We start from the raw sequence: 55664 nt of genomic DNA on the forward strand, positions 1-55664 counted from the left end.
GTTGTCGTAACCAATTTCACGCAAAGTGTTGCGAGCCACTTGGATGTAATCCACATTGGCGTTCGTTGTGATCTCACCAGCCAAAACTACCAAGCCGGTATTACACAAAGTTTCCGCAGCAACGCGCGCAGTTGGGTCCTGAGCCAGGATTGAATCCAAAATGGCATCAGAGATTTGGTCTGCTACTTTATCGGGGTGACCTTCAGAAACCGATTCTGAGGTAAAGAAGTAATCATTTGCCATTGCATATTCCTTTAAAAACTAACACGATCTATGGGACAACTCGACGTGCCAGGAACTTCAACGGCGACGCTTTAGCAGAATTTATGAATCGCCCTGCAAGTTGCCTTAACTCAGCGATAGACGAATTCTATCCGAAAAACGCCTTATTCATCAAGCCGCTCAGTAAATTTGGCCCTAGCGCCAGCATTGAATATCATTAGAGGGTGCGTAAACTCCTTCTCAAGCTAACCCTCGCTGCAATAGCGGTATTGCCCTTATTCCCGGTTCAGGTGATTGGGGCTACTTTAGGGGTGCTGGCCTATGTCGGCTCCAAGCAATATCGATCACTTTTCCGCCCTCAATATGAGGCCGTTGTTAAGAGTCATCATTTACCTCTGCAAATCTGGCGTGCGGCGGCGGCCTCCGGCCAGCTCTTCTCAGACAGTTTGTGGATTTGGCGCAATCCAGCAAAGGCGCTCAAGCTAGTCGAGGTGCGGGACTGGGATTTGGTTGAGGAAGCTATTAACGAAGGCCATGGCTTAGTCATGCTCACTCCACACCTTGGTGGCTTTGAAATCATTCCTCGAGTCTTAGCCCAGCACTTCCCGGCCACCATCCTATATCGTCCATCACGCCAAGAATGGCTCAACGAAGTGGTGGAAGAGGGTCGCGCCTATCCCAATATGCATTTCGTGCCCACCAACCTGAACGGCGTTCGTCAAATGACACGGGCACTGACACGTGGAGAGGCCATTGGCATTCTTCCAGATCAAGTGCCTAGCGGCGGTGAAGGTGTTTGGGTACCCTTTTTTGGGCGCCCAGCCTATACGACCCCACTTCCCGCTCGCTTAGCCAATCGCAACAACACGCCGGTTGTGATGTTTACCGCTAAACGCAAAGGTCTTGGTAAAGGCTGGCTCATGCAAGCCAAGAGACTAGAACCACTTTCTGAAGACTCCATACTTGCTGCCGCTGAACTCAATGTCGCAATTGAAAATGCAATCCTAGTTGCACCTAATCAATTCATCTGGGCCTATAACCGCTACAAACATCCCAGCGGCGCAGAATTACCACCAAGCAATTAGTTAATAAATTTATAATTTATTCAACATGACTTGGTTACAAAACGTTTTTAATTTTCTAGCGCTGAACTTGCTGCGTCTTTTTGCATTTCTGCCCTATACCTTCACCATTTACATTGGCTATGGTCTCGGCTGGTTAGTAGCGCATATACCAAATGAGCGTGTAAAGGTTGTTAAAACCAACCTACGCCTTTGCTTTCCCAATCTGAGCGAAGATGAAATTGATGTACTTGCACTAGAGCATTGGAAATTATTTGGACGCAGCGTAATTGAGAGAAGTCGGATTTGGCTCGGCAGCGGAAAACAAATTACTGACATCGTCACGATTAGCTCCGCAATTACATTGGGCGATCGCAAGCCGCGACTCTTAATCAATCCTCACTTTGTAGGACTCGAGGGCGGCTTCATGGCGCTTTCTGTTTTGGCCAGTCAGCATGATTGGCCACGCGGTGCTGGTCTCTACCAAAACATGAAGAACCCATTCTTTAATCAAAAGATGATTGAATGGAGAAATCGTTTTGGGGGCAAATCGATTGAGAGACAAAGTCGCTTACGTGATTTGATTCGTGAAATTCAAACGGGTAACTTTATTTTTATTGCGCCTGATATTGATCTTGGTCCACGCGACTCTGTTTTTGTTCCCTTCTTTGGAATTCAAACCAATACGATCACTTCGGTCTCACGCTTGGCTAGACTCAGTGGCGCAGAAGTTTGTCTCATGACCACCACCTTGAATCCGGATCGCAAAGCTTATACCTGCAACATTAGCGCGCCACTTCCCAACTTTCCAACGGATGATGTGGAAGCCGATACTGCGCGCTTAAACAAATACATTGAAGACCTTGTTAGAGAAAGGCCGGCGGAGTACTATTGGGTACATAAACGCTTTAAACATCGGCCGCCTGGCGAGCCAAGTCTTTACAAATAATTGGAATTCTTTTGAGCACGAATTTAAACAAGCCTGCACGCACATTACACTTCACCAAAATGCATGGTGCCGGCAATGATTTCATTGTACTCAATGGAATTGATCAAGACCTCGGCGACATCACACGTGAGCAGTGGCAAAAACTAGCTCATCGCCAATTTGGCATTGGTGCCGATCAAATTCTGCTCGTTGAAAAAGCTACGCGTCCCGACGCCGATTTTCGTTATCGCATCTTTAATGCGGATGGCGGCGAAGTTGAGCAATGTGGCAACGGTTCACGTTGCTTTGTTCGCTTTGTGCTCGACCAAGGTCTGTCTACAAAGAATCCCTTGCGCGTAGAAGTGGCGCATACCGTACTCACCTTGAGATCTCATGATGATGGTCAGGTAGAAGTGGACATGGGCGCACCGATTTTTGAGCATAGCCAAATTCCTTTTAACGCAAGCGGCTTAGCAAGCAAGCAAGAGTTTCATGAAATGCTCTACGCGCTGCCGATTGCTACGCCCGCTACACACGATAGCTGGATAGGCGTCTTGTCGATGGGCAATCCCCACGCAGTACAAGTAGTAGGTGATGTTGATAGCGCACCCGTACTCGAAGAGGGTCCATCAATCGAAAAGGACGCAGCATTTCCGAAAAGAGTAAATGCTGGCTATATGCAAACCCTCAGTCGCAATGAAATCAAATTGCGCGTCTATGAGCGTGGTGCTGGTGAGACTCTCGCTTGCGGCACTGGTGCATGCGCTGCAGTAGTCTCGGGCATTCGTCGTGGTTTACTCGACTCCCCGGTCAAAGTACATACCCGTGGTGGCGATTTGCTAATTGCCTGGGGTGGCATGATCAATGAGCTTGCTCAGCCCGTCATCATGACAGGTCCAGCCATTACCGTGTTCGAAGGTGAAACAGTAATCTAAAGAGCGGGGCTGCTCTGTAGATTAAATCCCGTACTTCTCGCGATAGGCTTTTACTGCTGGTAAATAATTTGTTAGCTCGGCATTGCTGGAGGTAGTTAAGAAAGCCATTAAGTCTGCCAAGTTCGCAATTGCCACTACTGGCAATCCAAACTCTTGTTCGACAGCTTGTACTGCTGACTTATCACCAATCTCTGTAGCAGTTCCTGATTTTTCCATGCGATCTAAAGCGATTAATACCGCTGCTGGCTCAGCTCCTGCATCCCGAATGAGCTTTACAGACTCTCTCACCGAAGTCCCAGCAGAAATCACATCGTCAATGATCACTACTTTGCCTTTGACTGGGGCGCCAACCAATGAACCGCCTTCGCCATGATCTTTGGCTTCTTTACGGTTGTAGGCATAAGGCACATTACGGCCATCATCAGCTAAAGCGATCGCAGTAGCAGCAGCCAAAGTAATGCCTTTATAGGCTGGCCCATAAAGCATGTCGTACTGCAGGCCAGACTCTTGTAAAGCTTTGGCGTAATAGCGACCCAAGGCACTTAAGCGTGCACCATCATTAAATCCCCCCGCATTAAAGAAATAAGGAGAAAGGCGCCCTGCTTTAGTTTTAAACTCCCCAAACGACAAAACATTTGCCTCCAGGGCAAATTGAATAAAGTTATCTTGATTAGAATTTTTTGAGCTCATAGGCCTATATGTTACGCATCATTTCTGCCAACCTCAACGGTATCCGTTCTGCAGTCAAAAAAGGCTTCATGCCTTGGGTTGTAAAACAAAAGGCCGACTTTGTCTGCATGCAGGAACTCAAGGCTCAGCAAGATGACCTAGAGGATGCCATCCTCAATCCAGACGGGCTGTATGGCTTCTTTCATCACGCTGAGAAAAAGGGTTACAGCGGTTGTGGCATCTACACCCCTCACAAGCCTGATGAGGTGCTCTATGGCTATGGCAATGAAGAGTTTGATGCTGAGGGGCGCTATGTAGAGGCTCGATTCAAGAAGCTCTCAGTAATTTCGGTATATATGCCCTCAGGCTCAAGCTCACCAGAAAGACAGGAGGCTAAATATCGTTATCTAGACTCTTTCCTGCCACACCTAGTTGAACTCAAAAAGTCAGGGCGCGAGATTGTGCTGTGTGGGGATGTGAATATTGCCCACAATGAGATTGACCTCAAGAACTGGAAAGGTAATCTGAAGAACTCGGGCTTTTTACCGGAAGAGCGGGCTTGGCTGACAAACCTATTTGGCAAAGTCGGTTACGTAGATGTCTATAGAAAGCTAGAGCCCGAAGCAACTGAGTCCTGCTACACCTGGTGGAGTAATCGCGGTCAAGCTTATGCAAAGAACGTTGGCTGGCGCATCGACTACCACATCACCACCCCAGGAATTGCAGCAAGCGCCAAAAATACTGCTGTGTATAAAGATGAGCGCTTCTCAGATCACGCTCCACTCATGGTGGATTACGACTGGTCTATTTAGCAACCCGTGAATCGTGCTTTTTAAACTCAACTACTTTGAAGTGAATAGTGAGCCAAATCAGAATTAATACTGGCGCACCAATAATTGCGGTACTAATAAAAAAGTTTGAGTAGCCAAAGTTGTTTACAAAAACACCTGAAAATCCAGCTAGCCACTTTGGCAATAAGAGCATCATCGAACTGAATAATGCGTACTGAGTTGCAGAGTATTGAATATTCGTCAGCGCCGATAAGAACGCAATAAAGGCGGCTGAAGCAATTCCGGAACTCAGATTATCCGCAGAGATTACCCAGATCAAGCCATGCAAGTCATGACCCTGAGTAGCAAGCCAAGCAAATAACAAATTGCTGACGGCCGATAAAATCGCACCAAGAAATAAAATGCGCATCACTCCGAAGCGCAATGTGAGCACGCCGCCTACAAAGGCTCCGACCAATGTCATCACCACGCCAAAGACCTTACTAACTGCCGCCACCTCATCTTTGGTGTAACCCATATCCACATAAAACGGATTGGCCATGATGCCCATCACCACATCACTAATGCGATAGATGGCAATTAAGGACAAAATCAAAATTGCGTGCCAACCATAGCGTTTAATAAAGTCTGCAAATGGCTCAATCAAGGTTTGATGTAGCCATGCTTTTGCATTACGAGCTTTTGCAAGCTCAATACGAACAGGCTCTTTACTAAATAAGGTGGTGATCACGCCCACACCAATCGAGAGCGCCATACAAAGATAGGCAAATTGCCATGCAGCAGGATCATAGCTAGCAGAGCCTGACTCAGCGCGGGCAGCCAACCAAAGAACGCCAGCACCAGCCCAAATTAAAGCGAGTCGATAACCCGTTTGATATGTGGCGGCTAATGCCGCTTGATGATCGCTATCTGCAGACTCAATCCGAAAAGCATCCAAAGCAATGTCTTGCGTTGCAGAACCAAAGGCAACCAGGAGTGCGCACCACACAATCGGCGTAAGCTGAACCTTGGGGTCAATGCTGGCCATACCCACTAGACCTAGAACAATCAGCAACTGTGCAAAGAGAAGCCAGCTACGCCTTCTGCCAAATAAAGTAGACAACAAGGGAATGGATAGTCGATCAACCAAAGGAGCCCACATCCACTTAAATGCGTAGATCAAACCAACCCAAGTGAGATAACCGATGGTGCTGCGATCAATACCAGCCTCTCTTAGCCAAAAGCTTAGAGTTCCTAAAATCAGTAGTAGCGGTAGACCTGCAGAGAAGCCCAAGAAGAGCATTCGGAGACAAGGCCATTCGAGATAAACCCGAAAATCTTTCAGCCAGGACTCAACAGTACTAAGCACGTCGAACGCGGAACAGCGCTAGGCTTCCAAAAAGATTAGGCATCAAAGTAACCTGTCGACCCTCATGCAAGATGCATTGATCCAAAATTTGCAATCCTAAGCTCGAAGCCAGTTTTTCAAAATCAGCAACAGTGAGAACGCGTACGTTAGGCGTGTTGTACCACTGGTATGGCAAGCTCTTAGAGACAGGCATGCGCCCAAAGCCAACTGCTAGGCGATGAGACCAATGGCCAAAGTTTGGGAAAGAAACAATGGACTCCTTGCCAACTCGGACTACTTCACGCAAGATCTTTTCAGTTTCGTGAATCGTTTGCAGCGTTTGGGAGAGCACTACCGTATCAAAGCTATTGTTCTCAAAGAGCGCTAAGCCCCCTTCAAGATTTTGCTGAATGACGTTCAAACCCTTTTGAGCGCAAGAAAGTACGCGCGCATCATCAATCTCAACTCCATAAGCATGAACAGGCTTTTTCTTTTGCAAATACTCTAAGAAGCTGCCATCACCGCAACCGAGATCAAGCACTTCACTATTGGGCGCAATCCAGTTCGCTATTGCGGCAAAGTCTGCGCGCTTCATGATTTAGCCTCTAGCATTTGTTCAAAATAAGCACGAATCAGATTGTGATAACGAGGGTCATCTAACAAGAAAGCATCGTGCCCGTGCGGCGCATCAATCTCTGCATAACTCACTTCGCTCTTATTGCTGAGCAAGGATTCCACAATCTCGCGACTGCGATTAGGCGGGAAGCGCCAATCTGTAGAGAAGCTCACAACTAAAAACTTGGCTTGCACTTCGGCTAAGGCGCGATTCAAGCTGCCCTCGTAACGACGAGCAGGATCAAAATAATCTAATGCTCTGGTAATCAGCAAATAGGTGTTGGCATCAAAGTAAGTGGAAAACTTATCGCCCTGATGACGCAAATAACTTTCAACTTCAAATTCGACATCAAAGCTAAAACGATAGTCTTGAGATTCACCGTTAGGTCTTTGCAACTCGCGCCCAAACTTTTCTGCCATGTCATCGTCAGATAAATAGGTAATGTGCCCAACCATACGGGCCAGTTTTAAGCCACGCTTTGGCACCACGCCATGCTCGTAGTAATTGCCGCCATGAAAATCTGGATCAGACAAAATGGCATTACGCGCCACTTCATTAAAGGCAATGTTCTGCGCACTCAGCTTTGGCGTAGATGCAATTACCAAGCAATGCGCAAGGCGTTTGGGAAACTGAATTGACCAAGCCAATGCCTGCATACCGCCCAAGCTGCCACCCATTACTGCAGCAAAACGACGAATACCTAACTTATCAGCCAAGCGTGCCTGAGTGTTAACCCAATCTTCCACCGTAATCACTGGGAAGTCTGCGCCATAAGGCTTGCTGGTGGCTGGATTGATGCTCATTGGACCTGTAGATCCAAAACAAGAACCTAGGTTATTAACGCCAATAACAAAGAAGTGATCAGTATCAACAGGCTTACCCGGACCAATCATGTTGTCCCACCAGCCAATATCGCTTGCGTCATCTGGGTTGGGTCCAGCTACATGGTGTGATGCATTCAACGCATGGCAAACCAGTACAGCATTACTTTTATCGGCATTGAGTTTGCCGTAAGTTTCAATAACTAAATCGTAGCCCGATAAGATGGCGCCACTTTGCAAAGGCAAGGGCTCAGCAAAGTGGATAGTGTTTCTAGAGAGATGTAGCTCGCTCATTCGGATAGAAGAATGCGAAGGCTAATATCAGACGCTTCAGTAGGAAGCTTCTTGAAGCCGCTACGAGCAAAACGATGCCAGCGGCCCAAGACGTAACTCATTAACATCGCTGCGCGGATGCTCACTTCATCTTGAGACACGTTTGCCCATGTGCCACCCTGAGTTTGTGCAATACGCAATGCCTGCTTTAAAGAAGCTTCTACGCGATCAAGCACTTGGGTAATCCGCTCTTGCAAACGGTCATCCTCTTGCAGTAGAGCATCGCCCAAAAGGACACGAGTCATGCCAGGATTCTTTTCTGCAAAGAATAAAAGCATCTGCAAAATACCGCGCGCTTGAGCAAGTCCAGACTCTTCCTTCTGATTAATCTGATTAATCAGACCAAAAACTGTTTGCTCGATAAAAGAGATTAAGCCTTCAAACATCTGCGCCTTACTGGCGAAATGTCGATAGAGAGCCGCTTCTGATACTTGAATTTTTGCTGCCAATGCTGCAGTAGTTACACGCTCACCTTTAGGGTTTTGCAACATCTCAGCCAACACCTGCAAGATTTGGAGGCGGCGCTCGCCAGGGCGTGGACGCTTACGTGTCTTACCCTCTTCGGCAGCTGTCGCTTCGATCTCTGATGCAGTAGGGTCTAAAGAATCACGCATGTATATATCTCTTGTTCAACTCTTAGCGGGAGCGAATCATTGTTCCAAACGCTTGCTCTGTCAGAATCTCTAACAATAAAGAGTGCTCGATTCGTCCATCAATAATGTGAACTGAATTCACACCACTCTTTGCCGCATCCAATGCAGAGGAAATCTTTGGCAACATTCCGCCAGAAATCGTGCCATCAGCAAATAGGCCATCAATCTCACGTGCAGTTAAGTCTGTTAAGAGCGTACCGTTTTTATCCATCACGCCAGGAATATTCGTCATCATGACCAATTTCTCTGCATGCAAAATTTCGGCCATCTTGCCAGCCACTAAGTCAGCATTGATGTTGTAAGCCTGGCCTTCTTCGCTAAATCCAATTGGGGAGATCACCGGAATAAAAGCATCGTCTTGCAATGCTTTTACAACTGCTGGGTTAATTGCTTCGATCTCACCTACAAAACCTAAATCAATCGTTCCGCCAGCTTTCTTCTCATCAGCAACCAACATTTTCTTCGCACGAATCAAGCCACCATCTTTACCAGTCAAGCCAACAGCCTGACCGCCAAAGTGGTTGATCAACATCACGATATCTTGCTGCACTTCTCCGCCAAGAACCCACTCCACCACTTCCATGGTTTCTTCGTCGGTTACGCGCATACCTTGAATAAAGGTGCCGGTCTTGCCAATCTTTTTGAGTGCCTCATCAATTTGTGGTCCACCACCGTGAACAACTACGGGGTTCATGCCAACTAGCTTGAGCAAGATGACATCGCGCGCAAAACTTTCTTTGAGGCGCTCTTCAACCATAGCGTTTCCGCCGTACTTAATCACGATAGTCTTACCGTGATACGCACGAATGTAAGGCAAGGCCTCGGCCAAAATCTCCGCCTTCAGTAAAGGAGAGATTTCGCTAATAGATGGGGATTGCTTTGTCATTGCTACTTTTTTATTTGATCTGGTAATTAATCGCCAAACAACTTTTGACGAAGCTCACGACGCTCTTGTGCCTCGAGAGAAAGATTGGCTGTTGGGCGAGCAATTAAACGATTCAAGCCAATCGGCTCACCAGTTTCTTCACACCAACCGTAATCACCAGACTCAATGCGGGCCAAGGCCTGCTCTACTTTTTTCAATAACTTGCGCTCGCGATCGCGTGTGCGCAACTCAAGAGCGTGCTCTTCTTCAATCGTTGCACGATCCGCAGGATCAGGAACCAAAATGTTTTCACGCAAATGCTCTGTGGTCTCAGAAGCATTTTTCAAAATATCGTCTTTTAAGGTCAGAAGCTTTTGACGGAAAAAATCAAGCTGAGCCGCATTCATATAGTCCTTTTCGGACATCTTGAGCAATTCAACCTCTGTTAAAGGGGCACCCTTAGCAGCCTTTGCACTTGCAGCCTTAGTAGGTGCTTTTGCCGTAGCCGTAGATTTCGTTGGTGTTTTTACCGTCATTTCATTCTTTCCATGGTTCTAGACCATTATTACTTCATTCTGCCAAACTTTTATCGCCCTTTTGCCAATATTTACCAATATTGACCGTGGCGCCGGATTGTACTTTATATTTCCTAGGCCAAACAGCCCTCAAGCCCAGCCAGCAGGGTGTCTTTAGGCAAATCAATGCCAATAAAGACCATCCGAGTTTGCTTCGGTTCGGCACCCCAAATACCGGCTAAATCACTCCCCATCATCTGATGGACGCCCTGGAACACGACTTTTCGGTTACTGCCCTTCACATAGAGGACGCCCTTATAGCGCAACATCTTCTCTCCAAAGACCTCCAAAATGCCTCCCAGAAAGTCCTCTAATTTTTTATGATCAAAGGGTTTATCACTACGAAAAACGAAGGATTGGATGCGGTCTGTATGGCCTGCATGTCCATGATGATCGTGACTGTGGTCATGCCCACAAGTGCTGTGATCATGGTGGTCATGGCTGTGATCGTGGCCACAAGTAGCGTGGTCATGATCGTCTTGCTCCAAGAAGTGGGGGTCTATGTCGAGCTTAGCATTCAAGTTAAAGCCCTTGAGATCCAAAACAGCGTCCAAAGGAACTACTCCTTTAGAGATACCCTGAATTGGGGCGCGTGGATTCATATGCATTAAGCGATTACGTAAGGCATCCACTTCAGCAGGCGTCACCAAATCGGTCTTGGTAATGAAGATTTGATCAGCAAAGCCTACTTGGCGTTGTGCTTCCTCATGCTCAGTCAGTTGCTGTGGACCGTGCTTGGCATCCACAAGTGTCACTACCGCATCCAATACGTAATGATCCGCAACATCATCATCCATAAAGAATGTTTGCGCCACTGGCCCTGGATTAGCCACACCAGTAGTCTCGATAACTACGCGATCAAAGCTAATCTTTTTATCTTTACGCTGTTCCCACAATGAGTTGAGCGCCTCAACCAGATCGCCACGAATCGTGCAGCAAATACAGCCATTACTCATTTGGACAATGTTCTCTTGATTGTCTTGAACCAAGATGTCGTTATCGATATTCTCTTCGCCGAACTCGTTTTCAATCACGGCAATTTTTTTGCCATGCTCTTCAGTCAAGATGTGTTTGAGCAAAGTCGTTTTGCCGCTACCTAAAAAGCCTGTGAGAATTGTTACCGGAATTAACGCCATCATTGATCCATTCAAAATCTATAAATACATTCCCCAAATGGGAAACCTTCTATCTTACCGAGTTCCTCAGGCTTTGCCAGCCTTTGCACGAGGATGGGCTTTATCGTATGCCTGAGCCAGGTGCTGAAAATCTAAAGAGGTATAAATCTGCGTACTGGCAATGCTGGCATGACCCAGCATCTCCTGCACTGCCCGCAAATCTTGGGATGATTGCAAGACATGGCTAGCGAAGCTATGGCGCATCATGTGCGGATGCACATGGGTCGGCAGCCCAGCCCTCATTGCCAAAGTCCGTAGGCGCGCCTGGACCGTCCGAGGGGATAGGCGCGCACCTGTAGCGGAAATAAATAAAGCCATCGATATATTTGCCTGCTCCAGTTGGTCGCGGACCGTACGCCAGACTTTAAGGGATTGCATTGCAGGTCCACCAATCGGGACTGAGCGGCGCTTGCCACCTTTACCCAAAACCGTTACTTCTGCAGCATCCCAATCCAACCACCCAGCAGACTCCTGTTGGCGATCTTTGCTTTGCATTACATCAATGCCCAGCAGCTCTGATAAACGTAGGCCCGAGGAATACAGCAAATCGATGATTGCTGCATCACGTATCGACTCCAGATCTTTCTTTTCTTCAGCCTCTTTTACGGCTTGATTTACCAAAGAGAGTGCCTGCTCAACTGAAAGTGCTTTAGGCAAAGACTTCAAACGTTTAGGCGCCTTCACATCATCAACAGGATTAGCCACTAGGTTTGCAGTGACTCTTCCCGCCTGGGCATCACGACGTGCATCTTTCTCGGTCAACCAGTCATACCAACCTCGCCACGCAGACAGCGCTCTAGCTATCGTGCGAGATGATTTTCCTTTGGAGTGCAGGCGACCGGCCCAGCGACGTATGTGCGCATTGGTGACTTTTAATAACTCAATGGAATCATCGCTTGCCAATGCTTGCAACTCACCAAGATCCATGCGGTAAGCCTTAAGCGTGTGAGGCGATAGCTGCCTTAATACATGCAGCTCGTGCAAATACTCTTGCACCAAGGGATGAAGATCAGCTGGTGCTTGGCTCATAAGCCTGGATGCGATCCAAAGCTGCAGCAGTGAGTTCAGCAATCTGACGCAAATAGAATGCGCCCATATCCGCAGTAAAGCGAGACTCGTCTTTACTTGCTAGCAAAAGCACGGCTGGTGATTGCACTGTTCCAATACTTTTACCTAGCGGCAAGCCAATAGCCACCATGCTTTGCCACTCAGGATCAATACTCACCTGGGTTGCCAACAAATCTACACTGGCAGCAGCCAGCTCTTTAGCAGAACCACATAGAGGCGTATCAATCCAAGGACCAAACGCCGCATTAGGTGACAGTAGTTGTGCCGACTCCACTTCAAAAACTTCAGCCAATCCAGCAGTCACCGCAGACTCCACATCTGCCTTTGTGTTTGCACGCATCAGACGTAACAACCAAGCAACTAAGCTCTGTTGAGTTTTGTCATTGCGACTACCAAAGTGCAGCATCTCGCTGAGACGGCGATTGAGCTCTTGGTTCTGTGTGCGTAATAAAGTCATCTGACGCTCTTGCAAGGAGATCGCACGATCTTCATGAGGATGCTTCAAGCGAATTTCATTTAAGAGATTAGCGTAGCGCTCAAAAAAACCTGGGGTAGCGCGTAACCACTCCGCCACCAATTCTTCTTGTTCAGCTTGCTTAGGATCAATTGCGCTCATCTATGTCTTTCTTGCTTATTTTCTGATTTAACTTTTTTAGCTCAACTTTTTACGCAGCAGCTCATTCACCTGACCTGGATTAGCCTTGCCTTGTGAAGCTTTCATAATCTGGCCAACCAAAGCATTAAATGCTTTTTCCTTGCCAGAGCGGAACTCTTCAACAGACTTTTCGTTGGCCGCCAGCACCTTATCAATCATGGCTTCAAGCTCACCACTATCACTGATCTGCTTCAGGCCTTTGGCGTCAATTACTTGATCTACAGTGCTAATGACTTTGCCAGCGATAGCCTCTTCCCACAGAATTGCAAAGATATCTTTTGCGATCTTGTTAGAAATAGTCCCATCTGCTACGCGAGTTAATAGTGGCGCCAAATGTTCTGCTTTCAAAGGCGCATCTGCAGTGGCAATACCAGCACGATTCAGTGATGAAGCAAACTCACCCGCAATAAGATTGGCCGCAGCTTTTGCCAAAGACTTGCCAACAATAGCCAACAGCTCTTCAAATACCTTGGCAGTGTCACGATCCTGTGTGAGCAATTGCGTATCGTAAGCGCTCAAACCGAATTCGCTTTGCCATTGCTCGCGAAGCTGTGCTGGTAAAGCTGGCATCTTGCTGCGCACATCGGCAATCCATGCGTCATCAATCACTACTGGCAATAAATCTGGATCTGGGAAATAGCGATAGTCGTTAGCGTCCTCTTTACTACGCATGCTGCGAGTCTCTTGACGATCAGGATCGTATAAGCGGGTTTCTTGAACAACTGTGCCGCCATCTTCAATTAATTCAATTTGACGACGCACCTCATATTGAATAGCCTCTTCCAAAAAGCGGAAGGAGTTTAAGTTCTTAATTTCGCAACGGGTGCCAAACTCTTTTTGACCAACAGGCCGAACAGATACGTTGGCATCACAACGGAAAGAGCCTTCTTGCATATTGCCGTCACACACACCCAACCAAACTACTAGTGTGTGCAGTGCTTTTGCATAAGCTACTGCTTCTGCAGCACTACGCATCACCGGCTCAGTCACAATTTCTAGCAATGGTGTGCCGGCACGATTTAAGTCGATGCCACTGGATGCTTCGCCATGAGGGCCTAAGAAGCCCTCCTCATGAACTGACTTACCTGCATCTTCTTCCATGTGGGCGCGCGTGAGCTCAACCACTTTGACTTGATCGCCAACCAAGATTTCCAGATGGCCACCCACAACTACGGGTAGATCCATCTGACTAATTTGGTATCCCTTGGGTAAGTCGGGATAAAAATAATTCTTACGCGCAAAAATACTTGCAGGCGTAATCTTGGCATTGACCGCTAAACCAAAACGAATGGCGTGTTCAACTGCCTGACGATTCAATACCGGCAAAACGCCCGGTAACGCCAAGTCAACGGCACAGGCTTGTGTATTTGGGCCAGCGCCAAAACGCGTACTCGCCCCGCTGAAAATTTTTGACTGTGTTTGTAACTGTGCGTGGGTCTCTAGACCAATAACGATTTCCCATTGCATCATGCCACCTCGCTTGCTTGACGCAAATGCCAGTCACTATTTTGCTGATATTGGTGCGCCACTTGCAGTAAGCGCGCTTCAGAAAAATAGTTACCAATGAGCTGCATGCCGATAGGTAAATTGCTTGAATTAAATCCGCAAGGAACGCTCATCGCCGGTAGTCCCGCTAAATTAGTTGAGAGCGTGTAAATGTCTTCTAAATACATCTGCACTGGATCTTTTGATTTTTCACCCAAACGCCATGCAACATCGGGGGCAACTGGTCCCAAGATCACATCACACTTCTCAAATGCTGCCTGAAAATCGGCCGCAATGATGCGACGAATTTTTTGAGCCTGCAAGTAATAAGCATCGTAGTAGCCATGACAAAGCACATAGGTACCAACCAAGATCCGACGCTTTACCTCTGCACCAAAACCTTCGGTACGAGACTTCTTATACATGTCGGATAAATCACGATATTCATTTGCTCGGTGCCCATAACGAACGCCATCGAAGCGACTTAAATTACTTGAGGCTTCGGCTGGAGCTAAAACGTAATACACCGGAATGGACAACTTAGTTTTAGGGAGACTTACTTCAAGCAACTCTGCACCTAGATCTTGCAAGGCTTTCGCTGCAGCATTCACGGCATTAGCCACCTCTGGCGCAAGGCCTTCCGCAAAGAATTCTTTTGGCAAGCCAACACGTAAGCCTTCTAGAGGTTTTGCTGGATTTGAGCCACCCTCTTTCCAAGACTGGGCAAGATAGCGACCGTAGTCCTCTCCAGAATCTGCCAAAGAAGTGGAGTCCCGCGGATCATGGGAAGACATTGCTGTGAGCAATAAAGCACAGTCTTCTGCGGTCTTGCCCATTGGGCCAGCCTGATCTAATGAAGAGGCATAAGCAATCATTCCGTAGCGAGATACGCGCCCGTAACTAGGCTTGATGCCAGTCAGCCCACAAAAAGCGGCTGGCTGACGTATTGAGCCACCAGTATCTGTACCTGTCGCAATCGGGGCTAATCCTGCGGCCACTGCTGCTGCAGAACCTCCAGAGGAACCGCCAGCAACATATTCTGAATTCCAAGGGTTTAAGACTGGTCCATAGGCTGAGTTTTCATTGGAGGAGCCCATTGCGAACTCATCCATATTGGTCTTACCAAGACAAACCATGCCGGCACCATTGGGATTCAATTCATCCGGAATTCCGAGGTTCGCGACGACCGTGGCATCAAATGGACTGAGGTAACCCTCGAGCATTTTGGATGCTGCAGTGGACTTCCAACCGCGGGTTACAAAGACATCTTTGTGGGCAACAGGGATACCCGTCAATTTTCCAGCTTTGCCTGAGGCAATAATTTTATCTGCTTTAGATGCTTGCTCTAAACTTAAGTGAGCGCTTACATCAAGATATGCATTCCAGTGTTTTCCGGCCTCAATGCGGTCGAGAAAGTACTTTGTCAGCTCGGTGCTAGAGACCTCTTTAGCAGCCAATGCTTTTGCCATTAATGCGATGGGGGTTTGGTGCCAGCTCATTCGATCACCCGCGGAACTAAGAAGTAGCCTTCCTGCACAGCAGGGGCAGATTGCATGTTTTCAGCGCGATGGTCGGCTTCCGTCACTGCATCACTACGCAGGGGTTGGGCCAAATCACGTAAAAAGAGGATGGGGTGAGCCAAAGGGGCAAGGCCGCTGGTATCGACAGCCTGCATCTCCTCAACCAAGGCAAAAACTGCCTGTAATTGAGGCAAAACTGCCTCGGCTTCTGCCTGACTTAACTCAAGGCTGGAAAGGTGCGCAATGCGCTGGACATCATCAAGTTTCATGGGGCGCTAGAGTATCATTCCTATATATATTTTTTAACACTTACTTATTTTCCCACTACATCATGTTTGGTTTTTTCCGCAGCTACTTTTCTAATGACCTGGCCATCGACCTAGGTACCGCCAACACCTTAATTTACATGCGTGAACGGGGTATTGTGCTTGATGAACCATCAGTCGTGGCAATTCGCACCGAAGGCGGCCCAAATGGCAAAAAGACCATTTTGGCAGTTGGAAAAGAAGCAAAAGCCATGTTGGGTCGTGTTCCTGGAAATATTGAGGCTATTCGCCCTATGAAAGACGGCGTTATTGCCGATTTCACGATTACTGAGCAGATGCTCAAGCAATTTATCAAAATGGTGCACGAGAGCAAGCTTTTAAAGCCAAGCCCACGCATCATCATTTGCGTTCCTTGTGGATCCACTCAAGTTGAGCGTCGCGCAATTCGCGAATCTGCTTTAGGTGCAGGCGCATCACAAGTATTTTTGATTGAAGAGCCAATGGCTGCTGCAATTGGTGCAGGTCTGCCAGTTTCTGAAGCAGCTGGTTCGATGGTTGTTGATATCGGTGGCGGTACAACTGAAGTTGGCGTCATGTCATTAGGCGGAATGGTTTACAAAGGCTCTGTTCGCGTTGGTGGCGATAAGTTTGATGAAGCAATCACTAATTACATCCGTCGTAACTACGGCATGTTGATCGGCGAACAAACTGCTGAGTTAATCAAGAAAACTATTGGCTCTGCATTCCCAGGACAAGAAGTTCGCGAGATGGAAGTAAAAGGTCGCAATCTTTCTGAAGGTATTCCACGTAGCTTCACTGTGACAAGCAATGAAGTACTCGAAGCTTTGACTGACCCGTTGAATCAAATCGTGACTGCAGTAAAAGCGGCCTTAGAACAAATTCCACCAGAGCTTGCCTCTGACATCGCTGAACGTGGCATGATGTTGACCGGTGGTGGCGCGCTATTGCGTGACCTCGATCGCTTGCTACTCGAAGAAACTGGCCTTCCTATTCATGTTGCAGAAGACCCCCTCACTTGCGTCGCTCGTGGTTGCGGTATTGCTTTAGAGCGCATGGATAAGTTGGGTGGCGTGTTCTCTCAAGAGTAATTGACCTAAGCGTCGATTAGGGAATTGCAACATAGCGCTCCTCCTCTTTTCAGACAAGGCGTTCCGGCTTTAGTCAAACTGATTGTCTGTTTATCGATCAGCATCGCATTGATGTTGATCGATTTTCGCTTTAAAGCACTTGATCCGATTCGCAATAACGTCAATTGGATATTGCGCCCGCTTGAATACGTGATGATGATGCCCCGCAATGCGTATGAAGCGACATCAGAATATTTCACTAGTCGCGGAACGCTAGATAAAGAAAATCAAGAAATGAAAGTGCGTCAAGCAGAGCTCTCTTTGCTTGCCAACCAATCTGAATTTCTTCTTGTAGAAAATCAAAACTTACGCCAGCTAATGGATTTGCAAAAGCACGTTCCATTTAAAACATTACCAGTAGAAATTTTATTTAATCCACCCAATCCAATTTCTCAGCGCATTGTGATTAATCGTGGCAGCAACGATGGTCTTAAGCTAGGCAATCCCATTGCGAATGACTCTGGCATCTTAGGCCAAGTAGTGCGTATTTACGATCACTCTGCAGAAGTCTCTTTACTAGAAGATCGTGACTTTGCGGTACCAGTACAGGTAGCTCGCAATGGCTTAAGAGCAGCAGTATTTGGCGCAGGGCGCGGCAACCCACTTGAACTTCGCTACCTTCCCGTGGCTAGCGATTTAGAGGTGGGTGATGTACTCATTACCTCAGGCATTGATGGTATTTACCCACCTGGCTTTGCGGTGGCAGTAATTAGCCGCATTGAACGCAATGCCGACAAAAACTCTTCAAATGTATTTTGCGTACCAGTTGCAGCAGTGAATCGCTACCGCCAGGCTTTAGCCCTGCTTTACGATCCACAGTGGGATGCAAAAGCATCCACCGCCACTAGCAAGCCTGGTGCGCCACTGACCAATACTCCAGGTCGCCGTCAAACTCGTGCGCGAGGCATGCAATGATCGATTTTCAAAGCGGCTACATTCTGCGCCCGGTGAATCCGGTCTTTATTTATTTCAGCTTGTTTTGCGCGCTGCTATTAAATCTTCTGCCAATTGGTAATTACGGCTGGGTGCCAGATTGGTTGATTATTTGTATCGTGTTCTGGAACATCCATCAGCATCGTTATGTTGGCGTCATCATCGCCTTCATTCTTGGCCTCTTAATGGATGTCCATAACTCTGACTTATTAGGCCTTCATGCATTTAGCTACTCACTTGTAGCCTACCTCGCCATTTCTTGGCATCGCCGAATCATCGCCTTAACTGTTTTAACGCAAGCCCTGCATCTTTTGCCCATCTTCTTATTAGTCTCCTTATTCCCGGTGTTGGCTCATTGGTTATTGAGCGGCGAGATACATTGGTGGGCCTTAACTGGCGCCATTCAGGCCCTGATTGAGGCATTGCTGTGGCCCGTGGCAACACGCATCCTGTTGTCACCTCAACGTCGTCCCATTGACGTTGATCACAATCGTCCAATTTAGAGGGCGGCATGGTTTCGTTTAAAAAACCAGATCTCGACTCGTTTCAAGAGCGCATTCATATTGCGACTCTGTTTGTTACCTTCTGCTTTTTATTATTAATTACACGGCTGGTGTGGCTGCAGCTCGTGAGTCACGGCAAATATGCCTTATTGGCCGAAAATAATCGCATTGCTCTCGTGCCCGCTCCAGCTAATCGAGGCCTGATCATAGACCGAAATGGCATTGTGATTGGCAGAAACTATTCGGCGCTGACCTTAGATGTGAATGCCGAAGAAGTTAAGGGTAATGTCGATGAGCTCATCGACGAACTTTCCCAAATTGTGTTGATTTCCGCGCGAGATCGCCGAAATTTCAAGCGCTCGCTGGAAGATTCTCGAAAAATGGGTACTTTTCCGCTCAGATCGATGCTCACCGAGGCTGAAACAGCCCGATTTATGGCCAATCGCTACCGATTCCCAGGGGTGGAGATCCGCGCCCGCAGTTTCCGAGAGTACCCATATAACGAGTTAGCCTCCCATTTAATTGGATATATCGGACGCGTTTCTCAAAGAGATAAAGAGAAGATGCAGGCGGAAATTGAGAACTCCAAAGCAGATGATCCAGATGCATTACAGACTTCTTTCTTGCCGGGTATTCAGTATGTTGGCAAGATTGGCTTAGAGCAAAGTTATGAAGCGGTTCTTCGCGGCGTACCAGGATATGACCAAGTAGAAATTACTGCGGGCGGGAAACCAGTACGCACCCTCTCTAGCTCACCTTCAATACCAGGGAAAAATGTGGTGTTGTCAGTGGACATCAAACTGCAATACTTAGTTGAACAACTCTACGGAAATTTCCGCGGTGCATTTGTGGCGATTGAGCCTGAGACTGGCGACATCTTGGCATTTGTATCCAAACCTAACTTTAATCCAAATGATTTCGTAGAAGGTATTGATTCAGTGACATGGAAAGAGTTGAATGACTCCCCGCAAAAGCCACTATACAACCGCCCACTTAAAGGCATCTACCCACCGGGATCAACATACAAACCATTTATGGCGCTCGCAGCTTTAGAAACTAAAAAGCGCACACCGTCACAAACTATTTCAGATCCAGGTTATTTTGATTTTGGAAACCACACCTTCCGTGATGACAAAAAAGGTGGACACGGTATTGTGGACATGCAAAAGTCCATCGTGGAATCTTGCGATACCTACTATTACTTACTCGCGCGTGACATGGGCGTGAATATGATGCATGACTTCATGAAGCCATTTGGTTTTGGACAAATCACTGGCATTGACCTACAAGGCGAATCCAAAGGCGTACTGCCTTCCACTGAGTGGAAAAAAAATACCTTCAAGAAACCAGAACAACAAAAATGGTACGAGGGCGAAACAATTTCGCTTGGCATTGGACAAGGCTACAACGCCTTTACCATTTTGCAGTTGGCACATGCTATGGCAAATATGGCAAATAACGGCATCGTAATGAAGCCGCACTTAGTGAAGGCAATTGAAGATCCTTTCACAAGGAACCGCACCCTCACAACGCCCAAAGAAAGTTATCGCATTGACCTTGTTCCAGAAAATATTGAAGTCATTAAGAAAGCAATGGTTGAAGTTAACAATTCCGGAACCTCTGCCTCTGTGTTTAAAGGCACCGGCTATCAGGTAGGTGGCAAGACAGGAACTGCGCAAGTATTTAGTTTGAATTCGAAAGAGTACAAGCACGGAGCTACTGCAGAATTTTTACGCGACCACGCTTTATATATTGCTTTTGCTCCCGCTGAAAAACCAACTATCGTGATTGCAATGGTCGTTGAGAATGCAGGATTTGGTGCGCAACATGCCGCACCGATTGCGCGCAAAGCATTAGATTTTTATATTGAAGGTAAATGGCCAAAGGAGATTCCTGAATGGAAAAGAGCGCCATAAGTAAAACCAAGAAAATATTTCTAAGTATTTTTAGCGGGCTTGATCGCCAGCTAGGCCTTATTTTACTTGGCTTAGCGGGAGTTGGATTTATTACCTTTTTGTCCGCAAGTCAAAATACGCCAGTTCGGTTTGAAGATGAATTGCGCAACCTAGCGCTCTCATTTGCAGTGATGTGGATAGTTTCTCGCATTCCACCAAAGTGGTTAGAGATGGCTGCCGTATGGATTTATGGAATTGGAGTTGCACTATTGATAGCAGTCGCGGTATTTGGATTAATTAAAAAAGGTGCGCGACGTTGGCTTAATATTGGTTTCGTAATTCAGCCATCAGAGCTCATGAAAATTGCTATGCCACTAATGTTGGCTTGGTACTTTCAGAAACGTGAGGGCATCCAAAAATCTTGGGACTATGGAGTGGCAGCAATCATCCTCGCCATTCCGGTCTTCCTCATTGCGCGTCAGCCCGACCTTGGCACTGCACTCTTGGTTTTCGCTGCAGGTATGTATGTGATTATTTTGGCGGGACTACCGTGGAAATGGATTCTGCCATTTGTTGGTCTCGGCGCTTTTGGCATCATCTTGATTATTATTTTTGGCAACATGATTTGCGCGCATGATGTTGTTTGGCCACTTGTTCATAACTATCAAAAGCATCGAGTCTGCACTTTGCTCGATCCAAGTAGCGATCCTCTCGGCAAAGGTTTTCATACAATTCAATCTATGATTGCAATTGGCTCAGGTGGATTTTTCGGCAAAGGCTGGTTTCAGGGTACGCAAGCGCATCTTGAATTTATTCCAGAAAAGCATACCGACTTTGTCTTTGCGGTTTTCTCTGAAGAATTTGGTCTTCTAGGCAACTTGGTCTTGCTAGCACTTTTCTTCGCACTAATTAAGAGGGGCCTAGCTATTTCTGCTAGCGCACCCAATCTTTTTACCCGACTACTAGGTGCATCGGTCACGCTGATTTTCTTTACCTACGCATTTGTCAATATCGGCATGGTAAGTGGCCTATTGCCTGTTGTAGGCGTTCCATTGCCATTCATCAGCTACGGAGGCACTGCTTTAGTAACGCTGGGATTTGGTGCTGGGATTTTGATGAGCATTCATCGCCATCGACGTTTAGTACAAAGCTAAAAATTAGATTTAGCAATCACGCAAGATTGCAGCAGTATCTCTAGAAACAAAAAAGCCCGGCATGCCGGGCTTTTTCATCAACAAAGCAAGAATTACTTCTTACGCTTGTTAACTGAATCTTTAAATGCTTTACCAGCAGAAAACTTAACAGTTTTAGCAGCAGCAATTTTGAGTGGCTCGCCAGTTTTTGGGTTACGGCCCATACGTGCAGCGCGCTTACCAGAAGCAAAAGTACCGAAACCGATCAGTTGTACTGAGTCGCCTTTAGTAACAGCTTTAATGATTTGCTCAATAGCAGAATTCAATGCAAATTCAGCTTTGGCTTTTGAGATCTCAGCGTCGTCAGCAATCGCTGCGATTAGTTCTGCTTTGTTCAAGTGAAGCTCCTTATAGATATTGATGTCAGCGCACATTGCGCTTACATGATTTTAACCACAAAAAATTACAAAAATAAAGCTGCGTCACAGCAATTTTTTTTATTGCTGCTTTTTTACTCTTCTATAACTGTCACATCGGACACAAAATACTCGGTATCGCCAAAACAACTTGTAGGCAATCCGATGTGCTGATCATATTTAAGGGCAACTTTTTTACCCAAATTGGCATTAATTTTTTGCGCCACAGCATCTTCCCGCACCGTAAAGAGGAATTTTTCTGACATAGTTCCAGGCATTGAAACCATGGCTAATTCACCTTCCCAGGTTTTACATACATAACCACGGTTAGAAAATTTCTGGACATATCCAGCGCGTTCACCGCTGCCATAGCTCCAATTGAGCATAATCCAGGTATATGCTGCTAAACCGGCCAAGCCAATCAATACAAGGCTTAAAAGCCATTTTACGAATCCATTCATATGGTTTTCCTTAAGAAATCATCTCTGCAGCCCTAATTAGGTGCATTCACAGCGGCCTGTTTTGACCCCAATCAACATTTGAGCATATTCATTACAAAAATAGGGATGAAATAGCGCTCCATACAAATTAAAATACTAGTGTTAACGCTAATTGGTAAATCTCATGGAACTACGTCACATCGTCTTTTTGATCTTTGTTGTTTCGGCTGTTTATGTCTACTTCAGGGGTAAGGTTCGATTTGGCTTAGTGCGCTCACTAACGGACTATCAAGTTCTTTTGGCTCCAGTTAACAGCCTGCTCTACTTATTCTCAAAAACTAAGGCTGGGGCATTTATTCCAGTTGCAGACTTTCCTGAGATGAAACCGCTTCAAGATAATTGGCAGACTATCCGCGATGAAGCACTAGCCTTAAACGCAGATGGCGCAATCGCTGCTGCTACGGGATATAACGATATTGGGTTTAACTCCTTCTTTCGGACGGGCTGGAAGCGCTTTCACCTCTATTGGTATGGCAAAGAAATGCCATCTGCACAACTCCAATGCCCTAAAACTGTCGCCCTCCTCAAATCGATCCCCTCGATCAAAGCCGCGATGTTTGCCTCATTACCCCCTGGAGCAACGCTAGTAAGGCACCGAGACCCCTATGCGGGCTCCTTGCGCTATCACATCGGCCTAGTCACGCCAAACGATCCCAAGTGCTTTATCGATGTAGATGGGGAGCGTTATTTCTGGAAAGATGGCGAACCAGTCATGTTTGATGAAACTTACATTCACTACGCTGCCAATGAGACGGATCATCAGCGCATTGTCTTGTTTTGCGATGTGGAACGGCCAGTTCACACTAAATTGGTGCAATTATTCAATCACTGGTTTGGGCGATACGTGATGAGTGCCGCTTCCTCCCAAAACGTTGAGGGAGAGAAGGTGGGGTTTGTAAACGTCCTCTTCAAGTACTTTTATCACCTAAGAGCTCAGGCAAAAAAGCTTAAGGCAAAACACCGCAGCGTTTATTACATCGGAAAATGGGTTTTGATTTTAGGAATTCTTTGGGCGATTTTTTGGTAAGTCCTTAAGGACTTAAGGCTTCAGCAATCTGCTCTGGGGTGATTGGGCCCCAGATTTCCACCCGCTTTACACGGCTATTTTGCCCCGATAAGAGCTGAATTTGTTTTTGGGGCACCCTTAATTGCTTGGAAAGCCAGGATAACAACATCTCATTCGCCCTGTTTTCTAAGGCCGGAGCCTGTAGGGATATCTTGAGGCAGCCATCATGCAGGCCAACTACCTTAGTCAGCTTTGCGCCTGGTTGGCAATGTAAATTAAGAACAATGCCAGCGGGGGTTTGTTTTAACCAAATAGGCATCATCAAAGTACTTTAAACTCAAAACATGATTATGAAGAACTCCAGCGCCTTAGACCAGCTATTTGCAAATAATCGCGAATGGGCGGAGGCGATGATTGCCAAGGACGCTAATTTTTTTAAGCGGCTAGTTTCACAACAGGCACCAGAATATCTTTGGATTGGCTGCTCAGACAGCCGCGTACCTGCAAACGACATTGTTAACTTGTTGCCAGGTGAACTCTTTGTGCATCGCAATGTTGCCAATGTGGTGGTTCATACCGATCTGAACTGCTTATCCGTTATTCAATTTGCAATTGATCTTTTAAAGGTAAAACACATTTTGGTGGTGGGTCACTATGGTTGCTCTGGTGTGCATGCTGCCCTAACTGATAAACGTGTTGGGCTTGCTGACAATTGGTTGCGCCATGTTAAGGATGTACATCAAAAGCATGAACGCTACCTTGGCGAAGTTATTCCCACCGCAAAACGACAAGATCGCTTGTGCGAACTCAATGTTATCGAGCAAGTAGTGAACGTTTGTGAAACCACCATCGTTCAAGATGCATGGGCGAGAGGGCAAGATCTAACGGTGCATGGCTGGGCTTACCGGCTTGAGACTGGCCTAGTAAATGATTTAGGTATGTCGATTAGCTCTACCGAAGAAATGAATGTACGCTACGCCAAATCCTTATCTCGCTACGACTCCGAATAAATTAAGTTTTGTTTAAAAACTTTTCAAATAATTCCGGAGTAGCGCTACTTCGATTTCTGGTTTCGCTTCCCTACAAGACTCTGGTCTCCATTGGCTATGCCTTGGGCTATCTGGTGGCACACATTCCTAGTGATCGCAATCGTGTGGTTCAAAAAAATTTAGAACTGTGTTTTCCTGAACTAAGCCCAATTGAAATTAACGAACTTAGAAAAGAGCATTGGAAATTACTCGGTCGTAGCCTTGTAGAGAAAAGTATTATTTGGCTCGGCACCAAAAAACAGCTAGACGACATGATCGAAGTTCGGTCGGAGGTCGACCTGAGTGATAGAAAGCCACGCATCTTAGTGAACATGCATTTTATTGGGATTGAGGGCAGCATTATTTTGAGTGCCCTTGCTCACGATAGGGGCTGGCCACGTACCTCGGGATTTTTCCAAAGGATGAAAAGCCCTTTCTTTAATAGAAAGATTATTGAGTGGCGCAATCGCTTTGGTGGAAATTCTATTGACCGGCAAGGAAATTCTCTTGAGCTCATTCGAGAAATTCGCAAAGGGAACTTCATCATCATTGCACCTGATATCGACTTAGGCCTCAAAGATTCGACCTTCGTTCCTTTTTTTAATATTCAAACCAATACGATTACGGCTGTATCGCGTCTTGCAAAAATCACGGGGGCAGAAGTCTGCATGATGATCACGACCCTAAAAAAGAATGGGGCCGGCTATGTTTGCACTATCAGCAAACCGCTTGAGAATTTTCCGACCGAAAGCCCTGAAGCAGATACTGCACGCCTAAACCAAATTTTCGAACAAGAAATCAGACTCAGACCTGCCGAATACTATTGGGTTCATAAGCGCTTTAAAAATAGGCCGTTTAACGAAGTTGGGCCCTATTAACTCTTCTTCTCTAAGCGCTTTTGTCCTATCATTAATGGATGACTGAACGTATTGGGCTATTTGCCGATCTGCATAGTAATTTAGAGGCTTTCGATGCCTGCATGGAGCAGGCCAAAGAACTGGGCGTTACCCGCATGGTTTTTTTAGGGGATCTTGTTGGTTACAACGCGGATCCTGGCGCCCTGATTGATCGCATTGGAGATATGGTTGCCAATAAGAAGGCGATTGCTGTTCTAGGGAATCATGACCAAGCGGTCTTTGAAGACCACAGCCATCAAATGAATGCGAGCGCGAATGCCGCAATTGAATGGACTAAATCTCAACTTAACGCTACTCAAGTGCAATTCTTAAAAGACTTGCCATTAATGGTTCAAGAGGATGCGATGTGTTTTGTTCATGCATCGGCACACAATCCAGCGGACTGGAATTACATCACTGACAGTATGAGCGCTTGGCGTTGCGTACAAAACTCTGGCAAGACATATACGTTTGTTGGCCATGCTCACGAGCAAGCGCTCTTCTATCAAAGTGCGGTTGGTAAGTTAATTCGTTTTGCCCCACATCCTGGTGACGAAGTTCCAGTAATGCGTCATCGTCAATGGGTTGGAGTAGTTGGCTCACTTGGTCAACCGCGAGACGGAAATCCTGAGGCTTGCTTTGCTGTTTTCGAACCAGAGCTAGAAGTACTCACTTTTCATCGCACTCCTTACGATCAATTTACAGCGGCAGATAAAGTACGTCGTGCTGGATTGCCGGAAGACCTTGCCAACCGCCTAATCACAGGCAAATAATTAACTTATGTCGATTAATACTGATATTGAAGCAGTTGATGAGATTTTCCAAGAAGGCAAAGTAGTTGATGGGTTTGTATTGGGAACAGAAGTTCATCGTGGCGGCATGGCTAGCTTGTACTCGGCGACCAAAGAGGGAATTGATGTTCCTATTCTTCTCAAGATTCCTAGGGTAGGTCGCGATCAACCTGTTGAAAGCCTCATTGGTTTTGAGACTGAACTCACCATTCTGCGCTCGCTCAAGAGCCCCTATGTTCCTAAGTATCTTGGCTCCGGCAACATGGCAACGCGCCCCTACATCGCAATGGAGCGTGTCGAAGGAAGGCCGCTTGAAGACTTCATCAAAGAAGGTAAGGTTTTTACGATTGATGAGGTAGTAAAGATTGGCGCCGACTTAGCACAAGCAGTGCAATCCCTACATTCGCAAGACGCCATTCATTTAGATATCAAGCCAGAAAATATTCTGATTGACGATAAGGGCAAGCTCACCTTAATTGACTTTGGCCTATCGCACCATGCGCGCTTCCCCGACTTACTCGCAGAAGAAATGCGTAAGGGAATTGGCTCTGCGCCATACATCTCGCCAGAGCAAGTTACCGGAATTCGCTCTGACTATCGCAGTGATATTTTTTCTATCGGCGTGATTATGTATGAGTTGCTAACGGGTGAACTTCCCTTTGGTAACCCGCAGTCGATGAGTGGCCTGCGAAAAAGAATGTGGGCACAGGCATTTCCTCCGCGAGCCATTCGCAAAGAGATACCACGCTGGTTACAGGAAATTGTTTTGCGCTGCCTAGAGCCGCGCGCAGCAGATCGCTATCAAAGCGCCACACGTCTGCGTCAAGTCTTGCGTGACCATGAAAGCGTCACTCTTACGGAGCGTGCTGACCGAGTTGACCCCCTGAGCTTTTGGGAAAACCTCAAACGCATGTTCCGTGCAGCAGGTTACGAACCCTCACCAAGCCCGCGCCCTAGCATTGGAAATTATGATGCACCGTTAATGATTGCGGCGATCGATACGCGCCAATCTGATGAAGACTTACGCGAACGCATGCAAACAACCGCAAAAAATTTATTGCAGGCTTATCCCGAAAGCCGTCTCGTGTGTCTCAGCACTATTGCAAGCACACCAACTTTTGAAGGCAATCAAGAAAGTGAAACTGCCAGCGGTATTGTGCGAGGGCATCTCGTACAGCTTATGGAATGGGCTAAACCTTTGAAGTTGCCGCCCGAAAGAATTTCATATCACGTACTAGAGGCGCTTGATCCAGCGAGTCGTATTGTGGAATTTGCCAAGGACAATGATGCCTCCCTAATCTTGATTGGGGCATCCCATAAGCTGCCAAACAAAGTAACGCCTTGGCGGACCTCCATGACAAAGATTGTTGAAGAGGCCCCTTGCAGCGTTCATATTGTCAGAACCTAGATCGTTAACCTGATCTAGGTAGTGTTTAGCGCATTTTGTCTTGCTTTTGATCCAAAATCACTTCGGGCTCCTGGGCCTCAATCCAACTATCGCGATTAAGTGCAGCCGTTAGTTGCTGCTGGTTTAACTCTCCGGTCCAGCGCGCCACAACAATGGTTGCTACACCATTGCCAACTAAATTCGTGAGTGCGCGAGCTTCAGACATGAAGCGATCAATGCCCAAGATGATTGCTAGACCCGCAACAGGTACATTTCCTACTGCGGATAAAGTTGCGGCCAAGACAATAAAACCGCTGCCGGTAATTCCTGCGGCACCCTTAGACGTCAGAAGCAAGACTAGTAACAAGGTAACCTGCTGCGTAATCGTCATTGGCGTATCTGTCGCTTGAGCAATAAATACCGCTGCCATGGTTAAGTAAATAGAAGTGCCATCCAGATTGAATGAATATCCAGTTGGAATAACTAAACCGACGCAACTTTTCTTGGCGCCCAGTAACTCCATCTTTTCCATCATTCGCGGTAAAACTGACTCTGATGAAGATGTTCCCAAAACAATCAGTAACTCTTCTTTGATATAGCGCACAAATTTAAAAATGCTAAATCCATTTAAGCGCGCGATGGTTCCAAGAACAATAAATACAAAAAGTAAGCAGGTGATATAAAACGCGCCCATCAATTTGCCTAAAGAAAATAGAGAGCCCACTCCATATTTTCCGATCGTAAATGCCATTGCGCCAAAGGCGCCAATAGGGGCAAATTTCATAACAATGGCAATGATGTCAAAAAGAACATGGGAAGTCTTTTCGATCAAGTCAAACACCATCGTTCCTCTACCGCCAAATTTATGCAATGCAAACCCAAATAGCACCGCAATAAATAGCACCTGAAGAATTTCCCCTTTTGCAAAAGCATCAACCACCGTATTAGGAATGATGTTTAGCAAAAACTCAGTGGTTGTGGCCATCTTGCCTGGACCCGTATAAGCAGCAATTCCCTTGGTATCCAAACTGGCAGGGTCAATATTCATGCCCGCACCTGGCTGGAGCACATTAACCACCACTAGGCCTACGATGAGTGCGATAGTGCTCACAACCTCAAAATAGAGAAGGGCTAAGCCGCCGGTCTTGCCCACCTTCTTCATATCTTCCATGCCCGCGATACCCAGCACCACAGTGCAAAAGATAATCGGGGCAATCAACATCTTGATGCCCTTGATGAAAGCATCGCCAAATGGCTTCATATCTACTGCTAAGGATGGGTATAAATGACCTAGCAATACACCTACTACAACAGCCACAAGCACTTGAAAGTAAAGGATTTTATAAATTGGGGGCTTTTTTAATGTAGTGGTCAATTTAATTTCCTTTGCTAAATTGATGGCATGGGCCAAATATGGCGCTCTAAGCAAATAATAACCCTCGTCAAGCAGACCTTATTCCTAGCTTGCCCGATAATATGTCTATGGAAGAAAAAATACGTGTCTCCAAGCTGCTCTCTGAATTAGGTCTTTGTTCTCGTCGTGAGGCTGACTCCTATATTGAGCAGGGCCTGGTAACCGTCGATGGTGAAGTGGTCAATGAGCTAGGCTCACGGGCCTTTCGTAGCCAAAAGATTGAATTGCAGTCCGGCGCCAAAGCACAACAGGCCTCTCGGATTACGGTCATTCTGAATAAACCTGTGGGCTTTATCTCTCATTACGATGATGAGCAAGAGTACCAACCGGCTGCCTCGCTGATCACTCCAGACAATTACTTTCCCAGCCCACTGGATAAGGGACGCAACCCACGCTTTAATACCCGTGGCTTAGCGCCTGCCGGTCGCCTCGATATCGACTCCACCGGCATGCTGGTGTTAACCCAAGATGGTCGTATTGCCAAACTCCTCATCGGCGAAAACAGTCCGATTGAGAAAGAGTATTTGGTTCGAGTTGAAGGCGCCCTCTCTTTTGAAGATCTAGATCGACTAAAACATGGTCTGGAACTCGATGGCGTTGTTTTAAAGCCAGCTCAAGTCAGCTGGCAGAACGAAGACCAGCTTCGCTTTGTTCTACGCGAGGGTCGCAAGCGTCAAATTCGTCGTATGTGCGAAATGGTTGGCCTAAGAGTTTTAGGTCTAAAACGTGTTCGTATGGGCAGAATTTCTCTGGGCGCTCTGCCCCCTGGAAAATGGCGCTTTGTAAGGCCTGAAGAGCAATTCTAAGAGGCTGTGCACGCTTATAATTCTGTCAATTAGATTAAGCGCAGAATTACCATCGATACCATCACCTCCAGCACTCCCGGCGCAGAAGTTTTAAGACGTCGTAGCTTTGCCATCATCTCTCACCCAGATGCTGGAAAGACCACGCTTACGGAAAAACTATTGTTATACGCGGGGGCCATTCAGATTGCCGGTAGTGTCAAGGCCCGCAAAGCTAGTCGTCACGCGACCTCCGACTGGATGGAAATTGAAAAGCAACGCGGCATTTCTGTTGCGAGCTCGGTAATGCAAATGGAATATCGTGATTGCATTATTAATCTTCTCGATACTCCGGGTCACCAAGATTTCTCTGAAGATACCTATCGTGTATTGACCGCCGTTGACTCTGCGCTCATGGTGATTGATGCGGCAAATGGTGTTGAATCACAGACCTTACGTTTGCTTGAAGTCTGTCGCGCACGCAACACGCCAATCGTGACCTTCATTAATAAGATGGATCGCGAAGTAAAACCTCCCATGGAGCTCATGGATGAGATTGAAACTGCGCTAGGCATTGAAGTAGTTCCTTTTACTTGGCCAGTAGGCATGGGTAAATCATTTGCTGGTGTGATTGATATCGCCAACTCACAAATGCGCATGTTCAAAGCGGGCGAAGATCGCGTAACTGAAGATTCACATGCGATCGTTGACGTTAACGATCCAGCACTGAAAGAGCGCCTAGGCACTGATCTCGAAAATGCACTTGCAGAAGTCGATCTCATTAAAAATGCAATGCCTGCGTTTGACCGAGAAGCCTTTTTGGCTGGCCGTCAATCGCCGGCATTCTTTGGTTCAGCCATTAATAATTTTGGCGTACGGGAGATTCTGAATACTTTAGTAGAGCTCGCACCCTCACCAGGCTCACGCAAAGCTTTGCAACGCGAAGTTAGTCCTGCAGAAAATAAATTCTCTGCAGTGGTGTTTAAGATTCAGGCGAATATGGACCCAGCGCATCGAGATCGCGTTGCCTTCTTGCGTATATGTTCTGGGCATTTCCAGCGCGGCATGAAATTAAAGATTTGTCGAAACGGCAAAGAAGTGCGCACCAATAATGCCCTGTCCTTCTTGTCGCAACGTCGCGACATTTTGGATGAGGCCTTCCCTGGCGACATCATTGGACTACCAAATCACGGCCTTCTGAGACTGGGTGACACGCTCACCGAAGGCGAGCAACTGCAATTCACAGGCTTGCCATTTTTTGCTCCAGAAATTTTCCGCATGGTCGAGTCTGCCGATCCATTGCGCTCTAAGCAATTACGCACAGGCTTAATGCAACTTGGCGAAGAAGGCGCGATTCAAGTATTCCGCCCTATGACTGGCGGCACCATGCTGCTGGGTGCATTTGGACAGTTGCAGTTTGAGGTAGTGAGCCATCGTCTTCAAACTGAATATGGTGCGGAAGTACGTTTACTGCCTGCACGTTATAACCTGGCTCGCTGGGTGAGCTCAGATGATCCTGTAGCACTTAAGAAATTCATACAAGAAAATATTCACCGCATGGCAGAAGATGTTGTCGGCGCTTCAGTATTTTTGGCTAGCCACAAATCTGAACTAGATGTTGCTCAACAGCGCTGGGAATCGATTCAATTCCATGCCCTGAGAGAGCATGCGGGCCTCATCTATCAATCAGACCTCGCCGGCTAAATCTAGCGTGAGCCTGATTGTGGCCAGTTGCAATCAAATACCGCCACTAACTGAGTATCACTCTTCCTGAAAGATGCTGTCTTGCCATATTGTGCGCAATACGCATTGGCTTTTGGTGTCAGAGATGCAATGGATTCACCATCACTATTTAAAAAGGTGACATGGTTTGAATCTGATGCATCGGTATAAACCGCTGCGCAAGCACTCAAAAAGAAAACACCTAGGAACAAAACATATTTGAGATGCCTCATTCAAGCCCCCTTATTTAATAAATGCATTAGCCAATTCATAGCTCAAGCTTCTTCACTAAGCTTGTAGTGAGTTTGCTAGCAAATGGTCGGTAGATCAAAATACAGATAATCGCGACGGGATAGGCAACCGACCAAACTTCAAGCCACACCCAAAAGAAATCGGGCGCAAGGCCTACTCGCACTAAAGTCGTGGCCAATGTAATGCTCAATGACATGAGTCCGCCCATGATGGCGGCAAAATCAGATTGGGGATATTCATCATGATCTAATCATAGCGCCTGGAGTGCTTAACTGTTATTCTGATTTGTGATCACTATTCCGCGCCCTACTTAGGGGAGTCTGCTGAGCAAGCTCAGAGGTTCATCATTCCAAGACTCTAGGAAAAAATATGGCTGTTGGCCAAAATCAAAGAAATAGAAAAAACGATCCCATGGTTAGTAAAACCGGCAAAGCTAAATTGGGCCCACTTACCGTCACTCAACTCAACAAACTACTTGAATCAAGCACCAAGCCTAAAGAAAAGGCAAAGATTCAGAGGGCTCTCAATAAGCGCCCTCCAGCGCCAGCAGCCATCGCTGAGCCTGTCGCAACCTAAGTACTAAGCCCCGAAATTACCGGGGCTTTTTCTTATGTAATATTCTCTCATCATGAAAGCATCTCCTCAAATTCACTCCATCTACATTGCCTCACAAGCAGGCGAATCAATGGCGCAGATTGCTCAAGCCAACATCGTTGCTGGCGAAGGAATTGTGGGTGATCGTTATGCACTGGGTATAGGTGCATTCTCCAAAACTAAAATTAAGATACGCCATATCTCTCTCATCGCTCTAGAATGCATCGAGGATGCTAATCGTCAATTAACAGCTAAGCAGCAAATACCCTTTGGAGAAGGCGAGACTCGTAGAAACGTCATCATCAGCGGCATTTCTGCGGATGAGCTCAACGATTTAGTTGGCAAGATTTTTTATTTAGGCGGTCTCGCATTTAAAGGTACCGAGTTGTGTGAGCCATGCCAACGACCAGCCAAGTTACTAAATAGACCAGACTTTATGAGTGCATTTGAAGATAGAGGCGGACTCAGAGCAGAAGCGCAAGAGTCCGGAACCTTTGGCAATGGCGACCTGCTTACATACTCAATTGGCCAGGAAAAATGATTACCTATACCGAGCACGCCGACATTACTCCAGAACAGGCGATTGACCTCTATACCCGCTCGACCTTAGGGGAGCGTCGCCCGATCCATAGCATTGAAACGTTTACAGCGATGCTTACCAATGCAAATCTCACCGTTTCTGCATGGGATGGTGAAAAACTAGTTGGGATCAGTCGAAGCCTGACAGACTTTGCCTATGTGGCTTATTTGGCCGACCTAGCGGTGGATGAGCAATACCAGCGACAGGGCATAGGAAAACAGCTCATTGAAGAAACAAAAAAACGCCTGGGATCTAATTGCATGATTGTGTTGCTTGCAGCTCCAAAAGCAAACGCCTATTACGAGCATCTTGGTTTCGAGCACAATCCACGTGCTTGGACAATAAAAAATAATTCAATTTAATATTGCAACGTGTCTACAACAAAACTCTGCCTCATTCGCCACGGCGAAACTTCCTGGAATGCCGAAAGGCGTTTGCAAGGTCATACCGATATTCCTCTTAATGCTAGAGGTGTGTTGCAGGCTCGCCAAATGGCACAAGCACTTAAAGATATCAAACTCACATTTGATGTTCTGTACACCAGCGATCTAAAGAGGGCCGCTGATACCGCAAATGCTGTAGTTGAATTATTTGGTATAGATGCACAAGTAGATAGCGAACTGCGAGAACGGCATTTTGGCGCACTTCAAGGACTTTCAATTACCGAGGCGCCATTGAAACGCCCAGATATTTGGCAAGCCCACATTGCTCGTGACTTAGAGCATGATCTTGAGGGCGGTGAAAGCATTCAGCAATTTGCACTGCGCGTACAAAATGCGCTAGACAAAATCCAAGCACGGCATGCTGGTAAAACCATTTTGATTGTTAGTCATGGCGGGACACTCGATATGATGTATCGAATTGCTAGCAAGCAAGCACTAAGCGCCGAACGAACAGCTTCCGTACCAAATGCTTCATTAAATTGGATAACCCACAATCAGGGTGATGGCTGGGCAGTCAAACAATGGGCTGACACTAGACACCTAGAGGGCCCTGCTCTAGAAAACGTTGATCTCTAAATAAAAAAGTCACCCGTAGGTGACTTTTGACTTTTCAGAAAGAGCTTACTTTCTGATGTGTGCGTGACGAGCAGCATCTTGTGACATACCCTCACCTTTTGGCTTGCCTTCAAGCGCTTCTTTTTCAGCAGTAATTTCTTTACGACGCTCTTTGCAAGAACCAGCGATCTCTTGCAATGCTTTACGAGCTCTTGCAGCAGAAGCTTTGATACCTTTGCCATGAAACTTTTCATTCTCTGATTGATACGTTTCAAATGCAGCAATTAACTTGTCATGATGGGACATATTTTTCCTTATGAATAATTGAAATAATCGGCTTAAGGTGCACTTTAACCCAATATATGAAAATCACTTCAATTTATTGTGTCCAGTGATTAATAATTGCCTTTAGCTTCTCTGGGCCCAGCTCAGAAAGATATAAATTAAAGTCATCGCGTAATTTTGAGCCTTTTTTGAAGGCAAATCCCAGATTATCAAATCCGACCACTTGGTAACTACTGCTAACCGGGAGATTTAAAGATTTTTGATAATTCACTAACATGACGTTGTCCACGAATACCAAATCCACATTACCATTTTGCAGCGCAATGAGCGCTTCAGCAGGCGATGGATATAGATTTACTTGGTCTACCGAGTAATAACCTTTTGGCTGCAATACTGTTTTTACATAGTCATCAAATACGCTGCCAGTTGGATAAGCGATATTGTATTTTTTCAACTGGGACAAATCGGTAATTTTGATATGGCGCTTATTTAAACCAATCAACTGCCAAGTGCTGGTGAAATAAGGATTAGAAAAGTCCATTACCTCTTTACGCTTATCGGTAATAGAGATCCCAGAGAATGCAACATCAGCTTGACCACTAGTCACCGCGCCCAACATGCCGAGCCAGTCATAAGCAGTTATTTTGAATGTACAGCCCCGGGACTTACAGTAGCCCTCAAATACCTCCAAGTCTATGCCTGTATATTTGCCATCTTTTTCAAAAAGCATAGGGGGTATCGTTGGAGATACGGCAACCTTAATTACATTAGATTGTTCCTCTTTGGAGCAGGCCCCAAGAACAAATAAAGTTACTAATACTATGGAAATTAGGCGGGCTAGTTTCATGATGTATTCAGAATTAAATTAGATGAACGATCTTATCAAGATTTGAATGTAAAAAAACCACCCGCAGGTGGCTTTTAATTTTGCATGCTTACTTCCTTGCCGTACTTATCCTGTGGTTACTTTTTTGCTTGGCACGTGACTCGCTTTACAGAAATCCACGATGGCGTCTGCAAACTTCAGGTAACGCGAATTCACCCGCCTCAGTTCGCTCAACTCAGAAACGCCTTTTGATACTTCTTGTTTAAACGATGCATCCTCATAACCTGGATGGTATGGTGCTTCTTTGGTGTAGATATTGCTCATATTATTTGCCTGATTCAGTAAGTTTTTGTTAAAGGTCCCGGCGAGGGAAATTTGTCATATGCTCTTACTGAGTTAGCTTGGGGTGGTATTCATGCAGGACTCCTAACATGCGTACGCGCAATGAATGCGTCATCCGCTTGCCGCTCCCCCTGTCCTTGATACCTGAGAGATTCACACTAAGGCCTAGCTTAGTGCTTGCTCCTTCGGTGCACCATTAAGATGGTGACTCTCCAGACGGCTGTTTAGGATAAGCAGTACCTTCCTAGTGGGTACCTGAGCGTTCATGGGAGTTTGCGCCTTCGGTGGAGGCCCAAGGCCTCACTCTCCTGCTTATCGCTAGTATATCTCGTGATGCTATTTATGTAATGCTGGCTTACACCTAGTCGACTACTAATAAGAAATTAATTGACCTTCTTGATTTCTTTAATGGCATTGCCTTCGCCCAGTAAAACAATTTTAGGCACATGCTTTGCAACTTCATCATTGCTGACTTGGCCATAGGTGCAAATAATCAAATGGTCGCCAACATGCGCTTTACGTGCAGCTGCGCCATTCAGAGAAATAATCCCAGAGCCACGCTTTGCTTTAATGATGTAAGTTGAGAAACGTTCGCCGTTATTAATGTTGTAGAGCTCGATCTTTTCAAACTCGCGCATATCAGCAGCATCGAGTAAATCCTCGTCGATTCCACATGAGCCCTCGTAATGCAAATCCGCCTCTGTAACGGTTGCTCTGTGAATTTTTCCCAACAACATAATGCGATTCATTCGATTTCCTCAAAAATTAAAAGCGCGCTTCTCAATGCATTTTTAACGGCTATCCGACTATTTTCTCAAATTTTTTTGAAGTACTGCCGTCAAAAAACCCCGCTTACACGGGGCTTTTTGTGTGGCTATTATCTACTAATTACTTTGCACGGCTTTTTGCTGCCTTAGGGGCTTGGCCAAATTGACCTTGTGCACTCTTCATTGCTGTTTCAACACTTTTCTCAAAGTTTGCAAACGCGTCTTGAGTTGTTGAGCGCACTTGATCAAAATTTTGCATTGCCGTATTGAATGCTGATGTAAAGGCGCTTACATACGCCTCTGAACCAGCAGGTGCTTTTGACGTGGCGGCAGCTACAAAGCTCTTCAAGTCATCTTGTGATTGGTCAATAGCAGCTTCTACAGCCTCAACCAACTCTTGGTTACCGCGACGCAGCACTGCAGCTACTTTTTTCTGATACGCAGCAACTTCAGCAACAGCTTCTTGTACTTCTGGGCTTTGCAGAAGGTCTAGAGCGGCTTTAGCATCTTTGCCCTTCAACAGCTCGGCAGCCTTAGCTTGCGCATTTGCTACGGCTTGTTGCGCAGCCTGGTAATTGATTTCTGCCAATTCTTGAGCATTCTCAAGAGCTGTTTGACCCAATGCACGGGCGCTTTCTACGGATTTGGCTTGATTTTCTGCGAATTGATTTTTGAACATGACATTTCCTTTAAAGGGTTATTTGTTGCACTGCACCATATTAATAGCTTATTTTGGGCTTAGCAAGCAAATATTGCTGCAAAGCAACATATAATCTTGTCAATTCAGGTGGTTTATTGCAAAAACAGCAGTAAGCCTCACTTTAGGGGCCTTTTGCTCTGTTCAGAAATTTTTAGTTATGTGCCGTAGATTCATTGTCCTTTTACTTCTCTGCATGTCATTTGCAGCTCCTCGCGCCGAAACCGTCTCAGAATGGTTCCAGAGTACAACTACGCATCTCGAGTCTATTTGGGACAAAGGGGGTAATGAGCTTTACATTCCCCTATATACCTATCACATGCCTTATGCGTATTCTCAAGACAAGATCAATGAGTACACAGAGTATCCAATGGGGATTGGATTCGGCAGAGGATTAATGAATGAGAGTGGCAATTGGGAGGGCATTTATGGAATGACCTTCAAAGACTCGCACGGAATTTATGAGTACATGGTCGGGTATGGATGGATACCTATGTGGAACATCGGCAATAGCCCAGACTGGAAGTATGGCGTTGGAGCAACTGTCTTCATCATGTCTCGCCAAGACATCATGAACTACGTCCCCTTCCCCGGCGTACTCCCCATCGCCTCAATCAGCTACAAAGATCTCAGCATTCAGACTGCCTACGTACCTGGTGGACAAAACGTCGGGAACGTCTTGTTCACTTGGGCTAAATACAATTTGCCTTAACTTAGGCGGGATTATTTTTTAGATAATCCATTACCCAAGCTGGATCACTATCGCTCGGAAATATTGGGTAGTGCACCGCTTCAATCACGCCATCATTCACAATCAAAGTGATGCGCTTTAATAAAGTCATTCCAGCAGCAACAAAAGTTGGCAAACGCAAAGATTGCTGGAGTTGGTAATCCACATCACTTAACACCGGAAATGGTAAGTGCAATCGCTCCGCCATCTCTTTTTGATATTCGGTAGACTGCACACTCAGGCCAACAACATCTGCACCTAAATCTCTCAGCTCTTGATAGTGATCTCTAAAGGAGCAACTTTGTGGCGTACATCCTCTGGCTCCAGGTATTTGATCCCAACCCTCCGGCAGCGGAACATTGGGCTGGCCTGTCATTGGGTAGCAGTAAATCACCAAACGACCTTTGCTCTCACCAAGATTAAATTGGCCAGCATTAGTCGCGCCCAGTGAGATAGCAGGCAAGCGCATACCCACTAAGTGAGCGGCAGCCCCATCATCCTGAGGAATCGGTAGGTCGGTAGGTAATTGATTGAGATTAGTCATGGTCACATTACTCTAAACCAAAATTAGAAAGGTAGTACTAGAAAGCCATTCCGATAATCAAGATGCCCGAGACCAGCATCACCAACTCCATCAGGAACATAAAACTTTTTTCGGGCAAAGACAGCACAATGCGTTTAGAGAGTATTGAGCCGGCCATAACTGCGCTGCCAATCAATAAACCCTGAAGAATGGCCGTTGAATTTAAGATGCCTAGCTGATGAAAAGTAATTCCTTTAGTAAATAAAATCGAGAGGGTGCTGGCCGCTTCCGTTCCCAAGAAAGCGCCCTTACTTAATCCATAGGCCAAAAAGAATGGCGTATTAATAGCCCCCGTAGTTGCCACAATTCCTGTGAGATAGCCAATAAAGGCGCCGACTAAACTCAACTGCCATAACTTTAAATAGAATTGCTGTCGTTGCATCCATCGACGAATTGGAATGAGGCCAATCAAAAAAATGCCGAGCACTAATTGAATTAAGCGCTCATTTAAGGACACAAGAGTGTGTGCCCCAAGAACCACAGCAGGTATTGCAGTTAGGCTGTAAACCGCACAAGCCTTCCAATCAATGACTCGCCACCATAAAAATATTCTAGAAATGTTTGCAACGGTGGCGGTAATTGCAATTACCGGAATCGTTTGCATGGGCCCATAAAAGTAAACTAGGGGAGGCATCAAAATAATGGTGGTCCCAAATCCCAAGACTCCTCCTAAGACTCCAGCAACAAGGCCTAAGGAGCCAAGTAATGCAGCCTGAAAAATCAGCTCACCCATCACTACTTACACGCCGTCTTTTGGGTAGACTTTCTTTGAGATGCTAGCTCAGCCATCGACTCAAACTGTCGTCGCATAATATTTTTGATAAAAAACTCGATCACCGCTGATGGCACTAGAGAATTTGGCTCAATCTGTGCATCGTATTTAAATGTGGTGAAATCTTTTTCGGGCAAGAGCCGCCAACTTCCCTTGTAATACTTGGTATCCCCGCTTATCTGCTCAAAGAGCAATGCTCTATTCGGAAGCTCTGTGTATTCCAACTCAGAGCGCATCTCGAATGGGATGAATAAAATTCTTTCCTCGAGCAAGCGGGCAACCTTCACTTTATTGCCCGACCTAGAAAGCACTTTTGAATCTACTATTCCGGGCAAGCTTTTAATGCCCTCATAGTCGGTAATAAATGCAAAAGCTTCGCATACTGTAATCGGCACCTCATAGCTTGCATTTACTTGAAAGCGATCACCCGCCCTAGTGACGGCAACTTTTAGGTCATAAGAATTAGATGCTTCTTGCGCAAAGGCAACACCAAACGCTGCAATCAGGAAAAAATATAGAAGTTGCTTCATGCAAGTAGTTTAGTGGCTAATACGGCCGCCTCACCCTCATCAACAAAGAGGGCTCGCCCTCATTCTGCCGCTGTTCTCATTAGCCTTAAAAGCTCGACATCATGCTCAGGCAGTCCATCTAATACGCCGGTGAGGTGAGGCATCTTAGCAATGATTTCTTTTGCCAAGAAGAAGCGCATTGACCAGGCAGGAAAACTTCTTTCCTCGATCTCTTCCATACTCAACAAGCGTACCTGTTGGTGGCGCGGGTCTCGCTGAATTTTTTCCCAGATTTTTGTAAGCTCAGCACGAGGCCCCTCTAATATCTGACCAAAATGTTGGTTTTCATAAAAGAGGACTCCGGATAGGCCCAACTTTTGATTGAGTTGTGCAGCCTGATCGGTAAGGCGCATCAATGCCAAGACGCCCATATCCTGGGTTGCCTTGCTGATGTAACTTACAGAAATCAATGGGGACTGACTCATCTTCTTATCTCGGGGCTAAAGCCTGAATTGCCCTGATGGTAGCTTTTGATGACGGCTTCATCAATGCTGACTTACCCGATAGGATCAAGAACTAAAGAAATCAGCGTCATATTCATGTCGCCCAATCCAATTATCGACTTAATAGATTAATAAGTTCATATTAATTCATTGGACGGATCACATAACAAAGAACAAGATGAATCCAGCACAACACACAACGATGGGAGTTAAAAATGAAAATCCAAAATAGATTGGCCGGAATTGCAGAAGGCTTGTACTTTCTTAAGCATCAATATGAACAGGACTTGCTGACAATTTTGCGCGTGGAGTCCACCAAGGAGGGCGGAAGATGAATATTCTTATCGCATTCATGGCGGGTGAATAAAAAACTGTCAACCATACAGACCGTTTATAGCTTTATCAGTTAGTCTGAATGAGTCAAGCTAACCAAGCAAAAATGATTTACCTACAAGGAGATCTAAATGACATCAAAAGGAATGTGCCCAGTTGCTCACGGGGCCAATACCGAATCTAGCAACACCCCAATGGCATGGTGGCCAAAGTCACTGAACCTAGACATTCTTCATCAGCAAGATACAAAGACAAACCCAATGGGTCCGTCATTCAACTATCGAGATGAATTGAAAAAGCTCGATGTGGGCGCCCTTAAGCAAGATATGAAAGATCTGCTACTCAATAGTCAAGACTGGTGGCCAGCAGATTGGGGTCACTACGGCGGCCTGATGATTCGTATGGCCTGGCACTCTGCGGGCAGCTATCGCATTGCCGATGGACGCGGTGGGGCCGGGACAGGCAATCAACGCTTTGCTCCATTGAACTCTTGGCCAGATAACACCAACCTAGATAAGGCGCGTCGCCTCTTGTGGCCCATCAAAAAGAAATACGGCAACAAAGTAAGTTGGGCTGACCTCATGATCTTGGCTGGCACTATTGCCTACGAATCCATGGGACTCAAAACATTTGGTTTCTCATTTGGCCGCGAAGATATTTGGCATCCAGAAAAAGATATCTATTGGGGCTCTGAAAAAGAATGGCTCCAAAAAAGTGGTGGTGAAGGCAGTCGCTACTCTGGCGAACGAGACTTGGCTAATCCACTTGCCGCTGTCATGATGGGTTTGATCTATGTAAATCCAGAAGGCGTAGATGGCAATCCAGACCCCCTGAAAACCGCTCAAGATATTCGGGTTACTTTTGCTCGCATGGCCATGAACGACGAAGAGACTGTTGCGCTAACTGCTGGTGGGCATACCGTTGGCAAGGCACACGGCAATGGCAACGCAGCCAATCTTGGACCAGCGCCAGAGGGAGCTCCAATTGATGAACAAGGTCTCGGCTGGATGAATCACAAGACTCGTGGCATTGGTAGAGATGCCGTAACTAGTGGAATTGAAGGTGCCTGGACAACACATCCAACACAGTGGGATAACGGCTACTTCCATTTATTGCTGAATTACGAATGGAAGCTCACTAAGAGCCCGGCAGGCGCTTGGCAGTATGAGCCTATCAACATTAAAGAAGAAGATAAGCCTGTCGATGTTGAAAATGCTTCTATTCGTTGCATGCCAATGATGACTGATGCAGACATAGCAATGAAGATGGATCCTGAGTATCGCAAGATCTCAGAGAAGTTCCACAAGGATCAAGCCTATTTCTCCGAAACGTTTGCTAGAGCTTGGTTTAAGTTAACCCATCGAGACATGGGACCTAAAGCAAGATACTTTGGACCTGATGTTCCTAAAGAAGATTTGATCTGGCAGGATCCCGTGCCGGCAGGCCCAAAAGATTATGACACTGAAGCCGTCAAAACGAAAATCAAAGCCAGCGGCTTATCTATTAGCGATCTCGTAAGCACTGCTTGGGATAGCGCGCGCACTTATCGTGGATCAGATAAGCGTGGCGGTGCCAATGGTGCGCGCATTCGTTTGGCACCACAGAAAGACTGGGCAGGTAATGAACCAGAACGATTAGCAAGAGTTTTGTCGGTCTACGAAAAAATCGCAAAAGAATCTGGCATTAGCATTGCCGATACCATCGTACTTGGCGGCAATATCGGTATTGAACAAGCTGCTAAAGCTGGAGGATTTGATATTAAGGTGCCATTTACTCCAGGCCGCGGTGATGCCACTCAAGAAATGACAGATGTAGAGTCATTTGAAGTTCTTGAACCACTAGCAGACGGCTATCGCAACTGGTTAAAAGAAAACTATGTTGTCACTGCAGAAGAGCTACTCTTAGACCGCACGCAGTTGATGGGGCTCACCGCCCAAGAGATGACCGTACTGGTAGGAGGCATGAGAGTAATTGGCGCAAACCATGGTGGAACAAAACATGGGGTGTTCACAGAAAGAGAGGGCGCATTAAGTAATGACTTCTTCGTCAATCTAACTGATATGAATTACCAGTGGATACCCACCGGTCGAAATAGCTACGACATTGTTGAGCGCAGTACAGGCGACACTAAATGGACTGCTACTCGGGTTGATTTGGTATTTGGCTCTAACTCTATTTTGCGCGCCTACGCAGAAGTGTATGCACAAGATGACAACAAAGAAAAGTTTGTGAATGACTTTGTTGCAGCTTGGACTAAAGTCATGAACGCAGACCTGTTTTAATTAATATAGTTGTAAGCTGTTATCAATAAGGGAGGCTTTCGCCTCCCTTATTTTTTATCCTTGTAGTACAGGCTGCATCCTATTTTCTTCCAAATGCGAAAATACTAACTCTTTAATACCACCCTAATGTCTCGATAAATTTGCAAACTTGCTATGAGCACAAGGGAAAGGGAGAGCGGTATCACCGCTATATAGCCGACCGTTTTGAAGCTAAGCGCACCAATGATTCCGCCAATCAAGAACATTCCGAAAATAAATAAGTGGGTTTTTAATTTATCCCTATTCGCCCTGACGTACCCGCTTTCATTGGCCTGCGTAGATTTATTCCAATAAATTAACTTCCCTACCTCTATTCCTATATCGGTAATGACCCCCGTCATATGGGTTGTTCTAATTTCCGCTTTAGAGGCTTTAGTGACAATGGCATTTTGCAAGCCCATCACAAAACACAGGAGAAGGGCGATTGCTGGAACAGTTAAGGGTAGGTATAAATTGAGGTTAGCGCCCACCAAACCAAAGACCAATAACAGGGCGGCCTCAAGGAATAGCGGCAAGGCAAACTCGCTATGAATTTTTCTTCTATGGCCCCAATTAACAATGATGGCTGTTGTAGCTGCGCCAAATAGAAATGAGAGCAAAAGTGAGATGCCGCCTAAAACTGAAATGAAGTCATTCAGAGCAAGGTCATCACCAATTGCGGAAATAATCCCGCTCATATGAGATGTATAGCGAGAAATTGCCAAGAAACCACCAGCATTTACAGCGCCCGCAACAAACGCCATATAGGCGCCCAATTGAATATTGGTTTTGGGGGATCGCTGTACGCTTGTTAGACGCTGAATAAACTCAATTGGCATTAAGCATTCATTTTACGTCTCAAGACTTAAAAGCTCTAAATAACTTCCAAAACTTTGCTTAGCGAGTCGCCTTCATAGTTTGGCTTCTCACCAATTTCTTCGAAGGGGTGTCCAAGCCGATTAACCCAAAATACGTCAAAACCAAACCACTTGGCCGCCAGCGCATCCCAAGCATTGCTCGATACAAAAAGAACTTCTTCTTTTTTAACTGGAAATGCTTTTAAAAGAAGCTCATAGGTCTGAGGGGCAGTCTTAAATAATCGTACATCCTCAACGGTGACGACCTGATCTAAGTAAGCCGTAAGACCATTGCTCTCAACTACTGTCGCCAACATCTCTCTACTACCATTGGACAAAATTGCTGTAGCAATACCTTTATTTTTTATTGTCTTAAGAACGTGCAGGCTATCTTCAAAACCAGTGAGCTTGGCATACTGATCCATTAACCGCTTCTCATAGTCAGGACTGAGATTTAAGTTCATCCGCTTACATACATAACGCAATGAGCGAATTGTTAATTCCCAAAAGGGTAGGTAGTGCTTGCTGCCACTAGGATTAGGATCACTCATGGTGACTAAGCGGGTGTACTCGATTTGGCGATCACGCCACATTAAGGCGAAGGCCTGACCATTGCCGGGAAATAAATCTTCTGCCAACTTCCCCATGGAATAGACATCAAATAATGTTCCGTAAGCATCAAAGGCGATAAGCTTATACATGCAGGCTCCTGGTTATCAGTCTGTATTTGTATTGTCGTTTAAAACAATTTTTCTAGTGCGACGAAATATCTAGCGACACTTAAGCCCAAAAACGCTTCATCTCTGGAAGATCTTGCATTCCTCTTTCATAGCCATACTTGATGGCTGGCTCCATAATTCCAGGATCTACAACGCTCATAGTTTTTCTGCCGGGCAGCATTCCAACAACTACCAGCTTGGTTTTAGTGCCCCTCGCCTCAAGATCCTTGACCTCCTGCAAAATTGTATTGGGCAAATGATTTAATCGAAGCCCTTCTTTTTCTTGTTCAATGGTATCGGCCAAAGCAATAACGAGCGCCCTTCTTGAGCCAGCCACAATATCGCAATGTGTTTCTGTTGAGCCAATACTGCCATCCATGCAGACACGATCCTTAACCCAGGTTGGGCCTGTCACGCCCGGTGCAGAGGCGCTGGCTGCACATGCATCAATTACAGATACACCCGAGTCTGGGGCAATGACTAAACGCTCAGCGGTATAGCAATCAATCGTTGTGATGTACATCTTTGGTGGAATTGTTTTCATGTCGCCCAAGAAAACTTTAATATTGGCTTGAAACTTTTCAGATGGAATCGATTTTGCAGCCATAGCCGCATGACCAATCGCTTGAATCGTGGCAGGGCTTCCATCCTTAGCAGTGAGGCCCATCTTCATTACTCGCTCTTGGCTAGGTGTAAATTTTTTAGTTGGCACTAACTTAGCCATCACTTTTGGATAGTCAGCCAACAAATTGAATTCTGCAGAGAATAGATCCAAGCGACTACCCAGCAAGGCACTACCCAATACAGCACCAGCCGATGTCCCAACCACAATATCAGCCAGTCGCAAGTTGATGCCGTTCGTCAGCATTGCATGAAAATACCCAACTAAGAATGAGCTCATGTATTCAGAGCCGCCGCCCAAAACAATTGCTCTATCTTTGCCAACACCAGGGGGATTTTTATAAGGAATGGGGTGCGCCAAACCATCGCCCCAATTCGAAGTAGTTGCCTGAATCTCTCTTGCCTCTAATGCTCTCACCTCAGCCACCATTTTCTTAGAAGGAGCTTGGCCTTGAGCAAGCGCTTGTGTGCCAGCAAGGGCTGCAGCGCCGATAGCAGAAGTTTTCAAGAAATTACGGCGTGATGCTTGAGTCATATAAGCTCCATTGATTGTTAATCAATTTATAGCAGATCTCCACTAATGAAAAAACCACCCGAAGGTGGTTTTAGTATTTCTTAGTGACTCTAGGCAGAATCGACTATGGCTGCGAATGCATACCCTACTTGATCAAGCCACATGCAATTCTTGGTCCAGAATTTCCAGCTGGCTGAGATTTATAGTCATCAGGATCCCGATGAACAACAACGGATCTTCCCAGTATTCCAACTGGTCCATTATTAACAGCAAATCCACTTAACTTTGCCGAATAAACAGCATTGCCATTCGCATCTGATTTTATATTTGGCATATCGCCAGCATGATTCGAGCCGCTTCCTGGCATACCATGTGATTTTGTATCTGGGTTGAAATGACCACCAGCGCTAGTGGCATCAGGTGCGGAGCAATCTCCTTTTTCGTGAACATGAAACCCTTGTTCAGAATTTGGTTTCAATCCAGAAAAATTTCCGGTAACCAATACATCATGCCCTTGCCATACAAAATTAACCGTTCCTTTGGCATTCGAGCCCGAACGCGAGTCTAGAGTGGCTGATGCTTTTTGACCAGTGCCATGCTCCATTGACTGACAGGCCACCAAAGTCAAAATGGACGCAACACCAATTAACAGAGATACTTTTTTAATCATTATTCGTCTCCTGTGTTTATGTCAGATCAGAATAGATCTTTTATGGATACTCTTCAACGAATATAGAGACCTTTCTCCAAGTAGTCTTATTGGCAAGCCCTGACAACTACGCAGCAAACCCCAAAACCAACAGAAGAGGGGTTCAGTCACTTAGAAGTATTGCTTTGCCCCAAACCTGAAGCGCTCGACTGAAACGGCGGCGTATTGGTCCAGGCTCGGTAAAGCCTACTAAGTTGTTGGTTAACATGGGCATCATGTTGATGCCGAAAAAGAATTAATATTTTTTTATTTCTGGGGTCAATCATAACTTTTTGGCCATAAGCACCCAGCCAGACATAAATACCAGTTTGCTCACGAGGATCAATCCAAGTTTGGTACCCGTAGTGATAATAATTAATAGTTGTACCACCCTCATTTGCTATCTGCTTGGTAGTGGCGCTTCTCATAAACTCTTGAATACATTTTCCCCTGGCGCCACCCCTCATCTCAAGGCTCTCTAAGGCCAGCCTTGCCCAATCTCGCAGAGTCGCACCTAAACCAAAAGAGCCATTTATGACGCCATCCTTATCCACAAGCCAAGTCGCTGATTTTTCAGGGCCTGCACGATTCCAAATTGATTTTGTAAATATATCTTGGAAATTGCCGCCACCATTTACAGCCAAGACTAATGTGTCAGTATCCAAATTCTTGTACGCAAAAACATCTGGATTTTCTGTGCGTGCGCCATATAGATTAATCATGTCGGTAATTGACTTAAATCCCCGCGTAAGATTCATCCATTCATCTTTTTGGGAGCCCATATATTCAGGCGCTCCCGGGGGTGCACCCGAACTCATGGTGAGCAACTGTTTAATTGTTGCCTTTCCATAAGCCGAGTCCTTTATTTCCGGAGCATAAGATTCGGCTTGATCATTTAGGCTTTTCAATTTCCCGGAACACAACGCCTCCCCAACCGTATAAGCAGTAAGACTTTTTGCCATCGACCAAGAGAACATTTTGCTATCTTGGTTCACTCCCTCAGCATATCGCTCATAAACTATCTGTCCATGATCAAGCATGAGCATTGCCAAGTTTTGCCCATCATCTTCAAAGAATTTTTCTGCTCGTTTAGCAAATTCAATATCTCGCCCATCCTGTTTTTTTCCCAGCAGAGCTTTTGGGATGGGAGAAGGGTCAAATTTAACAATGGGATAAAAACCCGAAGACAGCTTGCCGGTCATGTAGTCACTGCGAACTTGATTGCCCATAAAAGCCCTGTCTGAGGCTTGTGCATTAGCCAATAACGGGAAAAGTGCCAGAAGCGAGCAGAGGATCTCTTTGGTTTTCATTCAGAATTAAGTGTATATGAGCGTAGGATTTCATCCAAACTCAAATGAAAAACCACCCGAAGGTGGTTTTGGTATTTCTTGGTGAGGCGGAATGGAATCAAATCAGAGTCTAAGATGTCTGACTCCATCAAACTAGCTTATATAGGGCCCAAACCAAGTTGAGCGCCGCCAATGAGATGAGCGTTCCAAAAGTAAATTTCATACCCAATACACGTTTACTAAAATCAGGTGGCGGCACATTGATTCCTTTGGCATGAATTAACCGGCCAATAATTAAAGTGATGCCAGACATGGCAACCAGCCACCAAGGCGCTCCGTTTAGCTCCAAGCAAGCAATCAAAATGATCCCCAAAGGAACATACTCAGCAAAGTTTCCTTGGGCACGAATTGCCCTCTCAAGATCATCATACCCACCGCTTCCCAAACCAACCTTATTCTTTCTTCTCAAACCAATGACGGCAAAAGAGAGTTTTACAAAGATGGCGGTTAATACAGCGGCAATGATTGAGGTGACTAATAGCATTTAGGGCTCCCGAGAGAATTCCTAGATACTAATCAGAAAAAGAAAAAACCACCCGAAGGTGGTTTTGGTGTTTCTTGGTGGCCCGGGGCGGAATCGAACCACCGACACAAGGATTTTCAATCCTCTGCTCTACCGACTGAGCTACCAGGCCATTTAAGACTGTAGATTATAGCGGAACTGTTTTTACGCTGTCTAAATGTAGATAACTGTAGCTAACTCACCTCGTATTTGCTGAATCCTATAGCAGTGGGGATGTTTAATCCTGTTTGACGGCATCTACTCAGCGACTATTTGAGGCCTATAAGGTTTGCTGTGCTTTTGCCACCCTTTGCCTCTCTCGTTCTACTTTTAGTACTTTGCCAGCATTGTCTTTTTAAGTTTGTAGTGATTTGATGCGGGCTTGTTGTGGAGTGAGTGAAATAGAGAATTGCAATTTTTGAATTTTTAGATAATATTTATAAAAAATATACTTAATTCAGTCCTTATCAACCATATATAACTACCCTATGAAAATCTTTCTATCTGCCTTTGCCTTATTTTTTATTGGAGCCGTATTTGCCCAAAAGCCACCTGACAACAAAAATCCAGGTACATGCCTAGGGCTTATTGTTAGCGGAATGTCAATGCGTGGAATTGCAATACAAGATTTTCCTCAACATACACAGCAGATTTTAGAAAAATATGGGCAAAGCGCAATTGATACAAGCAAAAATTATCAGTCAAATAGAGCATCTAAATGCACAGAAGGCGAGCCCTTAAATAGCTGTGCGACTAAGATATTTAAAAGTAAATATGATGCCGAGCTATTTACAGATTATTTTTCAGCGGCTTTAATAGTTAAGCAAAATAATCTAAGTAAAAATGATGTTTTCCAAAAAGCAGTGCTTAGCTGTGCAGGAATTAAATTATAGGGCGCTATGAAACATTTAAAAATATTTCTTACTATTGCTTGCGTAAGCTTTGCTATGCCAAGTACAGCAGCAAATATTAAACTTGATATGACCCAAGGAAATTGCAAAAAAGTAAATGGCGTAACTCAAGGCTATGAAGATGCAGTTATTAATAATTTAAATACGTCTGATATTCAAATAATAAAAGCAGAATGGGGAACCGGTTATGGGCTCTGCAATATGAAGGTACGGGCAAATGGTCGTCTTTACGACTGCGATATTCCTGATATTTTGTCTAGCGATAATGGAAAAACTGCTTTTGCAGCAGCAAGGACTACATATGGGGCAACACGCTGTACAAAACGATAGCTGTAAATTGCTATACAGAATTAAGATTTAAGAGGGTAATTTGTACTGATGATGGTGCACTACTAGAATTTACTCTCTCGCTCACCGCAATACCGCGAAAATATAAGCAAATCATGGCTAATCAATCCTGGGATTCAGCTTTAATTTTTTATCTTTTGGAATTTTTCTAAAATTGACTTAATCCATCTAGAGCGTTTGGCGTACTCATCCAAGGTTTCAATGTCACCAAACTCCATAAGGCTTTAAAGAATTACTAAGTGTCTCGTAACTAGACGCTGAATCAGTTTGTTCTATTTGGAACAGACAATAACTAATCCTCTACCTATCGAGGCTTTATGTAACAAGGTGCAGAATTACTGTTTAGCAGATGAAATGAGTTAAAGAAAGTGTTACGGGCGAAAGCGGTGGCTTTAGCGATGACACAAGCAGACTACGAAGTAGTTTGCTCAATATTCAACTGATGTAATTAAATTATTTTTTACTTCTATAACTTTTTTAGTGGTGTTGCAAGTCTTACTATTTCCATCGCGGATGCCTGACATACGTATATTCATCATACATTTACCGCTCGATTTATCAAAATATGTCTTTATGTTGAGACTTGAATAAGCATCGTCACGCATCATATCCGAACATACATAAGTTGGATCTGCAAATGAAGCTATAGCCACCATTCGCGAAACCTTGTAACCAGAACACTGACTTTCTGTTGGAGCATATGCTACGTTGGGCTTAGCTGATTGTGCTGACGGCCTCTTGACCTCAGCATCTTTAGTGACTTGTTGATTTAAATTCACATAATCTTTTGTGAGTGCATTAAAAATCCTATTCACCTTACAATCAAGTCCACTAGAACTTCTCATACGACCGGCATACCGCTCACCCGCCTCCCTAGCTGACTCAATGGATGGAAATTCCCCAGACTCAATATTGGGAAGCCAGGGTTTATTGTTGTCTGTACATACCATCTCCGGAATATATCCAGCAATTGAGGGCCCCGAAATGCACGTCAAGAGAAAAATCAAAGCATATTTTTTTAGATAACCACACGATTGAAATTTCACCTTAAAATTCCTCTAAATTGATTCAGCATCTGTAAATTTCTATAGTCATCTGGCAAAATCTTTGAGGCTAAGTCTCCGCCACAGACTAATTCAAGATTTAGCATCAACGAGAATCTTGTTAGGTTTTTTTCACCTGCTATAGAAGCGCCAACAAGACTTGCTTGATTAATTTTTCCATCAACAGAAAATTGCATTTCGATATTTTTATTATTTTTTAAGAGCTTTACATCAACTCCTTTTTGCTGGTTATCAAACGCAATATTTTGTATGTCGAGCGAACCCCCTCCAGCAACACAAGCCATTAAAGCTCTTCCCGAGTCAGTTTTTGCAAACTCATCTTTTGCGCCACCGCAAGCGGAGAGCAAAAGAGATGTCAGAGCAATAGCAAAGATTTTTTTCATAATTTGAATATATGTTTATTTTTTTAAAATATTAATATCTTTATAAAAACTATACTTAAGTGATTACCCTTACACTCAGTGTCCTGTAACTAGACGCCAAATAAATTTGCTCCCTGTAGAACGGACAATTAACTATCCTCTATCTATCGAGGGCTAATAGATAGAGGTGCTTTAGGTTAATAGTCTTTATTGGTGATATCTATATTCCTGAGTTTTGCCACCATAGCCATAGGCCGTAGCTCGTACATCTGCCACATATACATAGCTTTCCTCGTGTAAGTTCCCTAGTATTTTCTCAAATCCTGCAAAGGCTTCTTTGATGTATTGAGCTTTTTCATCTTTGGTATTCGTTTCATCCGTAACCTTGATATCAAAATAAAAACTGTTTTTATTCTGCTCACTTAATAACTTACCGCCAACGATCCAGCAGTCCCTGTCTATATAGTCAATCGCAATAGCAGTAACTTCTCGCTTCTTTTTCAAGATTCGCGTCGTTATGTCTAAGAGCAAATCAGTAACCTGCTTAGTAGTTTCAGCACTCTTTGTTCCGCTTATCTTTACATTCAATATGGGCATTTGTTTCTCCTAATTAGTTAGCTATACAACCATTCATTCAAAAAAATGGGGGCACTACAAAATCTCACTAATTCCCCTTAACTTACCTACGACATCTAAAAACTCATCTGAGCCCAAGAGCTTCTTAAACTTCTTGGTGACCTCGCCGCTGGCCGCATTCAAACCATCTTTCATGGCCTTTGCTTTTTTTGTGGGATGAACTTCAATCTCACGAGCATCGTCAGGCGATGACCTTCTTTCAATTAGTCCTAGCTTCTCAAGTCCATCCAATCCTCTTGAGGCTGTAGGTTTAGTGATATTCATTTCCTTTGCCAAAGCATTTTGGTAGGACTGGGGCTTTTCTAATATCACCCTCAACATAAATGCCTGGGATGGCGTCAAACCAAATGGCTTAAACGCTATAGTCCATTCCCGCTCTAGCTTACGAGCCAATGAAGTGGTGTTGAAATAGAGGCATTGTTCAAACATAGGCTCACTTTAACATGTTTTAGTTAGCTATGCAACTAATACTAAGGATTTATTCCATTTGGAACAGACAATAATTGATCCTCTGTCTAACTAGGCCTGATGAAATGAGGCTGTAGCTCTCTTAGTTATTGAACTCGTTTTACATTCCAGCTGCTGAATTCTTTATTAATATCCACGCTCCAGATTGGCGCATTTCCAGCCTCAATCAAAAGCTGGATAACTCTGTAGCTATACGCGCCATCAATGACTTCTTGCAAACTAACTACCCAAGCGTCCTCAAAATACAAAGGACTCGGTAGTTGCTTTGCCACTTGATTAGGAGTCCAGTGACCTTGCCCACTATCCAAAAATACAACTAGTGACTTGTTAGAAGCATAAGCCTCTCCGCCTTTATTTCGCTTTAAATCTATCGCCCCCAAAATGCGCGAATGAATATCTTTATCCATTTCAACATCGTTTTGAGGTTGCGGAACCATTACATGCTCAGTCTCCCATGCTTGATTGTTTTTTAAATCAACGATTGTTCCATCCCCGCCATCAGGATCGCTAGTGAATGAAAACTGAGTTATGTTGTATTCGAAATTGAGAGCTGCAGATATTAGCCAATTTGCAAGCATCTCCCTAGAACGCAAATCGCCAAATTGTGCAAATGGTTTTCCTGATTTCAAGTGAGCGCCATCTTTGATAAACGGCTCTAATTCTTTAAGTGCAATTTCAAGGCTTTTGAACTTAGTTACAGAGTGTTTCATATAACTGTCGATGCCATTTGGGAAATATTTGAAACCGCTGAGAGCCAATAGATTCGGTGCTTGTAGGGCGGTGGGTCGCAACCAGCTTAGACCCAATGTGCAGAACTGTTTTAGTCCTCTATCCTAGCTTTTCAATCCTCTGCTCTACCGACTGAGCTACCAGGCCAAGAGTTGGAATTATAAATGAAACTCCATTCCAGCCCGAAAAACGGGTCTATCACCGATAAGTCTTGGGTAAACACTGAAAATCTACTGCCAAATACTCTTGCCCTGGCCCTAGCTACCGTTGGCTACAGCCTTTGCCCTCGCAACATGCAGTTTCTTATAGCTATCAATCAGACGATGATGCCTATCGAGACCCTCTAGCTTCATGCTTGTAGGAAGCAAACCGTAGAAACGGACACTTCCCTCAACTGAACCCACAACAGCATCCATTCTCTCGGCACTAAACATTCTACGCAAATTGACTTCGTAGTCCTCAAGATTTAGATCATCGCTTAGGACAATCTCGAGTACCGCACTTAAAGCCTGATAAAACAATTTTCGCTCGACTGTATTGTCGTTATATTGAAGAAAGGCGCCGACAAGCTCATGCGCCTCTTCAAATTGTTTCAAAGCAAGATGGATCAATAGCTTTAGTTCGAGAACTGTTAGCTGACCCCAGGGCGTATTCTCATCGAATTCAATACCAATCAATGTAGCAATATCGCCGTACTCATCTAGCTCATTATTTTCTAAGCGCTCAAGCAGTGCACTTAGGCTTGCATCATCCAAGTTCGATAGATTCAAAATATCATTGCGGAATAACAGCGCTTTATTCGTGTTATCCCAAATCAAATCTTCAATTGGATAAACCTCGGAATAGCCTGGTACCAAGATTCGGCATGCGATCGCGCCCAACTGGTCATAGACCGCAACGTAAGCCTCTTTACCTAGGGATTCAAGAATGCCAAATAAAGCGGCTACTTCTTGGACATTTGAGTTTTCGCCTTTGCCAGAAAAATCCCACTCAACAAAATCGTAATCTGATTTTGCACTGAAGAATCGCCACGACACAATGCCACTTGAATCAATAAAGTGTTCAACAAAATTATTTGGCTCAGTCACCGCCTCACTTGCGAAAGTAGGCGGGGGCAAATCATTCAAGCCCTCTAGACTGCGGCCCTGAAGCAATTCAGTCAAACTCCGCTCGAGCGCCACCTCTAGGTTTGGATGAGCGCCAAAGGATGCAAATACTCCGCCTGTTCGTGGGTTCATCAGAGTAACGCACATGACTGGGTAGACGCCGCCTAATGATGCGTCCTTGACTAATACTGGAAAGCCTTGATCCTCAAGACTCTGAATGCCTTCCAGAATGCCGGGATATTTAGCGAGCACTTCTTGCGGCACATCAGGTAAAGCAATTTCATCTTCAATAATTTCTCGCTTCACTGCCCGCTCGAAAATCTCAGACAAGCATTGCACCTGAGCCTCAGCTAAGGTGTTGCCAGCACTCATACCATTACTGACATAAAGATTTTCAATAAGACTCGATGGAAAATAAACCGTCTCGCCATCGGACTGACGAACATATGGCAAAGAACAAATCCCGCGCTCTAAATTGCCGGAATTCGTATCGATTAAATGTGAGCCACGTAGTTCACCATCAGCATTAAAAATCTTTAGGCAATACTCATCAAGAATTTCTGGGGGGAGCGAATCTTTTGGCCCCGGCTTAAACCAGCGTTCATTCGGATAATGAACAAATGCACTATTAGCAATATCTTCACCCCAGAATGCCCCGGCGTAAAAGTGATTGTTGCTGAGTCGCTCAATATACTCACCCAGCGCTGAGGCCAGAGCACTTTCCTTTGTAGAGCCCTTGCCATTCGTGAAGCACATTGGTGAATGCGCATCACGAATATGCAAAGACCACACATTCGGAATCAGGTTGCGCCATGAGGCGATTTCAATCTTGATTCCTAAGTTTGCCAACACGGTAGACATATTGGCAATGGTTTGCTCTAGCGGTAAATCCTTTCCAGCAATATAGGTGCTCGCATCAGGGGCTGACTTCAGCGTCAACAAAGTCTGCGCATCAGCATCTAAATTCTTAACCTCTTCGATAACAAACTCGGGCCCAGCTTGGACGACTTTTTTTACTGTGCAGCGTTCAATCGAACGCAATATGCCCTGACGATCGTTCGCGGAGATATCTTCTGGCAGTTCAACTTGAATTTTGAAAATCTGTTGATAGCGGTTATCTGGATCGACAATATTATTTTGCGAAAGCCGAATGTTCTCAGTTGAAATATTGCGTGTATCGCAATATAACTTCACAAAATAGGCCGCGCATAAGGCCGATGAAGCTAGAAAGTAATCAAAAGGCCCAGGGGCTGAACCATCACCTTTATATCGAATGGGCTGATCAGCAATCACCGTGAAGTCGTCGAACCTGGCTTCAAGACGCAACTTATCGAGAAAGTTAACCTTTATTTCCATGGGAGTAATTCCGAAATGATATGGGCACCATTATCCGTCGCATCGGCGATGCTGTGTGCCATATCAATTGCCTCAAAGACTGATGGCAGGTGTTTTACTGCTCGGCCTTATTACGCGAAGTATCGATGCCCAAAGCTTTTAACTTGCGATAAAGGTGGGTGCGTTCGAGACCCGTGTATTCAGAAATTTTGGTCATACTACCGCCCATAATGATCATTTGATGCTCAAAGTAGGCTTTTTCGAATAAGTCCCTAGCCTCTCGCAGCGGCAAATCAAAATAGGTTTTTGCTATCCCGCTAATATATTCACCATCCTGAGCCTGAGGCGCCTGTTCGGCGACTACCGCCTTAGGGCTTGGGCTAGATGTAGATGCTGACGTAGCCCGCTCTTCAGCTGGCTCGACGTATTTGGGGGAACTCTCCAGTGCCTTATTGACTGTCTTTAGTAACTTTTGTAGCGCAATCGGCTTTTCTAAAAAATTCAGGGCGCCAATACGGGTAGCTTCAACAGCAGTATCAATCGTGGCATGTCCAGACATCATGACTACCGGCATAGTGAGTTGCCCAGTCTTGGACCACTCTTTTAATAGGGTGATGCCGTCTACATCTGGCATCCAGATATCAAGCAATACAAGATCTGGGCGCATTTGCTCGCGGATTGTGCGAGCCTGCATAGCGCTCTCTGCCGCATAAACGGTGTGGCCTTCATCCGTCAGAATCTCATTGAGAAGCTCTCGGATTCCCATCTCATCATCGACCACCAAAATACTTGCCATTCTTATGCTGCCTCTTTTGCCAGATTCATAAACAAAATTGATACTTGCGCGCCGATCACTTCGTCTCCC

67 protein-coding genes, 1 tRNA gene and 1 riboswitch (2 of these 69 only partly in view) are annotated in these 55664 nt (G+C 45.4%); of the genes, 24 read left to right on the plus strand and 44 right to left on the minus strand.

The genetic code is table 11. From position 1 onward, the window contains the following. A protein-coding gene (gene metK / locus ICN25_RS01170) for a methionine adenosyltransferase (protein ID WP_215302209.1) crosses the window boundary here: on the minus strand, positions 1–243 show its 5' end (the start). Its footprint begins 924 nt before the window's first position; only the first 243 of its 1167 coding nucleotides appear in the window; its start codon is at positions 241–243; its stop codon lies beyond the left edge, outside the window. A 203-nt stretch (positions 244–446) separates the two neighbouring features. Here metK and ICN25_RS01175 point away from each other — a divergent pair, with 203 nt between their 5' ends. Genes ICN25_RS01175 through dapF form a run of 3 tightly spaced genes read left to right on the plus strand, consistent with a single transcriptional unit; the run spans position 447 to position 3146 of the window. Then, positions 447–1307 carry a lysophospholipid acyltransferase family protein gene (locus ICN25_RS01175; RefSeq protein ID WP_216178667.1) on the plus strand — a complete coding sequence of 287 codons (861 nt, stop codon included), beginning with the start codon at positions 447–449 and terminating at the stop codon, positions 1305–1307. Between the two features lie 25 nt (positions 1308–1332). Next, positions 1333–2232 (plus strand): lipid A biosynthesis acyltransferase, encoded by a 900-nt coding sequence (locus tag ICN25_RS01180; RefSeq protein ID WP_216178668.1) that lies wholly within the window; start codon positions 1333–1335, stop codon positions 2230–2232. 59 nt (positions 2233–2291) lie between these two features. Further along, on the plus strand, positions 2292–3146 hold the full coding sequence (dapF, locus tag ICN25_RS01185; protein ID WP_216179489.1) for a diaminopimelate epimerase: 855 nt from the start codon (positions 2292–2294) through the stop codon (positions 3144–3146). Between the two features lie 21 nt (positions 3147–3167). Here dapF and pyrE read toward each other — a convergent pair whose 3' ends face one another. Then, positions 3168–3836, minus strand: coding sequence for an orotate phosphoribosyltransferase (pyrE, locus tag ICN25_RS01190; protein WP_216178669.1), 669 nt, complete (start codon positions 3834–3836; stop codon positions 3168–3170). 8 nt (positions 3837–3844) lie between these two features. Here pyrE and ICN25_RS01195 point away from each other — a divergent pair, with 8 nt between their 5' ends. Next, positions 3845–4627 (plus strand): exodeoxyribonuclease III, encoded by a 783-nt coding sequence (locus tag ICN25_RS01195; RefSeq protein WP_216178670.1) that lies wholly within the window; start codon positions 3845–3847, stop codon positions 4625–4627. On the opposite strand, the gene ICN25_RS01200 is transcribed toward ICN25_RS01195, so the two are convergent. The 12 genes from ICN25_RS01200 to gatC form a co-directional block, all read right to left on the minus strand. Beyond that, positions 4620–5954, minus strand: coding sequence for an MFS transporter (locus ICN25_RS01200; protein WP_370624680.1), 1335 nt, complete (start codon positions 5952–5954; stop codon positions 4620–4622). The genes ICN25_RS01195 and ICN25_RS01200 overlap by 8 nt on opposite strands. Further along, positions 5947–6528: a methionine biosynthesis protein MetW gene (metW, locus tag ICN25_RS01205; RefSeq protein ID WP_216178672.1), complete on the minus strand. Its 582-nt coding sequence runs from the start codon at positions 6526–6528 to the stop codon at positions 5947–5949. The genes ICN25_RS01200 and metW overlap by 8 nt, the downstream gene beginning before the upstream one ends. Continuing rightward, positions 6525–7664 (minus strand): homoserine O-acetyltransferase, encoded by a 1140-nt coding sequence (locus ICN25_RS01210; protein ID WP_216178673.1) that lies wholly within the window; start codon positions 7662–7664, stop codon positions 6525–6527. Before ICN25_RS01210 ends, metW begins: the two co-directional genes overlap by 4 nt. Further along, a complete protein-coding gene (gene slmA, locus ICN25_RS01215) occupies positions 7661–8317 on the minus strand; it encodes a nucleoid occlusion factor SlmA (RefSeq protein ID WP_216178674.1) in 657 nt (218 codons plus the stop codon). Before slmA ends, ICN25_RS01210 begins: the two co-directional genes overlap by 4 nt. A gap of 22 nt (positions 8318–8339) precedes the next feature. After that, positions 8340–9242 carry an acetylglutamate kinase gene (gene argB / locus ICN25_RS01220; protein WP_216135460.1) on the minus strand — a complete coding sequence of 301 codons (903 nt, stop codon included), beginning with the start codon at positions 9240–9242 and terminating at the stop codon, positions 8340–8342. Between the two features lie 26 nt (positions 9243–9268). Continuing rightward, the gene (dksA, locus tag ICN25_RS01225; protein ID WP_062307316.1) at positions 9269–9646 is read right to left on the minus strand and encodes an RNA polymerase-binding protein DksA; all 378 of its coding nucleotides are present in this window, start codon (positions 9644–9646) and stop codon (positions 9269–9271) included. Between the two features lie 224 nt (positions 9647–9870). Further along, positions 9871–10935, minus strand: coding sequence for a GTP-binding protein (locus ICN25_RS01230; protein WP_216178675.1), 1065 nt, complete (start codon positions 10933–10935; stop codon positions 9871–9873). A 63-nt stretch (positions 10936–10998) separates the two neighbouring features. After that, positions 10999–12000 (minus strand): tyrosine recombinase XerC, encoded by a 1002-nt coding sequence (locus ICN25_RS01235; protein WP_216178676.1) that lies wholly within the window; start codon positions 11998–12000, stop codon positions 10999–11001. Next, complete coding sequence (locus ICN25_RS01240; protein WP_216178677.1) at positions 11981–12655, minus strand: DUF484 family protein; 675 nt, start codon at positions 12653–12655, stop codon at positions 11981–11983. The genes ICN25_RS01235 and ICN25_RS01240 overlap by 20 nt, the downstream gene beginning before the upstream one ends. Positions 12656–12691: 36 nt before the next feature. Continuing rightward, on the minus strand, positions 12692–14161 hold the full coding sequence (gene gatB, locus ICN25_RS01245; protein WP_216179491.1) for an Asp-tRNA(Asn)/Glu-tRNA(Gln) amidotransferase subunit GatB: 1470 nt from the start codon (positions 14159–14161) through the stop codon (positions 12692–12694). Continuing rightward, the gene (gene gatA, locus ICN25_RS01250; RefSeq protein ID WP_216178678.1) at positions 14161–15678 is read right to left on the minus strand and encodes an Asp-tRNA(Asn)/Glu-tRNA(Gln) amidotransferase subunit GatA; all 1518 of its coding nucleotides are present in this window, start codon (positions 15676–15678) and stop codon (positions 14161–14163) included. The genes gatB and gatA overlap by 1 nt, the downstream gene beginning before the upstream one ends. Continuing rightward, the gene (gene gatC / locus ICN25_RS01255) at positions 15675–15968 is read right to left on the minus strand and encodes an Asp-tRNA(Asn)/Glu-tRNA(Gln) amidotransferase subunit GatC (protein WP_216178679.1); all 294 of its coding nucleotides are present in this window, start codon (positions 15966–15968) and stop codon (positions 15675–15677) included. The genes gatA and gatC overlap by 4 nt, the downstream gene beginning before the upstream one ends. 62 nt (positions 15969–16030) lie before the next feature. Between gatC and ICN25_RS01260 the strand changes: the two genes are divergently transcribed. From ICN25_RS01260 to rodA, 5 genes are read left to right on the plus strand one after another with little or no spacing between them, the layout of a single operon-like run. Next, the gene (locus ICN25_RS01260; protein ID WP_015422176.1) at positions 16031–17074 is read left to right on the plus strand and encodes a rod shape-determining protein; all 1044 of its coding nucleotides are present in this window, start codon (positions 16031–16033) and stop codon (positions 17072–17074) included. Between the two features lie 24 nt (positions 17075–17098). After that, entirely contained in the window at positions 17099–18028 is a 930-nt protein-coding gene (gene mreC / locus ICN25_RS01265; RefSeq protein WP_216178680.1) for a rod shape-determining protein MreC, read from the plus strand. After that, entirely contained in the window at positions 18025–18549 is a 525-nt protein-coding gene (gene mreD, locus ICN25_RS01270) for a rod shape-determining protein MreD (RefSeq protein WP_216178681.1), read from the plus strand. Before mreC ends, mreD begins: the two co-directional genes overlap by 4 nt. A gap of 8 nt (positions 18550–18557) precedes the next feature. After that, positions 18558–20465, plus strand: coding sequence for a penicillin-binding protein 2 (gene mrdA, locus ICN25_RS01275; RefSeq protein WP_216178682.1), 1908 nt, complete (start codon positions 18558–18560; stop codon positions 20463–20465). Then, on the plus strand, positions 20447–21598 hold the full coding sequence (gene rodA, locus ICN25_RS01280; RefSeq protein WP_216178683.1) for a rod shape-determining protein RodA: 1152 nt from the start codon (positions 20447–20449) through the stop codon (positions 21596–21598). The genes mrdA and rodA overlap by 19 nt, the downstream gene beginning before the upstream one ends. Before the next feature lie 92 nt (positions 21599–21690). On the opposite strand, the gene ICN25_RS01285 is transcribed toward rodA, so the two are convergent. Next, a complete protein-coding gene (locus tag ICN25_RS01285; RefSeq protein ID WP_143742185.1) occupies positions 21691–22011 on the minus strand; it encodes an HU family DNA-binding protein in 321 nt (106 codons plus the stop codon). Positions 22012–22088: 77 nt separating this feature from the next. Continuing rightward, positions 22089–22454 (minus strand): hypothetical protein, encoded by a 366-nt coding sequence (locus tag ICN25_RS01290; protein ID WP_216178684.1) that lies wholly within the window; start codon positions 22452–22454, stop codon positions 22089–22091. Positions 22455–22617: 163 nt separating this feature from the next. Here ICN25_RS01290 and ICN25_RS01295 point away from each other — a divergent pair, with 163 nt between their 5' ends. Continuing rightward, complete coding sequence (locus ICN25_RS01295; RefSeq protein WP_216178685.1) at positions 22618–23520, plus strand: aspartyl/asparaginyl beta-hydroxylase domain-containing protein; 903 nt, start codon at positions 22618–22620, stop codon at positions 23518–23520. Between the two features lie 4 nt (positions 23521–23524). Here ICN25_RS01295 and ICN25_RS01300 read toward each other — a convergent pair whose 3' ends face one another. Next, positions 23525–23821: a DUF167 domain-containing protein gene (locus tag ICN25_RS01300; RefSeq protein WP_216178686.1), complete on the minus strand. Its 297-nt coding sequence runs from the start codon at positions 23819–23821 to the stop codon at positions 23525–23527. A gap of 22 nt (positions 23822–23843) precedes the next feature. On the opposite strand from ICN25_RS01300, the gene can reads away from it, so the two are divergent. From can to ICN25_RS01320, 4 genes are read left to right on the plus strand one after another with little or no spacing between them, the layout of a single operon-like run. Further along, on the plus strand, positions 23844–24509 hold the full coding sequence (can, locus tag ICN25_RS01305) for a carbonate dehydratase (protein WP_216178687.1): 666 nt from the start codon (positions 23844–23846) through the stop codon (positions 24507–24509). An 8-nt stretch (positions 24510–24517) separates the two neighbouring features. Then, positions 24518–25405, plus strand: coding sequence for a lipid A biosynthesis acyltransferase (locus ICN25_RS01310; protein WP_216178688.1), 888 nt, complete (start codon positions 24518–24520; stop codon positions 25403–25405). 38 nt (positions 25406–25443) lie between these two features. Further along, positions 25444–26196, plus strand: coding sequence for a metallophosphoesterase (locus ICN25_RS01315; RefSeq protein WP_216178689.1), 753 nt, complete (start codon positions 25444–25446; stop codon positions 26194–26196). Between the two features lie 7 nt (positions 26197–26203). Next, entirely contained in the window at positions 26204–27622 is a 1419-nt protein-coding gene (locus ICN25_RS01320) for a serine/threonine-protein kinase (RefSeq protein ID WP_216178690.1), read from the plus strand. Between the two features lie 25 nt (positions 27623–27647). Here ICN25_RS01320 and ICN25_RS01325 read toward each other — a convergent pair whose 3' ends face one another. Beyond that, a complete protein-coding gene (locus ICN25_RS01325; RefSeq protein WP_216178691.1) occupies positions 27648–28976 on the minus strand; it encodes a dicarboxylate/amino acid:cation symporter in 1329 nt (442 codons plus the stop codon). Between the two features lie 107 nt (positions 28977–29083). Here ICN25_RS01325 and ICN25_RS01330 point away from each other — a divergent pair, with 107 nt between their 5' ends. Next, positions 29084–29821, plus strand: a complete 738-nt coding sequence (locus ICN25_RS01330; RefSeq protein WP_216178692.1) for a pseudouridine synthase — start codon at positions 29084–29086, stop codon at positions 29819–29821. Between the two features lie 60 nt (positions 29822–29881). Further along, positions 29882–31501: a peptide chain release factor 3 gene (locus ICN25_RS01335; protein WP_370624699.1), complete on the plus strand. Its 1620-nt coding sequence runs from the start codon at positions 29882–29884 to the stop codon at positions 31499–31501. 2 nt (positions 31502–31503) lie between these two features. Here ICN25_RS01335 and ICN25_RS01340 read toward each other — a convergent pair whose 3' ends face one another. Both ICN25_RS01340 and ICN25_RS01345 read right to left on the minus strand, forming a co-directional pair. Next, positions 31504–31752: a hypothetical protein gene (locus tag ICN25_RS01340; protein WP_216178693.1), complete on the minus strand. Its 249-nt coding sequence runs from the start codon at positions 31750–31752 to the stop codon at positions 31504–31506. 35 nt (positions 31753–31787) lie between these two features. Further along, positions 31788–31967, minus strand: a complete 180-nt coding sequence (locus ICN25_RS01345) for a DUF2798 domain-containing protein (RefSeq protein WP_370624681.1) — start codon at positions 31965–31967, stop codon at positions 31788–31790. Between the two features lie 173 nt (positions 31968–32140). On the opposite strand from ICN25_RS01345, the gene ICN25_RS01350 reads away from it, so the two are divergent. The 4 genes from ICN25_RS01350 to ICN25_RS01365 are packed head-to-tail and all read left to right on the plus strand — an operon-like array spanning position 32141 to position 33964. Beyond that, positions 32141–32347 carry a hypothetical protein gene (locus ICN25_RS01350; RefSeq protein WP_216178695.1) on the plus strand — a complete coding sequence of 69 codons (207 nt, stop codon included), beginning with the start codon at positions 32141–32143 and terminating at the stop codon, positions 32345–32347. Between the two features lie 52 nt (positions 32348–32399). Then, complete coding sequence (locus ICN25_RS01355) at positions 32400–32906, plus strand: MOSC domain-containing protein (protein ID WP_255536629.1); 507 nt, start codon at positions 32400–32402, stop codon at positions 32904–32906. After that, positions 32903–33307, plus strand: a complete 405-nt coding sequence (locus ICN25_RS01360) for a GNAT family N-acetyltransferase (RefSeq protein ID WP_216178696.1) — start codon at positions 32903–32905, stop codon at positions 33305–33307. Before ICN25_RS01355 ends, ICN25_RS01360 begins: the two co-directional genes overlap by 4 nt. A 9-nt stretch (positions 33308–33316) precedes the next feature. Next, the gene (locus tag ICN25_RS01365; RefSeq protein WP_216178697.1) at positions 33317–33964 is read left to right on the plus strand and encodes a histidine phosphatase family protein; all 648 of its coding nucleotides are present in this window, start codon (positions 33317–33319) and stop codon (positions 33962–33964) included. Between the two features lie 45 nt (positions 33965–34009). Here ICN25_RS01365 and ICN25_RS01370 read toward each other — a convergent pair whose 3' ends face one another. The 5 genes from ICN25_RS01370 to ICN25_RS01390 form a co-directional block, all read right to left on the minus strand. Continuing rightward, positions 34010–34249 (minus strand): hypothetical protein, encoded by a 240-nt coding sequence (locus tag ICN25_RS01370; protein ID WP_015422196.1) that lies wholly within the window; start codon positions 34247–34249, stop codon positions 34010–34012. A gap of 73 nt (positions 34250–34322) precedes the next feature. Further along, positions 34323–35075, minus strand: a complete 753-nt coding sequence (locus ICN25_RS01375) for a transporter substrate-binding domain-containing protein (RefSeq protein WP_255536630.1) — start codon at positions 35073–35075, stop codon at positions 34323–34325. A 105-nt stretch (positions 35076–35180) separates the two neighbouring features. Continuing rightward, entirely contained in the window at positions 35181–35378 is a 198-nt protein-coding gene (locus ICN25_RS01380; RefSeq protein WP_216178699.1) for a hypothetical protein, read from the minus strand. A gap of 139 nt (positions 35379–35517) precedes the next feature. Beyond that, positions 35518–35622: riboswitch (glycine riboswitch) on the minus strand. 157 nt (positions 35623–35779) lie between these two features. Then, the gene (gene panD, locus ICN25_RS01385) at positions 35780–36145 is read right to left on the minus strand and encodes an aspartate 1-decarboxylase (protein ID WP_216178700.1); all 366 of its coding nucleotides are present in this window, start codon (positions 36143–36145) and stop codon (positions 35780–35782) included. Between the two features lie 139 nt (positions 36146–36284). Then, complete coding sequence (locus ICN25_RS01390; RefSeq protein WP_216178701.1) at positions 36285–36842, minus strand: phasin family protein; 558 nt, start codon at positions 36840–36842, stop codon at positions 36285–36287. Between the two features lie 178 nt (positions 36843–37020). Here ICN25_RS01390 and pagP point away from each other — a divergent pair, with 178 nt between their 5' ends. Continuing rightward, positions 37021–37572: a lipid IV(A) palmitoyltransferase PagP gene (gene pagP, locus ICN25_RS01395; protein WP_255536631.1), complete on the plus strand. Its 552-nt coding sequence runs from the start codon at positions 37021–37023 to the stop codon at positions 37570–37572. Position 37573: 1 nt separating this feature from the next. On the opposite strand, the gene ICN25_RS01400 is transcribed toward pagP, so the two are convergent. Genes ICN25_RS01400 through ICN25_RS01415 form a run of 4 tightly spaced genes read right to left on the minus strand, consistent with a single transcriptional unit; the run spans position 37574 to position 39939 of the window. Next, on the minus strand, positions 37574–38134 hold the full coding sequence (locus ICN25_RS01400) for a peroxiredoxin (RefSeq protein WP_216178703.1): 561 nt from the start codon (positions 38132–38134) through the stop codon (positions 37574–37576). 37 nt (positions 38135–38171) lie between these two features. Continuing rightward, complete coding sequence (locus ICN25_RS01405) at positions 38172–38906, minus strand: sulfite exporter TauE/SafE family protein (RefSeq protein WP_216178704.1); 735 nt, start codon at positions 38904–38906, stop codon at positions 38172–38174. Between the two features lie 2 nt (positions 38907–38908). Continuing rightward, on the minus strand, positions 38909–39475 hold the full coding sequence (locus ICN25_RS01410) for an SRPBCC family protein (RefSeq protein ID WP_216178705.1): 567 nt from the start codon (positions 39473–39475) through the stop codon (positions 38909–38911). A gap of 59 nt (positions 39476–39534) precedes the next feature. Next, positions 39535–39939: a BLUF domain-containing protein gene (locus tag ICN25_RS01415; RefSeq protein WP_216178706.1), complete on the minus strand. Its 405-nt coding sequence runs from the start codon at positions 39937–39939 to the stop codon at positions 39535–39537. 482 nt (positions 39940–40421) lie between these two features. Between ICN25_RS01415 and katG the strand changes: the two genes are divergently transcribed. Continuing rightward, positions 40422–42572 carry a catalase/peroxidase HPI gene (katG, locus tag ICN25_RS01420; RefSeq protein ID WP_216178707.1) on the plus strand — a complete coding sequence of 717 codons (2151 nt, stop codon included), beginning with the start codon at positions 40422–40424 and terminating at the stop codon, positions 42570–42572. A gap of 104 nt (positions 42573–42676) precedes the next feature. On the opposite strand, the gene ICN25_RS01425 is transcribed toward katG, so the two are convergent. From ICN25_RS01425 to ICN25_RS01455, 7 genes are all read right to left on the minus strand, one after another. Continuing rightward, complete coding sequence (locus ICN25_RS01425; protein ID WP_216178708.1) at positions 42677–43429, minus strand: YoaK family protein; 753 nt, start codon at positions 43427–43429, stop codon at positions 42677–42679. A gap of 35 nt (positions 43430–43464) precedes the next feature. Next, entirely contained in the window at positions 43465–44148 is a 684-nt protein-coding gene (locus tag ICN25_RS01430) for a haloacid dehalogenase type II (RefSeq protein WP_216178709.1), read from the minus strand. Positions 44149–44227: 79 nt separating this feature from the next. After that, complete coding sequence (locus ICN25_RS01435) at positions 44228–45322, minus strand: patatin-like phospholipase family protein (protein WP_216178710.1); 1095 nt, start codon at positions 45320–45322, stop codon at positions 44228–44230. 124 nt (positions 45323–45446) lie between these two features. Then, the gene (locus tag ICN25_RS01440; protein WP_216178711.1) at positions 45447–45971 is read right to left on the minus strand and encodes a superoxide dismutase family protein; all 525 of its coding nucleotides are present in this window, start codon (positions 45969–45971) and stop codon (positions 45447–45449) included. Positions 45972–46117: 146 nt separating this feature from the next. Next, positions 46118–47299 carry a serine hydrolase gene (locus ICN25_RS01445; RefSeq protein ID WP_216178712.1) on the minus strand — a complete coding sequence of 394 codons (1182 nt, stop codon included), beginning with the start codon at positions 47297–47299 and terminating at the stop codon, positions 46118–46120. Positions 47300–47426: 127 nt separating this feature from the next. Further along, a complete protein-coding gene (locus tag ICN25_RS01450; protein WP_216178713.1) occupies positions 47427–47822 on the minus strand; it encodes an MAPEG family protein in 396 nt (131 codons plus the stop codon). 75 nt (positions 47823–47897) lie between these two features. After that, positions 47898–47973, minus strand: a tRNA-Phe gene (locus tag ICN25_RS01455). 355 nt (positions 47974–48328) lie between these two features. Here ICN25_RS01455 and ICN25_RS01460 point away from each other — a divergent pair. Both ICN25_RS01460 and ICN25_RS01465 read left to right on the plus strand, forming a co-directional pair. Beyond that, on the plus strand, positions 48329–48733 hold the full coding sequence (locus tag ICN25_RS01460; protein WP_216178714.1) for a hypothetical protein: 405 nt from the start codon (positions 48329–48331) through the stop codon (positions 48731–48733). A 6-nt stretch (positions 48734–48739) separates the two neighbouring features. Next, on the plus strand, positions 48740–49081 hold the full coding sequence (locus tag ICN25_RS01465) for a hypothetical protein (RefSeq protein ID WP_216178715.1): 342 nt from the start codon (positions 48740–48742) through the stop codon (positions 49079–49081). 446 nt (positions 49082–49527) lie between these two features. Here ICN25_RS01465 and ICN25_RS01470 read toward each other — a convergent pair whose 3' ends face one another. The 8 genes from ICN25_RS01470 to ICN25_RS01505 form a co-directional block, all read right to left on the minus strand. Beyond that, positions 49528–50145: a hypothetical protein gene (locus ICN25_RS01470; RefSeq protein ID WP_216178716.1), complete on the minus strand. Its 618-nt coding sequence runs from the start codon at positions 50143–50145 to the stop codon at positions 49528–49530. Continuing rightward, the gene (locus ICN25_RS01475) at positions 50142–50546 is read right to left on the minus strand and encodes a hypothetical protein (protein WP_216178717.1); all 405 of its coding nucleotides are present in this window, start codon (positions 50544–50546) and stop codon (positions 50142–50144) included. The genes ICN25_RS01470 and ICN25_RS01475 overlap by 4 nt, the downstream gene beginning before the upstream one ends. A gap of 186 nt (positions 50547–50732) precedes the next feature. Next, positions 50733–51122 (minus strand): 4-oxalocrotonate tautomerase family protein, encoded by a 390-nt coding sequence (locus ICN25_RS01480; protein WP_216178718.1) that lies wholly within the window; start codon positions 51120–51122, stop codon positions 50733–50735. A gap of 54 nt (positions 51123–51176) precedes the next feature. Then, the gene (locus ICN25_RS01485) at positions 51177–51590 is read right to left on the minus strand and encodes a MarR family winged helix-turn-helix transcriptional regulator (protein ID WP_216178719.1); all 414 of its coding nucleotides are present in this window, start codon (positions 51588–51590) and stop codon (positions 51177–51179) included. 125 nt (positions 51591–51715) lie between these two features. Next, positions 51716–52339, minus strand: a complete 624-nt coding sequence (locus tag ICN25_RS01490) for a hypothetical protein (RefSeq protein ID WP_216178720.1) — start codon at positions 52337–52339, stop codon at positions 51716–51718. Between the two features lie 276 nt (positions 52340–52615). Then, positions 52616–54820, minus strand: coding sequence for an OsmC domain/YcaO domain-containing protein (locus ICN25_RS01495; protein WP_216178721.1), 2205 nt, complete (start codon positions 54818–54820; stop codon positions 52616–52618). Between the two features lie 94 nt (positions 54821–54914). Beyond that, on the minus strand, positions 54915–55595 hold the full coding sequence (locus tag ICN25_RS01500; RefSeq protein WP_216178722.1) for a response regulator: 681 nt from the start codon (positions 55593–55595) through the stop codon (positions 54915–54917). 2 nt (positions 55596–55597) lie between these two features. After that, a protein-coding gene (locus tag ICN25_RS01505) for an ATP-binding protein (protein ID WP_370624700.1) crosses the window boundary here: on the minus strand, positions 55598–55664 show its 3' end. 2165 nt of this gene lie beyond the right edge of the window; the window shows 67 of its 2232 coding nt (coding positions 2166–2232); its start codon lies beyond the right edge, outside the window; its stop codon occupies positions 55598–55600.

Origin of the sequence: Polynucleobacter sp. 80A-SIGWE (genome assembly GCF_018882295.1) — a bacterium.
In the GTDB taxonomy this organism is placed as follows: Bacteria; Pseudomonadota; Gammaproteobacteria; order Burkholderiales; family Burkholderiaceae; genus Polynucleobacter.

Excerpts from the sequence above, each read along its gene's own strand:
- ICN25_RS01180 (WP_216178668.1), top strand. The coding sequence starts at position 1,333 with ATGACTTGGTTACAAAACGTTTTTAATTTTCTAGCGCTGAACTTGCTG.
- dapF (WP_216179489.1), top strand. The coding sequence starts at position 2,292 with ATGCATGGTGCCGGCAATGATTTCATTGTACTCAATGGAATTGATCAA.
- pyrE (WP_216178669.1), bottom strand. The coding sequence starts at position 3,836 with ATGAGCTCAAAAAATTCTAATCAAGATAACTTTATTCAATTTGCCCTG.
- ICN25_RS01195 (WP_216178670.1), top strand. The coding sequence starts at position 3,845 with ATGTTACGCATCATTTCTGCCAACCTCAACGGTATCCGTTCTGCAGTC.
- metW (WP_216178672.1), bottom strand. The coding sequence starts at position 6,528 with ATGAAGCGCGCAGACTTTGCCGCAATAGCGAACTGGATTGCGCCCAAT.
- ICN25_RS01210 (WP_216178673.1), bottom strand. The coding sequence starts at position 7,664 with ATGAGCGAGCTACATCTCTCTAGAAACACTATCCACTTTGCTGAGCCC.
- slmA (WP_216178674.1), bottom strand. The coding sequence starts at position 8,317 with ATGCGTGATTCTTTAGACCCTACTGCATCAGAGATCGAAGCGACAGCT.
- argB (WP_216135460.1), bottom strand. The coding sequence starts at position 9,242 with ATGACAAAGCAATCCCCATCTATTAGCGAAATCTCTCCTTTACTGAAG.
- dksA (WP_062307316.1), bottom strand. The coding sequence starts at position 9,646 with ATGTCCGAAAAGGACTATATGAATGCGGCTCAGCTTGATTTTTTCCGT.
- ICN25_RS01230 (WP_216178675.1), bottom strand. The coding sequence starts at position 10,935 with ATGATGGCGTTAATTCCGGTAACAATTCTCACAGGCTTTTTAGGTAGC.
- ICN25_RS01235 (WP_216178676.1), bottom strand. The coding sequence starts at position 12,000 with ATGAGCCAAGCACCAGCTGATCTTCATCCCTTGGTGCAAGAGTATTTG.
- ICN25_RS01240 (WP_216178677.1), bottom strand. The coding sequence starts at position 12,655 with ATGAGCGCAATTGATCCTAAGCAAGCTGAACAAGAAGAATTGGTGGCG.
- gatB (WP_216179491.1), bottom strand. The coding sequence starts at position 14,161 with ATGCAATGGGAAATCGTTATTGGTCTAGAGACCCACGCACAGTTACAA.
- gatA (WP_216178678.1), bottom strand. The coding sequence starts at position 15,678 with ATGAGCTGGCACCAAACCCCCATCGCATTAATGGCAAAAGCATTGGCT.
- gatC (WP_216178679.1), bottom strand. The coding sequence starts at position 15,968 with ATGAAACTTGATGATGTCCAGCGCATTGCGCACCTTTCCAGCCTTGAG.
- ICN25_RS01260 (WP_015422176.1), top strand. The coding sequence starts at position 16,031 with ATGTTTGGTTTTTTCCGCAGCTACTTTTCTAATGACCTGGCCATCGAC.
- mreD (WP_216178681.1), top strand. The coding sequence starts at position 18,025 with ATGATCGATTTTCAAAGCGGCTACATTCTGCGCCCGGTGAATCCGGTC.
- mrdA (WP_216178682.1), top strand. The coding sequence starts at position 18,558 with ATGGTTTCGTTTAAAAAACCAGATCTCGACTCGTTTCAAGAGCGCATT.
- rodA (WP_216178683.1), top strand. The coding sequence starts at position 20,447 with ATGGAAAAGAGCGCCATAAGTAAAACCAAGAAAATATTTCTAAGTATT.
- ICN25_RS01285 (WP_143742185.1), bottom strand. The coding sequence starts at position 22,011 with ATGTGCGCTGACATCAATATCTATAAGGAGCTTCACTTGAACAAAGCA.
- ICN25_RS01290 (WP_216178684.1), bottom strand. The coding sequence starts at position 22,454 with ATGAATGGATTCGTAAAATGGCTTTTAAGCCTTGTATTGATTGGCTTG.
- ICN25_RS01295 (WP_216178685.1), top strand. The coding sequence starts at position 22,618 with ATGGAACTACGTCACATCGTCTTTTTGATCTTTGTTGTTTCGGCTGTT.
- ICN25_RS01300 (WP_216178686.1), bottom strand. The coding sequence starts at position 23,821 with ATGATGCCTATTTGGTTAAAACAAACCCCCGCTGGCATTGTTCTTAAT.
- can (WP_216178687.1), top strand. The coding sequence starts at position 23,844 with ATGATTATGAAGAACTCCAGCGCCTTAGACCAGCTATTTGCAAATAAT.
- ICN25_RS01315 (WP_216178689.1), top strand. The coding sequence starts at position 25,444 with ATGACTGAACGTATTGGGCTATTTGCCGATCTGCATAGTAATTTAGAG.
- ICN25_RS01320 (WP_216178690.1), top strand. The coding sequence starts at position 26,204 with ATGTCGATTAATACTGATATTGAAGCAGTTGATGAGATTTTCCAAGAA.
- ICN25_RS01330 (WP_216178692.1), top strand. The coding sequence starts at position 29,084 with ATGGAAGAAAAAATACGTGTCTCCAAGCTGCTCTCTGAATTAGGTCTT.
- ICN25_RS01340 (WP_216178693.1), bottom strand. The coding sequence starts at position 31,752 with ATGAGGCATCTCAAATATGTTTTGTTCCTAGGTGTTTTCTTTTTGAGT.
- ICN25_RS01345 (WP_370624681.1), bottom strand. The coding sequence starts at position 31,967 with ATGTCATTGAGCATTACATTGGCCACGACTTTAGTGCGAGTAGGCCTT.
- ICN25_RS01350 (WP_216178695.1), top strand. The coding sequence starts at position 32,141 with ATGGCTGTTGGCCAAAATCAAAGAAATAGAAAAAACGATCCCATGGTT.
- ICN25_RS01355 (WP_255536629.1), top strand. The coding sequence starts at position 32,400 with ATGAAAGCATCTCCTCAAATTCACTCCATCTACATTGCCTCACAAGCA.
- ICN25_RS01360 (WP_216178696.1), top strand. The coding sequence starts at position 32,903 with ATGATTACCTATACCGAGCACGCCGACATTACTCCAGAACAGGCGATT.
- ICN25_RS01370 (WP_015422196.1), bottom strand. The coding sequence starts at position 34,249 with ATGTCCCATCATGACAAGTTAATTGCTGCATTTGAAACGTATCAATCA.
- ICN25_RS01375 (WP_255536630.1), bottom strand. The coding sequence starts at position 35,075 with ATGAAACTAGCCCGCCTAATTTCCATAGTATTAGTAACTTTATTTGTT.
- ICN25_RS01380 (WP_216178699.1), bottom strand. The coding sequence starts at position 35,378 with ATGAGCAATATCTACACCAAAGAAGCACCATACCATCCAGGTTATGAG.
- panD (WP_216178700.1), bottom strand. The coding sequence starts at position 36,145 with ATGAATCGCATTATGTTGTTGGGAAAAATTCACAGAGCAACCGTTACA.
- ICN25_RS01390 (WP_216178701.1), bottom strand. The coding sequence starts at position 36,842 with ATGTTCAAAAATCAATTCGCAGAAAATCAAGCCAAATCCGTAGAAAGC.
- pagP (WP_255536631.1), top strand. The coding sequence starts at position 37,021 with ATGTGCCGTAGATTCATTGTCCTTTTACTTCTCTGCATGTCATTTGCA.
- ICN25_RS01400 (WP_216178703.1), bottom strand. The coding sequence starts at position 38,134 with ATGACTAATCTCAATCAATTACCTACCGACCTACCGATTCCTCAGGAT.
- ICN25_RS01405 (WP_216178704.1), bottom strand. The coding sequence starts at position 38,906 with ATGGGTGAGCTGATTTTTCAGGCTGCATTACTTGGCTCCTTAGGCCTT.
- ICN25_RS01410 (WP_216178705.1), bottom strand. The coding sequence starts at position 39,475 with ATGAAGCAACTTCTATATTTTTTCCTGATTGCAGCGTTTGGTGTTGCC.
- ICN25_RS01415 (WP_216178706.1), bottom strand. The coding sequence starts at position 39,939 with ATGAGTCAGTCCCCATTGATTTCTGTAAGTTACATCAGCAAGGCAACC.
- katG (WP_216178707.1), top strand. The coding sequence starts at position 40,422 with ATGACATCAAAAGGAATGTGCCCAGTTGCTCACGGGGCCAATACCGAA.
- ICN25_RS01425 (WP_216178708.1), bottom strand. The coding sequence starts at position 43,429 with ATGCCAATTGAGTTTATTCAGCGTCTAACAAGCGTACAGCGATCCCCC.
- ICN25_RS01430 (WP_216178709.1), bottom strand. The coding sequence starts at position 44,148 with ATGTATAAGCTTATCGCCTTTGATGCTTACGGAACATTATTTGATGTC.
- ICN25_RS01435 (WP_216178710.1), bottom strand. The coding sequence starts at position 45,322 with ATGACTCAAGCATCACGCCGTAATTTCTTGAAAACTTCTGCTATCGGC.
- ICN25_RS01440 (WP_216178711.1), bottom strand. The coding sequence starts at position 45,971 with ATGATTAAAAAAGTATCTCTGTTAATTGGTGTTGCGTCCATTTTGACT.
- ICN25_RS01445 (WP_216178712.1), bottom strand. The coding sequence starts at position 47,299 with ATGAAAACCAAAGAGATCCTCTGCTCGCTTCTGGCACTTTTCCCGTTA.
- ICN25_RS01450 (WP_216178713.1), bottom strand. The coding sequence starts at position 47,822 with ATGCTATTAGTCACCTCAATCATTGCCGCTGTATTAACCGCCATCTTT.
- ICN25_RS01460 (WP_216178714.1), top strand. The coding sequence starts at position 48,329 with ATGAAAATCTTTCTATCTGCCTTTGCCTTATTTTTTATTGGAGCCGTA.
- ICN25_RS01465 (WP_216178715.1), top strand. The coding sequence starts at position 48,740 with ATGAAACATTTAAAAATATTTCTTACTATTGCTTGCGTAAGCTTTGCT.
- ICN25_RS01475 (WP_216178717.1), bottom strand. The coding sequence starts at position 50,546 with ATGAAAAAAATCTTTGCTATTGCTCTGACATCTCTTTTGCTCTCCGCT.
- ICN25_RS01480 (WP_216178718.1), bottom strand. The coding sequence starts at position 51,122 with ATGCCCATATTGAATGTAAAGATAAGCGGAACAAAGAGTGCTGAAACT.
- ICN25_RS01485 (WP_216178719.1), bottom strand. The coding sequence starts at position 51,590 with ATGTTTGAACAATGCCTCTATTTCAACACCACTTCATTGGCTCGTAAG.
- ICN25_RS01490 (WP_216178720.1), bottom strand. The coding sequence starts at position 52,339 with ATGAAACACTCTGTAACTAAGTTCAAAAGCCTTGAAATTGCACTTAAA.
- ICN25_RS01495 (WP_216178721.1), bottom strand. The coding sequence starts at position 54,820 with ATGGAAATAAAGGTTAACTTTCTCGATAAGTTGCGTCTTGAAGCCAGG.
- ICN25_RS01500 (WP_216178722.1), bottom strand. The coding sequence starts at position 55,595 with ATGGCAAGTATTTTGGTGGTCGATGATGAGATGGGAATCCGAGAGCTT.